Raw genomic sequence first — 41005 nt, 5'->3', positions numbered from 1 at the left:
CCCATCTTCTTGATGTTGCGCTCCAGCGCGTCCAGGTCCAGCACCAGGCAGGGCGTCTGGATGTCCGCCTCGTCCATCCCCGGAAGTGCGGGAACGTCGAAACCGACCTCAAGGTCGTCGAGATTGTCGAATGCAGGCATATCAAACTCCCCAATTCATGATTTGATCCAGGGCAGACGGTCGAGATCGACATTCCCCCCGGTGATGATGACGCCGACCCGCTTGCCGGCAAATCGGTCCTTGTTCTTCAGGATGGTGGCCAGCGGCACGGCGCAGCTCGGCTCCATCACGATCTTCATCCGCTGCCAGGTCAGCTTCATCGCGTCGATGATCTCTTCCTCGCTGGCGGTCAGGATGTCGGTGACGTGGTTGCGCACGAAGTGCCATGTCAGCTCCTTCAGGGGCACCTTCAGCCCATCGGCCACGGTGTCCGGCGCATCGTCCGCGATGATATGCCCGGCCTTGAAGCTGCGCGCGGCGTCGTCCGCCTGCTCCGGCTCGGAGGCGATGATCTGGACGTCCGGCGCGATGTTGGACAGCGTCAGGCAGGTGCCCGAGATCATGCCCCCGCCCCCGATGGGCGCGACCATCATGTCCACCGGTCCGCCGGTCATGTCCGTGACCTGTTCCATGAACTCGCGGCTGCAGGTGCCCTGCCCCGCGATCACCCGGGGGTCATTGTAGGGGTGCACGAACTCCGCGCCCGTGGCGGCCTGCACCTCGGCAAAGACCGCCTCGCGCGAAGAAGTAGAGGGTTCGCATTCGGTGATGATCCCGCCATACCCCTTCACCGCGTCCTTCTTGGCCTGCGGCGCGGTGCGCGGCATGACCACGTGGCAGGGAATACCCCGCCGCCCGGCCGCATAGCTGAGGCTGAGCGCGTGGTTGCCGCTGGAATGCGTCGCGACGCCCTTTTCGGCCATTTCGTCGGACAGGCCGAAGACCGCGTTCGAGGCGCCGCGCACCTTGAACGCGCCGGCCTTCTGGAAGTTCTCGCATTTGAAGAACAGCTCCGCGCCGGTCAGCCCGTTCAGGTAGCTCGATGTGAGCACGGGCGTGCGATGGATATGCGGCCTGATCCGCTCATGCGCGGCCAGGACATCGTCATAGGTCGGGATATACTCGGGTACGGCGTCCTTCATCATTCACTCCGCCGCCAGCGCGGCGACTTCTCCTTTCTCGCGGTAGTATTCCTGAGCGGCGGCAACGCCGGAGCCCAGCTTGATCGGATATCCAAGGTCCGCCATCGCCATTTCGGCGGTGGCAAGGCCCGACAGCGCCATGACTTCGGTCAGCGAGCCAAGGTGCCCGATGCGGAACACCTTGCCGGCAACCTCTCCGAGGCCGACGCCGAAAGCAACTTCATAAACCTTGGCCGCCTGTGTCACGACATCGGTGCCGTTGAACCCCTCGGGCACGACAACCGCCGTCACCGTTTCGGAATACAGCGCAGGGCGCGCGGCGCAGGGTTTCATACCCCAGGCCGCAACCGCCCGGCGCACGCCTTCCGCGATGCGGGCATGGCGCGCATAAACATTGTCGAGCCCCTCGCTCAGCAGCATGTCGACGGATACCGCCAAGCCGTTCAGCAGGCCCACCGCGGGCGTGAAGGGATAACCGCCGGTCTTGTAGCTGTTCAGCATGTCGCGGAAATCGAAGAAGCAGCGCGCCAGGCGGGCGTCTTCCATCTTCGCCAGCGCCTTGGGGCTGATCCCGACGATGGACAGGCCCGCGGGCAGCATGAACCCCTTTTGCGAGCCCGTGACCGCCAGGTCGATGCCCCAGGCGCTCATCTCGAACGGCATCGAGCCGATGGAGCTGACCCCGTCCACCATGAACAACGCCGGATGCCCCGCCGCGTCGATCGCACCGCGCACGCCCTTGATGTCCGAGCGCACGCCGGTCGCCGTCTCGTTATGGGTGGCCAGGACCGCCTTGATCTCATGCCCGGTGTCGGCCTTCAGTGCTTCCTCGAAGGCGGCGACGGGGGCGCCCTCGCCCCAGGGCGTCTCGATCACCCGGACGTTCAGACCGTGGCGCTGGCAGAGGTCGATCCAGCGATGCGAGAACATGCCGTGCCGCGCCGCCAGAACCGTATCCCCACGGCTGAGCGTGTTCGCGATGGAGGCTTCCCAACCGCCGGTCCCCGTGGCGGGAAAGATGACCACCTCGCCCTCCTCCATGCCCAGCACCTTGCGCACGCCCGCGACCGCCGGCTCGAAGATGGCGCGGAAGGCAGGGCTGCGGTGATCCAGCGTGGCCATGTCACAGGCCTTGCGCAACGCATCCGGGATATTCGTCGGGCCGGGAATGAAGACCGGGTTCTGACTTGTCATGGCGATTCCTCCTGGTTCCCGGGCAACATAGGCCGCACCTTGCCAACCGCCAATTTTTTTGTTTTAATTTTTCGTATCGCGAAATATTCCGATATACCTTTTACTTACAGCACCTTGGCTTTTTTCAATGCCCATCCGGCATCCTGGAAGCCAAAGGTTTCACCAAAAGGAGGGCCCCGTTCTGGCCGAGAGAGACACCAAGCGGCAACGCGGACGCCCCAAGGCTTTCGACGACCGCACAGAGCAGAATACCATCCGCGCGCTCGATCGGGCGATGACAGTGCTCGAACGCCTCGCGCAGGTCGAATCCTCCGGGCTGACCACCCTGGCCGAGGCGCTGGACCAGTCCCCGGCGACGGTCTACCGCGTGCTGGTGACGCTGCAACAACACGGCATCGCCGAGTTCGACGAGGCGACCCAAAGCTGGCACGTCGGGCCGGGCGCCTATCGCATCGGCGCGTCCTTTCTGCGGCGCACCAGCGTGGTCGAGCGCGCCCGCCCGGTGCTGCGCCGCCTGATGGAACAGACCGGAGAGACGGCAAACCTCGGGATTGAAACCGGCGACGCGGTCCTGTTCGTCAGCCAGGTCGAAACCCACGCCTCGATCCGCGCCTTCTTTCCGCCAGGCAAGCAAAGCCCGATGCACGCCTCCGGAATCGGCAAGGCGCTGCTCGCGCATTTTCCGGATGACCGGCTGGACCGCTGGATCGCCAGCCACCCGCTGACCGGCTTCACCGAGCATACGCTGAAGACCGAGGACGCGCTGCGCGCCGACCTCGCCCGGATCCGCGCCACGGGGGTCAGCCTCGACAACCAGGAACGCACGCTCGGGATGCGCTGCATCGCGGCCCCGGTCTTCAACGTCCACGGAGAGCCGGCGGCGGGCGTCTCGATCTCCGGCCCGGAAAGCCGCCTGCCGGACGCGCAGGTCGCCGAAAGCAGCGCCGCGGTCAAGGCCGCCGCGGCCGAGATCTCGGCCGCGATCGGGGGGCAGGCCCCAACCTGACGCGCCACATCATGGGGCAAAAGCACGAAGACCGCGCCCGGGTCAAGGATCGCCCGGCACGGGCGAGCGCGCCAGCGCCCCGTCCTTGAGGCGGGGGCGGTCTTCGTGCGACGCTCGACCAGGATCGCCTGCCGATCCTCTCGGCAAACCGCACCTGCCAACTCAAGCCGCCCCCATTCCCGGCCTTGGGGCGTCCCTTGGCCCCGGGCGGCGGAGGCCCCATCCGACAGGATGGGGGGAAAGGGAATGGCCCGCGCCAGCGGGCCTCCGCTGCCTTGGTTCAGAAAAACGCCTGCAATCCGGTCTGCGCGCGGCCCAGGATCAGCGCGTGCACGTCGTGCGTGCCCTCGTAGGTGTTCACCGTCTCCAGGTTCGCCGCGTGGCGCATCACCTGGTAATCCTCCTGGATACCGTTGCCCCCGTGCATGTCGCGGGCCATCCGCGCGATGTCCAGCGCCTTGCCGCAGTTGTTGCGCTTCACCAGGCTGATCATCTCGGGCGCGGCGCGGCCCTCGTCCATCAGACGCCCCACCCGCAGGGAAGCCTGTTGCGCCAGCACGATCTCGGTCTGCATGTCGGCCAGTTTCTTCTGGAACAGCTGCGTCTGCGCCAGCGGCTTGCCGAACTGCTTACGCTCCAGCCCGTACTGGCGCGCGGCGTGCCAGCAGAACTCCGCCGCGCCCGTCACCCCCCAGGATATGCCGTAGCGCGCGCGGTTCAGGCAGCCGAAGGGCCCCTTCAGGCCCTGCACGCCGGGCAGCAGCGCGGCCTCGCCCACCTCGACCCCGTCCATCACGATCTCGCCCGTGACGCTGGCGCGCAGGCTCAGCTTGCCGCCTATCTTGGGCGCGGACAGGCCCTTCATGCCCTTTTCCAGCACGAAGCCGCGGATCTTGCCGTCATGGGCGTCGGACTTCGCCCAGACCACGAAGACATCCGCGATCGGGCTGTTGGAGATCCACATCTTCGACCCTGACAGCCGGTAGCCGGTGGCGGTCTTTTCCGCCCGGGTCTTCATCCCCGACGGGTCCGAACCCGCGTCCGGCTCGGTCAGCCCGAAACAGCCGATCAGCGTGCCCGCGGCCAGGCCGGGCAGGTATTTCCGCCTCTGCTCCTCCGAGCCGTAGGCGTAAATGGGATAGATCACGAGGCTCGACTGCACGCTCATCATCGAGCGGTAGCCGCTGTCGATCCGCTCCACTTCCCGCGCGACCTGGCCGTAGGCGACGTAGGACGCGCCCGCGCCGCCGTATTCCTCGGGCAGGGTCACGCCCAGCAGGCCGAATTCGCCCATCAGCGGGAACAGGCCGGGGTCCACCACCTCGTCGCGGTAGGCGGCGATGACCCGGGGCGCGAGCACGTCATCGGCGAAGCTGCGCGCCGCGTCGCGCACCATCCGCTCCTCCTCGCTCAGTTGGTCGTCCAGAAGCAGCGGATCCGCCCAGGCGAAGGCGCTCATGTCCGGGGCATCCTTGGCCGGCACGTCCTTTGGCATCGAAATCTCCCTTTTCGGTTGGCCCCATTATGTCGTTCGACAGCGCGCCCTTGGCAAGGGCGGCCTGTTGCCGCGATTTTCGAATTGCGAACGTTATAGTATATCATTACAAACCCTCCCCACGGCACCACAACCACCGGAGCGCATCTTGAAACACCCCTTCCGCAGGCTTGCGATACTGATCGCCCTTGTCACGGCACCAGCGGCGCAGGCCGCCCCCAACGTTCTGGCCGATGTGCCCCCGATCCACGCCATCGCCGCGCGGGTCATGGCGGGCGTCGGCACGCCCGGGCTGATCCTGCCCCCCGGCAGCGACCCGCACAGCGCCGCCCTGCGCCCGTCCGAGGCCCGCGCCCTGGCGGATGCGGACCTGGTGATTTGGACAGGCCCGGCGCTGACCCCCTGGTTGGAGCGCGCGCTCGACGCGCTGGCCGGGGATGCCCGGCACCTTGCGCTGATGGAGACGCCTGGGCTGGTGCTGCTCGATCTGCGCCGGGATGCGGCCTTCGCCCCGCCGGGCGGCGCCCACGAGCACGACCATGATCATGACCATGATCACGCCCCGGGTGCAGATGCAGAGTCACATGCAGACACGGCGGCAATGGACCCGCATATCTGGCTCGACTCCGCGAACGCGGCGCGCATCGCCGAGGCGATTGCCGGGCAGCTTTCCACCCTCGACCCTGCCGGGGCAGAGACATACGCCGCCAATGCCCGGGCCTTCGCAGGGGACCTGGAAAGCCTCGAGGTGGCGGTCGCGGATGCCCTGCCCGATCCGGGCACGACGCTGGTCGTCACCCATGACGTCCTGCAGTATTTCGAGGCGCATTTCGGCCTGACCGTGCGCGGCGCGATCGCGCCGGGGGATGCCAGCGCGCCCGGCGCGGCGCGTTTGCGCCAGATCGGGGACTGGCTCTCGGGACCGTCCTGCATCCTGGCCGAGCCGCAGCTCGGCGACGGTTTCGCCAGAAGCCTCGCCGAGGATCACGGCGCGAAGGTCGTCATCATCGACCCGCTCGGTCTTCAGCTGCCCACGGGTGCGGAGCTTTACCCCGCGCTGATGAACGGCCTGGCGACGGCTATCGGGAGTTGTGAGGACTGACCCCCGCGCAGCGGTGTCAGTCGGATCCGCCGGCAGGCGCGTTGCCGGGCAGCACGTCAGGCTCGGGCGTGCGGGGCGGCGTGAATTTCCAGATGGTGAACGGTGCCGCCGCTTCCTGCACCTGGCGGTCCTGCAGGATCAGCGAGGGGACGGCGCTGTCAGACAGGTACAACGCGCCGTCCGGGCCGAAATCCAGCCCGTCCGCCCAGCGGATGCGGCTGTCCTTGATCAGCGTTTCCGAGACGCCGTCGATGTTGACCCTGTGCAGCGCGCCGTGCTCCACGTCGGTGACGTAGACGTTGCGCTGCCCGTCCACGGCGATGCCGTCGGACAGGGGCTTGCGCGACACCGTCTCGATGTCCACCGCGATGTTCAGATGGTCGATGTTGCGGTTGTGCAGAAGCCGCGCCGGCACCCGGTAAAGGTTGTCGTGGTTCATCGCCGCGTAATAGAGCCACTGATCGTCGGGCCCCAGCGCGATTCCGTCGACCCCAACCTTCAGCGACAGAAGGCCGCCGAAATAGCTCATGTCCCGCGTCCCCGTGCGGATCAGGTAGTTGCGCGGCAGCACGGTTTCATGGCGCTCCAGAAAGCGCCCCGCCAGGCCGACGCCGACTTCGTAGGAGATCAGCGCCGGGCGTTTCGCCCAGAAACCGGTATCCGCGATATAGACCCATGACCCGTCCGCGTTCACCGCCAAGTCCTGCAGGAACGAGCCCTTCGGCGCCACTTCCGGCGTGAAGGCGTGGCGATGCACCACCGCCCCGCTTTCCATGTCGAAGGCGAAAAGCTGCGGCGTGCCGAACCCGTGGTTCCCTGAATCCACCACCCAGAGCCGGTTTCGCTTGTCGAAGTCGAGGCCGAGCGGCGTTTGGAACAGCCGTGCCTGCTCCGCTTCGGACGGGAAGGCGACCGGCGCGCCGTCCACCCATTCATAGAGCTTCGGCCCGGTCCACGCGCTTTCCGGGTGCACCGTGAAGAACAGCCGCCCATCGGGCGAGACCGCCACGTTGCCCACCGGCAGGTCGGTTTCCACCACCGCCTGCAAGGTGCCATCGGGCAGGATCGGCGCGGTGGTCAGGTCGGGATAGGGATTGCCTTCGGCGAACAGGAACCAGACCACGCCGACCACCGCCGCCACCAGCAGGATCACAAGGGTCAAGAGGATCAGAAAGAACCTGCGTAAATGATAAAGCATGAATTATCCCGGTTGATGGCGTTTCAACCGGCATTTGACCCATTGACCCCTTGGGCGGCAAGCCCGCAACCGGGCTTGCCGTGAGGGAATTCCTCAGTGTGCCAGCAGAACCGCACAGGGCGGGTCGGCCAGGATCGCCTGTGTCGTGCCACCGAAGATCCGCTCACGCAGGCGGGAATGGCCGTAGCCCCCCATCACCAGCAGGTCCGCGCCCAGGGCGTTGACCTGGCGGGCGATCTCTTCCTCTTCCCGGCGGCCCTCGCCCGGGACCTTCAGCACATCCGCGTGCACGCCGTGGCGCGACAGGTATGCGGCGACGTCCGCCCCCGGCTCCACGCTGTGGCCGCGCGGGCTGGGCTGGGGATCAATCAGCAGCAGCGTCACCTGCTTGGCCACCTTCAGCACGGGAATCGCCGCACGCAGCGCGCGCCCGCCCTCGGGCGTGGCGTTCCAGGCGACGAGCACGTGGCCGGGCACCTGCTTTGGCGGCTTGGACGGATCGAAGGTCATCACCGGCGCGCCGCTGTCAAACAGCGCCCCCGTCACCAGCGCATGGTGCAGGCCCGGGTGATCCGCCAGGATCCGGGGCAGAAGCACAAGGTCCGTCGTCCGGCTTGCCGCGGCGACCAAGTCGGCCAGGTGCACGGGGCCCGCGACATGGCTGGTGACCGCGCCTTCCTGCCCCGCCTTGGCGAGCAGCGCTTCGACTTCGTCCGCGCGCTCCTTCGCGGCGTTGCGCGCCAGGTCCGATGCCTCAAGCCAAGCGGTGCCGTTCAGCATGTCATAGGAACTCGCCGGGGGGGGCGGTGCCTTGGCGACCACCATCACGTGCAGATACGCCCCTTCCGTCAGCGTCATGCACGCCTTCAGCATCGCGTCGTCCTGATCCGGGCGCAGAACGGTCAGGTAGGATGGATAAGTCATTTCGTTCCCCTTGAAGCATTGTGCCTGAACAGCAGCTTACGCGACCCGGGGGCCTCTTGCATTTGCGATGGATCAATACCCGAAGCGCGCGTTGCAAAATCCAGCGGGGCAGCTTAACTGTTACCTTGTAACAGGACAAGAACCGCCATGCCCAGCCCCGACCTCGCCTTTCGCGCCCATGACCACGCGCGCTGCGCCGCCAGCGCCCTGCACGCCGCGCAGACCCTGTGCGCGGCGCGCAACCTGCGGCTGACCCCGGCCCGCGCGCGGGTGCTCGAAATCCTGCTGGAGGCGCATCGCGCGCTCGGGGCCTATGAAATCCTCGAGCGGCTGCGCGAGGATGGCCAGCCCGCGCAACCCCCGGTGGCCTACCGCGCGCTGAACTTCCTGTGCGAGAACGGGCTGGCGCACCGGATCGAGCGGCTGAACGCCTTCGTCGCCTGCGTCGATCCGCAGGCGGAGCATGACGCCGCCTTCCTGATCTGCCGGCGCTGCGACCGGGTGGCCGAATCCCCGCGCGACCAGGATGCGGGGCACCTCGGGGCCGCCGCTGCGGACGCGGGCTTCGCGATCGAGCGCACCGTGGTCGAGGCTCTGGGCCTGTGCCCCGACTGCCAGGGGGGCCAGCCATGAGCCTTGTCGAGGCGCGGGACGTCGCCGTGCGCTACGGCGCCCGCGAGGTCCTGCACGGGATCTCGCTGAGCCTGGAACCGGGGGAGATCGTCACCGTGGTCGGGCCAAACGGCTCGGGCAAGTCCAGCCTGATGCGCCTGCTGATCGGCGCGCAGGCCCCGGCGGCGGGCCAGGTGATCCGCAAGCCGGGCCTGCGGGTCGGCTATGTGCCCCAGAAGCTCAGCGTCGACCGCTCGCTGCCGATCACCGTCTCGCGCTTCTTGTCGCTGGGCGACCGCCACCCGGCGCGGGCCCGCGACGAGATGCTGGCGCGGGTCGGCGTGGCGCATCTCGCCGCCGCGCAGATCGCCAACCTATCGGGCGGGGAGTTCCAGCGCGTGATGCTGGCCCAGGCGCTGTTGCAGCGCCCCGAACTGCTGGCGCTGGACGAGGCGACGCAGGGACTGGACCAGCCGGGCACCGCCGCCTTCTACCGCCTGATCGAGGAGGTCCGCCAGGAACTCGGCTGCGCGGTCCTGATGATCAGCCACGACCTGCACGTGGTGATGAGCGCGTCCGACCGGGTGATCTGCCTCAACGGGCACATCTGCTGCGAGGGCACGCCGACCGTGGTGTCCGAGGCGCCCGCCTATCGCGCGCTGTTCGGGCTTGGGACCGAGGGCACGTTGGCGCTGTACCGGCACGAACACGATCACGCGCATGGCCCCCACGATCACGATCACCACCACGCGGACGCGCCCTGATGCTGGACGATTTCCTGGTGCGCGCCACGCTGGCGGGGCTGGCAGTGGCGCTGGCAGCCGGGCCGCTCGGGGCCTTCGTCGTCTGGCGGCGGATGGCCTATTTCGGGGATGCGACAGCCCATGCCGCGATCCTTGGAGTCGCGCTGTCGCTGGCCTTTTCGGTATCGATCTTCATCGGGGTCGCGGCGGTCGCGGCGGCCACGGCGCTGATCATCACCGCGCTCAGCGGGCGCGGCACGGGCGTGGACACGGTGCTGGGCGTCGTGTCCCACGGCGCGCTGGCGGCGGGGCTGATCGCGGTGTCCTTCCTTCCCGGCGTGCGCGCGGACCTGATGGGCTACCTGTTCGGGGACATCCTCGCCGTCGGGCGCAGCGACCTGCTGGTGATCTGGGGCGGCGCGGCGCTGGTGCTCGGGGTGATGCTCTGGCGCTGGCAACCACTGTTGCTGGCGACCATGAACGCCGACCTGGCCGCGGCGCGGCACATCGACCCAAAGCGCGAGCAGCTGATCCTGACCCTGGCGCTGGCGGCGCTTGTCGCCGTGGCGCTGCAGGTGATCGGGGCGCTGCTGATCACCGCGATGCTCATCATCCCCGCCGCCGCCGCTCGCCCGCTGGCGCGCAGCCCCGAGGCGATGGCCGCGCTCGGCAGCGCGATCGCGGCGCTCGCCACCATCCTCGGGCTGCAACTGTCGGCGCAGATGGACACGCCCGCCGGGCCGTCGATCATCATCGTCGCGGTGGCGATCTTCCTCGTCACGACGCTTGTGTCGGGCCGGCGCTGAGCCGGCTCAGATCACGTTCACCTCGCCGAAGGCCCGCCCCTCAATCACCCGCTGCAGCCCGAGCGGGCCAAGGTCGAGCGTTCGGTAGCCGCCCGAGACGATCAGCTCGGATATCGCGCGCCCCATCGCGGGGGCCTGTTGCAGCCCGTGACCGGAAAAACCGTTCATCAGCAAGAAGTTCTCCAACCCCGGCACGGGGCCGACGATGGCGTTCTGGTCGAGCAGGTTCATCTCGTACCAGCCCACCCAGGAGGTACGCAGCCGCAAACGCTCGAACGCCGGGACACGAGCGGCCAGCAGCGGCCAGACCTTTTCCTCCCAGACGTCCGGTTCCTCGGCGAAATCAGTGTCGTCCCGGGGGATGTCGCTGCCCATCGGCGCGGCCCCGGCGAGGTAGCCGGTCCCGTCGCGCCGGACATGCACCCCGCTCGGATCGATCAGCAGAGGAAAGCCCGCCAGCTCCTCCGCCTCGAAGATGAAGCTGAGGCGCTTGCGCGGCGCGACCGGCAGTTCCACCCCCGCCATCGCCGCGACCCGGTCGGCGCGCGGCCCGGCGGCATTCACAACGTGCCCGGCCCCCAGCACGGTTCCGTCCGCCAGCATGACGCCCTGCACCCGGTTCCCGACATGGGCGATCTGCACGACCTCTGCCGCGAGGAACTCGACGCCGAGCTGCCGCGCCCGGCGGCCCCAGCCCTCGAACATCGCCGCGCCGTCGAAATACCCCTCGTCCGGCCCCCCGTGAGAGCCGAGCAGCAGGTCATCGACCACCATCCAGGGAAAGCGCTGCGCCAGCGCGGCCGGGTCGAGCAGGTCCACCGCGACCCCTTCGGCGCGCTGCACGGCGTGGTTCACCTCAAGCCGCGCGGCCCCCTCGGGCGTGTTGGCGAGGTAGAGGTAGCCGAAGCCGTCCAGCCTGATCGCGGGGGCGGCTTCGTCGCCGATCTCCTCAGCGAAATTCCGCAGGTATCCGGCGGCGAAGCGGCTTATCGCGATGTTCAGCGGGTTGGAAAACTGCTGCCGGATGCAGGAGTTGGTCTGCGAGGTTGTCGCGAATTCGTAAGTCGGGTCCCGCTCCACCACCAGGATGCGCCCCTGGAAACCGGGGTCGAGGGCGGTGAAACAGGCCGCCGCGCAGCCCATGATCCCGCCGCCGACAATCACGACGTCATAGCCCGCGTGGGTCGGCGCATCGCTGAACTTAGCCATGGTGTCGGGCCCCTGCGCGAACCGGCGGGCAGCCCCGGGCCGGGCCCGCCGTCATAACCGTGGTCCGATGTGCTGCTCTCATGATCCGTTCCCCCCTTGTCAGGTATTTTTTCTGGGCATTACGCGGCGCGCGACCTACAGTCCCCGCTGGTATACCAAGGGCGGAAGCGGTACGCGCCGACCGCATCCTTGAACATGGGCAGCGAAAAGGAAACCCCGATGCAGAAAGCGGACATTCTGACCATAGGCACCTATCCCGAGTGGGATATCAAGGGGATGGAGGCCGACTACACGCTGCACACCGGCGTCCCCGGGGAGCTGTCCCCGGCAGTTGCGGCAAAGCTGCGCGCCGTGGCCTTCAAGGGACACAGCCGCTTCGGCGCGGCCGAGATGGACGCGCTGCCGAACCTTGGCCTGATCGCGAATTTCGGCGTCGGTTATGACGCTATAGACGTGGCCGCCGCCAGCGCGCGCGGCATCAAGGTGACCAACACGCCGGATGTCCTGACGGACGATGTGGCCGACCTTGCCCTTGGCATGGCGCTGGGGCTGTTCCGCCAGATCCCCAGGGCCGACGCCTGGGTGCGTTCGGGCGACTGGGCCGCGAAGGGGGATTTTCCGTTGCAGCGCAAGTTCTCGGGCAAGCGCGTGGGCATCCTTGGGCTCGGGCGGATCGGGCGGGCCATCGCGGAGCGCATGACCGCCTTCGACATGCAGATCAGCTACTGGTCGCGCGCACCGAAGGACACGCCCGCGGGCTGGACCCATGTCGCCACGCCGGAGGCGTTGGCGGCAGAGGTGGACATCCTCGTCGTCGCGCTCTCCGGCGGCCCCGAGACGGCCGGACTCGCCTCGGCCGAGGTGATCGCAGCGCTCGGGCCGAAAGGCGTTCTGGTCAATATCTCGCGCGGATCGACGGTGGATGAGGCCGCCCTGCTGGACGCTCTGGAAAGCGGCGCGCTGGGGGGTGCGGCGCTGGATGTCTTTGCCTCCGAACCGGACGCCGACCCGCGTTTCGCCGCGCTCGACAACGTGCTGCTCCAGCCGCACCAGGCCTCCGCCACGGTGGAGACGCGCCAGGAAATGGGCAAGCTGCAACGCGCCAACCTCGCCGCGTTCTTCGCCGGAACCTCGCTGCTCACCCCCGTCAACTAAGAGGGGCGGTGACCCCGGGCGCCACGGGCCCCGCCCCCGCGCAAGCGGGGGTGGGGGCATGGGAATGGGCCGTCAGGCCCGCCGCTGGCTCACTCCGCCAAGCACCTTGGGCCAGGGGCTATCTCAGGCCCCGGACTCCTCAAGGATCGCCACGATCTTCCTGTTCGCGCTGCGCAAATGGCTGTCCAGCACAGCCGAGGTCCAGCGCGTGTCCCGCGCCTCCAGCCCGGCGACGATGTCGCCATGTTCGCGCAGGATACGCTCACGATCGGTCCGCACCCGCGAGGTCAGGAAGCGCGCCCGCCACAGGCGCGCATTGTATTCCTTGTGGGTCTTCAGCAGCGGCTCGTTGCCGCTGGCCACCGCGATCGCCTTGTGGAACGCCATGTCCGCGTTGAAGAAGTCGATCGGACTTTCCGCCGGGTCAATCTCGGACAGGGCCTCGTGCAACGCGCCGATTCCCGCGATCTGCGCGTCGCTGCCCGAGATGCAGGTCAGCTCGCCCGCCAGCGCCTCGAGCACCCGCATGACCGAGAACAGCTGGCTGAGCTCGGCCGCCGTCGGGTTCGCCACGCTCGGGCTGCGCGCCGGGCGGATATCCACCAGCCCCTCGTTCGCAAGGATGCGCAGCGCCTCGCGCAGTGGGGTGCGGCTGACGCCAAGCGCGGTTGCGGTTTCCCGTTCGGGCAGGGTCTCGCCCGGGGCGAATTCGCCCAGCAGGATCCGGCGGCGCAGATCCTCCGCAGCTTTTTCCGGCAAGGTGCGGAAATCGGTCTCGACCCGCGCGGCCACCCCGCCGGACAGATCGGTGTCAGGTAAGGACACGATTCTTCTTCTCCCATTCGCGGCGACCGCCCGGTTCCCCCGGATCACGCATTTTCGGCCCCTTGGTATACCAAACAACTTGCCAGAGTTGGGCGAGTCAGTCTAGCGTTCCTCAAGGACCCCCGGAAGAGGGGCCCGGAAACATACATATATCGTCGCCCGAACCAGGCGATAAAGGGAGGAACGGAAGTGAAACTCACCCATCTCGTCGCGGGCACCGCGGCAGCATCCATCATGGCGCTCGGCGCCATGGCGCAAACCACGACCTTGCGCATCCAGACCCATTACGGGCCGGAGCAGACATCCGGCAAGCTTGCCTCCGAGTTCGTGGACAACGTCCAGACCATGTCGAACGGCGAAATCCAGATCGAGATGTTCTACTCGTCCTCCGTCGTCGGCTCGGTCGAGACCTTCGACGCGGCAGCAACCGGGATACTGGACTGCGACATGACCGGCGGCGCCTACCAGACCGGCAAGAACCCCGCGTTCCAGTTCGTGGGCGACATCATGGGCGGCTATGACGATCCCTACCAGCAGCTGTCCTGGCTCTACTACGGCGGCGGCCTCGAGGCGGCGCAGGAGCTCTACAACAAGTATGACATGGAGCTGATCGGGTGGTGGGTCTACGGCCAGGAATCCCTGTCCTCCAACACGCCGATCGCCGGGGTCGAGGACCTTCAGGGCTGGAAGTTCCGCTCCCCCCCGGGGATGGAAACCAAGATCTTCGAGAAGCTTGGCGCCGTCCCGGTGGTGATGGACTTCACCGAGGTCTTCACCGCGATCGAGACCGGCATCATCGACGCCGCCGACTACTCGGGCCTGGCCAACAACGAGTCCATCGGCCTGTACGACCTGGTCAAGCACGCCAACTATCCCGGCTTTCATTCCATGCCGTCGGATCACCTGGCCTGCAACAAGTCCGTCTTTGACGCGATGCCCGAGCATCACCAGCGCATCATGAAGGTGGCGATGGAGTCCCTCGCGCTGCGCACGGCGCTGCAGTTCCAGGTGCTGAACACCCAGGCCGCCGCGCGTCTGCGCGAAGCGGGCGTCACCCTGCATGAATGGTCCACCGAGGACCGCCAGCAGTTCCGCAACGCCGCCCAGGCCACCTGGCCCGAGTTCGCGACCAGCCCGGAAGCCGAAGCCCTGGTGCAAAGCCACCTCGACTACCTCGGCCAGCTGGGCTTGGTGGGCAACTGAGGCGCCCCCGCCGGCAATGAGTGATCCACGGGCCCCGTCTTGCCGGCGGGGCCCGTTTTTGCAGAAGGGGGTGGGCAGATGACCGAGGAAGACTCCGCGCGCAGCCACGGCGCCGCAATCGAGTGGCTCATACCGCTGGCGTTCCTGATACCGGCGGCTTGGGTGACCTGGCGGGTGCCGGGGTTCATCATGGCGCTGGGTGGCGGGACGGATTCGATGCAGCGCCGCTTCGCCGAGGCGGGGGTGGTCGACTGGGTGGCTCTTGCCCTGCTGCCGGTCATCTTCATCCTGGGCGTGCGTGGCGTACGCCGCGCCGGAATGGAATACGACGATGTCGGCGCCTTAGACAAAGTATCGGTCTTCATCGGCCGCGCCACGATGCTGCTGGTGGTCGTCCTCGTCGCGGTGATGTCCTACGAGGTCTTCATGCGCTACGTGGCTGTCGCGCCGACGGTCTGGGCGACGGAGCTGAGCCTCTGGATCGCGGGCTTCATCTTCCTGTTCAGCGGGCTTTACGCCATGCAGCAGCGCAGCCATATCCGCATCTTCCTGCTCTACGACCTCATGCCGCGCTGGTTGCAGAAATCCTGCGATACCCTGTCCGCGGCCCTGATCGTCCTTTTCGCCGTTGCGCTGATATACGGCGGCTACGGCGAGGCGCATGACAAGTTCCTGCGCTGGGAGACCTTCGGAACCGCCTTCGATCCGCCGATCCCGGCCACCCTGAAACCCATGGTGCTGGTGATCGTCTCACTGGTGGCGGTGCAGGCCGTCTGGAACCTGATCCGGGATTGGCACCGCGCGCCCGAGCATCACACCGCCGCGGATGAAATCGATCAGGACGAGATCGAGAAACTCAAGAAGATACTGGGGCCCACAGACGATGTTTGATATTGGCACAATCTCGCTTCTGCTGCTCCTGGGCCTTCTGTTCCTGCTGGCCATCGGCATGCCGCTGGGCTTCGCCTCGGCGATCCTCGCCGTCGCCGTCATGGTGATGCGCTTCCCGCCCGAAATCCTGTTCCGCGAATTCGGCACCGGGCCAATGAACATTCTCGCCCAGCGTATCTACGGGTTGCTGACAGGCTACGTGCTGATATCGATACCACTATTCATATTCATGGCGGCGCTGCTCGAACGCTCGGGGATCGCCAAGGACATGTACTCCTCGCTCAACTTCTGGCTCTCGCGCACGCGCGGGGGGATCGCCATCGTCACCTCGCTGATGGCGGTGGTCATGGCGGCGATGTCGGGCATCATCGGCGGAGAGGTCGTGCTTCTGGGCCTGATCGCCCTGCCCCAGATGCTGCGCCTCGGCTACAACCAGAACCTCGCCATCGGCACGATCTGCTGCTCGGGCAGCCTTGGCACGATGATCCCGCCGTCGATCGTGCTGATCATCTACGGGCTGGTCACCGAAACCTCGATCAAGGCGCTGTTCACCGCGTCCTTCCTGCCGGGCTTCATGCTGGCCAGCTTCATCATCGCCTATATCGTGATCCGCACCCAGCTGGACCCGGACCAGGCCCCCCTGCCCGAACCGGTGGAGGGCGAGCCAGAGGGGCGGGAGAAACTCGGCTACTTCATCGCCTTCCTGTCGATCCTCGTCGCGGGGTTCTCCACCGCGCTGTTCCTGCGCGCGCTCTTCTTCACCGTGACGGGGCAGAACGCCGTGATCGAAGGCGTGGATCCGATCACCTACGGCACCCCGGAATACCTGCCGTGGTTCGGGGGCTACGTGCTGGGCGCGCTGGCGCTGATCTTCCTCGTCTTCGGGCGCGAGATGACGGCCCGCGCCTGGGACATGGGCAAGGGGCTGGTCGCGCCCATCGTGGTCATCGGCGTCGTGCTCGGCTCCATCTACGGCGGCATCACCGGCATCACCGAAGCGGCGGGCATGGGCGTCGTCGCGGTCTTCCTGATCTCGGTCTTCCGGGGCGAGGCCAACCTGGAACTGGTCTGGGACAGCCTGATGCGCACGCTGAAATCCACCGGCACGATCATCTGGGTCACCATCGGCGCCACCGCGCTGGCGGGGGCCTACACGATCGCGGGCGGGCCGACCTACGTGGCCAACATGATCATCGGATCCGAGCTGCCTACCATGGGCGTGATCCTGATCATGATGCTGATCTTCCTCTTCATGGGCGCCTTCATGGACTGGGTCGGCATCGTGCTGCTGATCATCCCGGTGTTCCTGCCCATCGTGCTGCGCCTCCCGGCGGAGGAGATCGGCTTCCTCGGACAGATCGACGCGCGCTACGTGGCGGTCTGGTTCGGGGTGGTGTTCTGTATGAACATGCAGGTCAGCTTCCTGTCGCCCCCCTTCGGGCCCGCGGCCTTCTACCTGAAATCCGTGGCGCCGGCCCATATCTCGCTGACCGACATCTTCCGCGGCTTCCTGCCCTTCATCGTGATCCAGTTGCTCGCCCTCTCGGTACTGCTGATCTGGCCGGGCATCGTCACGGTGCTGTTGTGAGGGCGCGCGCCGGAACAGCCATGGTCCGCCATCTTGCCCCCCGCCCCGCGCGGGGCAAGCGGGGCGCCTGACTCGGCGGCGCGCGGCCCACTTTACTCTTAAAATACTCCCGCCGGAGGCTCCGGCGGCTGAATTGTGAAAAGGACAGACCCCGTGAGCGATACCATCCGCCTCGACACCGCAGACAACGTCGCCACCGCGCGCCAGGCGCTGGCCCCAGGACAGGACGGCGCGATCGAGCGCATCCCCCGCGGGCACAAGATCGCGCTGACGCGGATTCCGAAGGGCGCGCCGGTGCTCAAATACGCGCAGATCATCGGCTTCGCGGGCGAGGATATCGCCGCCGGTGCGCATGTGCATACCCACAACCTCGACTTCAGAAGCGTCGAGCACGACTACAGCTTCGCGACCAACCTGCGCCCCGTGGAACCGGCGACGGGCGACAGCTTCCTGGGCTACCGGCGCGACAGCGGCCGCGTCGGCACACGGAACTACATCGCAGTGCTCACCTCGGTGAACTGCTCGGCCACGGCGGCGCACAGGATCGCCGCGCATTTCACGGACGAGGTGCTGGCCCCCTACCCCAACATCGACGGCGTCGCCGCCTTCGTGCACGGCACCGGCTGTGGCATGGCTGGCGATGGCGACGGTTTCGAGGCGCTCCAGCGCGTCACCTGGGGCTACGCGCGCCATCCGAACGTGGGCGGCGCGCTGCTGGTGGGCCTGGGGTGCGAGATGAACCAGATCGACTGGCTGATGGAAGCCTACGGGCTGACGCCGGGGCCGCGGTTCCAGGCGATGAACATCCAGGATGTCGCCGGCTTGCGCCGCACGGTCGAGGCGGGGATCGAAAAGGTCGCCGCGATGCTGCCACTCGTCAACGACGCGCGCCGCGAGCCCTGTCCCGCGTCCGAGCTGATGCTCGCGCTGCAATGCGGCGGCTCGGACGCCTGGTCCGGCATCACCGCGAACCCCGCCCTCGGCTACGCCTGCGACCTGCTGGTCGCCCAGGGCGGCACCGGAGTTCTGGCGGAAACCCCCGAGATCTACGGCGCGGAGCATCTGCTGACCGCCCGCGCTGTCGATCGCGCCGTGGGCGAGCGGCTGCTCGAGCGGATCAAATGGTGGGAGGATTACACCGCGCGCAACCTCGGCAGCATGGACAACAACCCGAGCCCCGGGAACAAGAAGGGCGGGCTGACGACGATCCTGGAAAAGTCGCTGGGCGCGGCGGCCAAGGGGGGCACCACGGCGCTGACCGGGGTCTACAAATATGCCGAGCCGGTGCGTGCGCGCGGCTTCACCTTCATGGACAGCCCCGGCTACGATCCGGCCAGCGTCACGGGGCAGATCGCCTCGGGGTGCAACCTGGTCGCCTTCACCACCGGGCGCGGCTCGGCCTTCGGGGCGAAACCTGTGCCAAGCCTGAAGATCGCGACCAACTCGGAAATGTTCGCGCGGATGACCGAAGACATGGACATCGACGCGGGCGAGATCCTGTCGGGAACTTCGGTGGAGCAAAAAGGGCGTGAGATCTATGAAACGCTGCTGCGCGTCGCCAGCGGCGAGCAGACGAAGTCCGAAGCCCAGGGGCTGGGCGATTACGAGTTCGTTCCATGGCAGATCGGCGCCGTGATGTGAACGGGGCCGCGGGCCCCGTGCGCGCCGCGCGGGGGATATTTGAAGACTTTGGAAAGGGGACGGCGCCGTGATCCGGGTTCTGGTGGTGGGCATGGGGTCGATCGGGGCGCGACATGCGGCGGCGGCCGCGGCGCATGACCGGGTACGGCTCGTCGCGACGGTGGATCTCGTCAGCGAGGGGCTGGCGGGCGTGCCGCATTTCGCGCGGATCGAGGATGTGGACGTGACCGTGGATGCCGCCGTGATCGCGACACCCACGGACAGCCACGCCGCCCTGGGCGCGGCGGCGGCGGCCCGTGGCTGGGCCGTCCTGGTGGAGAAGCCCATCGCTCATACCCCCGATGCCGGGGCCGCGCTGATCGACGCGTGCCGCGCCGCAGGCGTGCCGCTGATCGTCGGCCACCACCGGCGCACGCACCGGGTGGTTGCGCGGGCGCGAGATCTGCTGGCGGGCGGCGCAATCGGCGACGTGCTGGGCGTCAGCGGCATCTGGGCGGTGCGCAAGCATGAGGGGTATTTCGATGCGCCCTGGCGCGCCGGTGCGGGGGGATCGCCGGTGCTGATCAACCTGGTCCATGACATCGATCTGTTGCGGCACCTGCTCGGCGAGATCACCGAGCTTTGCCCCTTGCTGGCGGACACATGCGGCGGCGGGGCGGAGGACAGCGGAGCACTCGCGTTGCGCTTCGCCAGTGGCGCGCTCGGCACGTTCCTGTTCAGCGACCGCGCCCCGAGCCCCTGGAGCTTCGAGGCCGCCACGGGCGAGAATGCCGAGATCGCCGGCGGCGGCGCGGATTGCTACCGTTTCATCGGCACGGCGGGCGCGCTCGGCTTTCCGTCGCTGAGCCTGTGGCAGGGCGCGCGGGACTGGCGCGAACCGCTGACACGCCATGCCGAGAGCGTCGCCATCGATCCGCCGCTGGTTGCGCAACTGGCGCATCTGGCGGATGTTGTGGAACATGGCGCGCCGCCGCTGTGTTCCGGCGCGGACGGGCTGGCGGCATTGACGCTGGCGCTGAAAACAAGGGAGGGGCGGCCATGGAAGTCCTGAGCGAAACCCAGGTCCGGGACTATCGCGAAACCGGCTACCTGGTGCTGGAGGGCCGCGTCCCCGAGGCCACAATCCAGGCCCTGCGCGACGAGATCGCCCGCTTCGAGGAGGAGGCGCGCGGCATGACCGCCTCCAACGCGCGGCTGGATCTTGAGGACAGCCACAGGCCCGACGCGCCCCGGGTGCGGCGGATCAAGCGCCCGGACCTGATCTCGCCCGTGGTGCGCGAGCTGCTGCGCTCGGACGTGATCCTGGCCCCGGCACGGGATCTGCTCGGGGCGGATATCCGGTTGCACACGACCAAGCTGAACATGAAGAAGGCGGGCTACGGCGCGGCGATCGCATGGCACCAGGACTTTGCCTTTTATCCCCATACCAATGACGATGTGCTCGCCATCGGGGTGATCATCGACGATATCGGCCCGGACAATGGCCCGCTGATGGTGTTTCCCGGCTCGCATCGCGGGCCTGTTCACGATCACCACGTGGACGGGGTATTCGCGGGCGCGATGGACCTTGGTGCCGCCGGGCTTGATCCAAAGGACGCCGCGATGCTGACAGGGCCCGCCGGGTCGCTGACCATTCACCATGCCCGCATCGTGCACGGCTCGGCGCTGAACCGCTCTGACCGGGACCGCAGGCTGCTGTTCCTGGAAATGATGGCGGCGGACGCCTTCCCGATCATGGGCTCCATGACGCCTTTCGACGGGATCGAGTCCTACAACGAACGGATGCTCTGCGGGCGGCCCACCCTGACCCCGCGCCTGGCGGAGGTGCCGGTGCGCATCCCCCAGCCCCAGCCCGCACAGGCCGGCTCGATCTACGAGATCCAGTCGCACGCGGCGGGGCGCGGTTCCGAGACGCCGTCATGAAGATAGCGGTCATCGGCGCGGGCCTGATCGGTGCAGGTGCCGCGCGCCACCTGACAGGCATGGGGCACGAGGTGGCGCTGATCGGGCCCGACGAACCGGCCAAGAAGCGCACACATGCCGGGGTTTTCGCCAGTCATTACGACGAGGGGCGTATCACCCGGATCCTTGCGACCGATGCATTCTGGAGCGATGTGAGCCGCGCCTCGATCGCCCGCTACGGGGCAATCGCGTCCGCCGGGGGCATCGGGTTTTACACCAATTGCGGGGCAATGATGGCGGGGCCCGCCGGGCACCCCTTCACCGAGGGCGCGGCGCGGGTGCGCCAGCAGCGCGCCGTGCCGAGCGAGGAACTGGAAGGCGCGTTGCTGGCAGCGCGCTTTCCCTGTTTCGCCTTCCCCGGCGGGACACGGGCCTTTCACGAAACGACGGGCGGGCACATCAGCCCCCGCCGCCTTGTGGCCGCGCAGATCGCCGCCGCCACGCGGGCCGGGGCGGTGCGGATCCGCGAGGTGGTGAGCAGCGTGACCCCCGCTGCGGCGCAGGTGACGATTACGACGCCCAGCGCCAGCCACACCGCCGACCGTGTCCTGATCGCAACGGGCGCCATGACAGACCATATCGCCCCGCGCCCGCCGGGGCAGCGGGTCTATGCGCGCACCGTCGCCCTGTTCGAGGTCGATGAACCCGAAGCGGCGCGGCTGGCGGGGATGCCCTCGCTCGTGTTTCGCGGCGAGGGCGCGGCGGAGCCCTATCTTCTGCCGCCCATCCGCTATCCCGACGGCAAGCTCTATCTCAAGCTGGGGGGCGACCCGGTGGACGTGCAACTCCACACCCCTGAGGAGATCGGCGACTGGTTCCGCTCAAGCGGAAACGGCGATGTGCGCGACCACCTGGAGGCGCAGATCCGCACGCTGATGCCGGATCTTGCGATCCGCGCCACGAAGATGGACGCCTGCGTGACGACATTCACCGCCACGGGTCGCCCGGTGATCGACTGGGCCGACGAACGCATCGCGCTGGCCACGGGGGGCAACGGCGCGGGGGCTAAATGCTCGGACGAGCTTGGGCGGCTGGCGGCCACACTGATCAGCGGCGGGGCGGACCCGCTGCTTCACCAGACGACTTGGACATGAAGGGAGTGTAAAGGATGAGCGACAAACCGACGATCGGATTTATCGGCCTCGGCCTGATGGGCGGGGCCATGGTGGGGCGGTTGCAGGACCTCGGCTACCCGATGGTGGTGCTGGCCAACCGCAGCCGGGCCAACGTCGACGCCGCCGTTGCGCGCGGCGCGACCGAGGCGACGAGCGCAAGAAAACTGGCCGAACGCAGCCGGATCGTCATGCTGTGCATGGACACCTCAGCCTCGGTCGAGAGCCGGATGCTGGGCGAGGATGGCGTCATCGTCGGCCTGTCGGAGGGCAAGACCGTGATCGACTTCGGCACCTCGCTGCCCGGCTCCACCCGGATGCTGGCGGAAAAGGTGGCCGAGGCGGGCGGCGCGCTGCTCGACGCCCCCTTGGGGCGCACCCCGGCGCAGGCGAAGGACGGGCTGCTGAACATCATGGGCGCGGGCGACGCGGCGGCCTTTGTGGCCGTGAAGCCGGTGCTCGACGACCTGGGAGAGAACGTCTTTCACGTCGGCCCCTCGGGCGCGGGGCACACGCTGAAGCTGATCAACAACTTCTTTGCCATGACCACAGCCTGTTCGATGGCCGAGGCCTTCGCCATGGCCGACCTCGCCGGGATCGAGCGTCAGACGCTGTTCGACGTGATGGGCGCGGGGCCGCTGCGCTCGGGCATGATGGAGTTCATCAAGGGCTACGCGGTGGACGGGGATATCCAGCTTGCCTTTTCCGTCGCGAACGCGCGCAAGGACGTGGGCTACTACGTGCAGATGGCCGACGACCTGGATGTGCCGAGCCAGATGTCGGGGGCGGCCAAGAATGCCCTTGCCCTTGCGAAAGCAAACGGTTGGGGGGACAAGATGGTGCCCGAGATGACGGACTGGTTTGCGGAATTGTTCGGCAAGCGATCCTGAACAAGACATTTGAAACAAAGGGAACAAGATCATGAGACTGAAAGGCAAGAAGGCCGTCATTACCGCGGCGGGCCAGGGCATAGGACGGGCCAGCGCGGAGGCGTTCATCGCCGAAGGCGCGACGGTGCTGGCCACGGACCTGAACGCCGATCTTCTGATCGGCCTCGACTGCGAGACGCACGCCCTGGACGTCACCGACAAGGCCGCGGCGCAGGCCATGATCGCCGAGGCCGCGCCGGACATCCTGTTCAACTGCGCGGGCTTCGTGCACAGCGGCACCATCCTCGAGGCGAGCGACGAGGAGTGGGACTTCGCCTTCGCGCTGAACTGCCGGTCGATGTTCCACACGATGCAGGCCGCCCTGCCCGGCATGCTGGAGCGCGGCAAGGGCTCGATCATCAACATGTCCAGTGCCTGTTCCTCGATCATCGGCGCGCCGAACCGCTTCATCTACGGCACCAGCAAGGCGGCCGTGATCGGGATGACCAAATCGGTCGCGCGCGAGTACATCGACAAGGGCATCCGCGTGAACGCGATCTGCCCGGGGACCGTCGACAGCCCCTCGCTGCACGAACGCCTGCGCGCCACCGGCGACTACGAGGCGGCGATGAAAGCCTTCGTGGCGCGCCAGCCCATGGGCCGGATCGCGGCGCCCGAGGAAATCGCGGCGCTGGCCGTCTACCTCGGCTCGGATGAAAGCGGCTTCACGACGGGGCAGGCCTGCGTGATCGACGGAGGCTGGTCCGGATGACCGGCGTCCCCGCGATGCGCGCCGCGCTGGCGATCACCGGCGTGATCGCGGGGGCCGCCTATTACCTGCTGATCGAAGAGGAAGTCCTGCGCAGCGCCCCCGTAGAGGTGCAACGCGCGGTGGTCTATTTCGCCATCGCGCTGTTCCCGGCCTTCGGGCTGATGGCCGGGCCCCTGCCCCCGCGCCGGGCGGGCGCAGCCGCGCTGGCCCTTGCCACCCTTTGCGTGGGGCTGGTGACATGGACAGGCCTGCGCTTTCCCGCCGCGGCGGGGGCCGCTGACGGCCTGCTGGACCCCACCGGCGAGGGCCTGATCATCGCCCCGTTCATCGGCTTCGTCGCGGTCCTCATTCCTGTCGTGACCGCCGCGTTGCAGGCGCGGGGGGGCTGGCGCGACTATGGCAGGCTGATCCCGCTGATCTGGATTGCCGCGACCAAATCCCTGATCTCCCTTCTTTTTCTGATCCTGTTCTGGAGCATCTACTTCCTTTCGGACGCCCTTCTGCAGCTTGCCGGGGTTGAGGTTCTGGACGATCTCTTTGATGTCGATCCCAGCGTGTTCGTGATCAGTGGCGGTGTGATCGGCCTTTCGCTGGCCGTCACCTGCGAGCTGGAAGAGGTCATCACCACCCTTCTCAAGCTGGTGCTGCGCCTGTTGCGCCTGCTGCTTGTGCCGGTGGCGGTTGTGCTGAGCGTTTTTGTCGGTGCGGTCATCCTGCAAGGTCTGGACGAGGTATTTTCCAGCCGGTCCGCCGCGGCAACCATGATGTCGATGGCGGCAGGCACCCTGGTGCTGATCGCCGCCGCGCTGAACTTCCACGACCGGGAAGCAGCCACCCATCCCGCAATTCGCTGGACGATCCGCATCCTTGGCCTTGTCCTGCCCGTGGTGGCGGGTATCGCGCTTTACGCGCTTTGGATTCGTGTCGCGCAATACGGCTGGACGCCGCAGCGGCTGCTTGGGGTGCTGTGCGGGCTTGTCATCCTCGGCTTCGTGCTGCCGGTGACGCTGTTCGCCCTGCGCGCCGCGCCGGGCTGGCAGGCGCGCACGCTCTCCGGCTTCGTGGCGGCGCTGATCGGCACGCTGGCGCTGACAGGGCTGTGGTTCACGCCATTGCTGAATGCCCAGGCCATTGCCGCCGCATCGCAACTGGCGCGGTTCCAGGACAAGTTGCCCGACGCGGACTACGACCTCTGGCCCCTTGCCCGCCAATGGGGCGCACCGGGCCGGGCGGCCTTGGAAGAATTGAAGGCGATGGACCTGTCCCCCGCGCTCAGAACACGGATCGCCACGATCGAGGGGGCGGAGACCCGCTACAGCGCCTCGCGGGAAATCGGTGACACCCGGCGCGAAGACGCCTGGGCGACATTGCAGGAAAGCCTGCCGGTCCGGCCTGCCGGCGCCCGCCTGCCGGATTTCGCCGCGATCGAAGCAATCCAAACCTACCGCTTCAACCTGGAGCACTATGTTCGATCCTGCGATGAGGCGCCAAGGCCGCCGGCCTGCGCGGCGGTCCAGGGGGATTTCCTGCCAGCGACACCCGGGCTGGAATGGATGCTGATCAGCCAGTCCGCAGGCAGAAGCTGGATGTCAGCCACGCTTCTCTACCGTGACCAGGACGGGGCGTGGCAGGCAAGCGGGATCGCCACGGACCACGTCGAAGCCCAAAGCCAGTCGCTGATCCCGCAGATCCTGTCCGGGGCGTACGAGATTGCGCCGCCCCGAATGCAGTCCCTGCAAATCGGCCCGGTCCGCCTGTCCCCGAAATCCGAGCGGGGGGAGTAGAATGGCCCGGCCCCAATCCTCAGTACCGGCAAGCGCCCTTGCCGATCACCCTGGAAACCACCCATGAGCATCGCCCTGCCCCGCGAAGACCGGCTGACATTCGCCGTCATCATCCTTGCCGGGGCGTTCTTCAGCTTCACGATGATCGACACCATGGCGAAATGGCTGGCGGCGGCCGGGGTGCCGGTGCTGCAGGTCGCCTTCATCCGCTACGCGGGGCATTTCGTCACCTCGCTGGCGCTGTTCCTGCCCGCCGAGGGGCCGGGGGTCTTCCGCTCGAACGTGCCAAGGTTGCAAATCGGGCGCGCGGTCTTCCTGCTCGGCAGCACGGTGCTGAACTTCTTCGCGCTCAGCTACCTGCCGCTGACGGTCACGACGGCGATCTTCTTCGCCAGCCCGATGGTGGTCTGCCTGCTGTCGATCCCGGTGCTGGGCGAAACCGTGGGCCTGCGCCGCTTCATCGCGGTCGCGGTCGGCTTTTGCGGCGTCCTCGTAATCACCCAGCCCTGGTCGGCCAGCTTTCACCCGGCGATGTTCTTCTCGCTCGGGGCGCTGTGCTGCGCGTCCATGTACTTCGTGCTGACCCGCGCGGTCGCGGGACGCGACAACAACCCTACCAGCCAGGTCATCGCCAGCGGGTTGCCGACGCTGCTGCTGTCGCCCTTCGTCGTCTTCACCTGGGTCTGGCCTGACGGCGCGCTGGAATGGGGCCTGACCCTGGCGATCGGCTGTTTCGCCACGCTCGGCCATTCGCTGGCGGTGGTGGCGCATCGCTACGCGCCCGCCTCGACCCTGGCGCCGATGGTCTACGTGCAGATCCTCTATGTCACGATCATCAGCTGGGCGGTCTTCCGCCAGCCCCCCGATGCGCCGACGATCGTTGGGACGGCCATCATCGTGGGCGCGGGTTTCTACATCTGGCAGCGCGAACGCGCGCTGCGCAAGACCGCCGAGCTTCCGCGGGCGGGGGCCTGAGGCCCCTACCAGCTGCCGCTGGCCCCGCCGCCCGACGAACTGCCCCCGCCGAAGGACGAGCGCCCCGAGCCCGAGGAGGAGGATTTCGATACCTTCGGAATGGTGCGCACCTCGCTGTCAGTGAACTTGCAGTTGTGGCACTGGTAGTCGATCCGCTTGCGCCCGGTGGAGGTGGTGGTCGCTGCCTCCAGGATCTCGGTGTCCGAACTCATCGTGCGATAGTCGCACTGCGGGCAGGTGCCGTAGGAGGAGAACCAGGCAGGGTAGCGGCTGATCTCCATCCGGTTGCAGCTGGGGCATTCGTAGACATCGTAATCGACCGAGCGCACGAACTCCTCAAGGCGCTGGCCGCCGCTCAGATGCGCGTCGTCCACGTCCTCGTTCTGAAGCACCATCCGCGTGCCGCAGGTGCCGCAATCGCGCGGGCGATAGCGCAGCCAGCGCCGGAAGGTCCAGGCCGCTCCGCCGAGCGGGACCAGCAACAGCCCCCACAGCCATCCGCCCAGGGACTCGAGGCCGCGCCCGATGGTCGAAAACCCGCGCCACAGGGTGCTGCTTTCGTACTGCCCTGGGGATACGCCGGCGATTTCGCGGATCGTGCCCTCCACCCCCTGTTCGATGCCGATCTGGTAGCGATCGGCGCGGAAGTTCGGCAGGAAGTACTCGTCGATCACCCATTGCATGTCATCGTCGCGCGCGCTGCCATAGCCCGCGCCAAGCTCGATCCGCATTTCCCGGTCGAAACGCGACACGAGGATCAGCACCCCGTCGTTCGCCTCTGCGTTGCCGATGCCCCAGGTGTTGAACAGCCGGGTGGCGAAGGCCTCGTTCGTGCCCTCGAACCCGTAGTCGCTGCGCCGGGCAATGGTCAGCACCGTCATCTCTACGCCGGTGTATTCGTAAAGCTCCTCCAGTTGCGCGCGAATCCTGGTTTCGGCGTCGTCATCCAGAAGGTCGGCGTAGTCGTTCACGTAAAGGTCGCGCCAGCCGGGGATGCCTGGCGCGGCGCTGTTGCCTTGCCCGTCCGCCTGCATGGCGTCGGTGGCGTAAGCGACGGGCGGGCGTTCCACGCCCAGCTCCACCCCTTGCGGGCGGGTCATCATCCCCACCGCGTAGCCAAGGCCGAGCCCCAGGAGCCCGAGCACGACGATGCCGAAAACGATCCGGCCCCGGGTTCGTGGCGTCACCCCGAGCATGGCGCTCAGCCGCGTCCGACCAGCGGCATGGCCGTCGCCATGACCGTCATGTACTGCACGTTCGCATCCAGCGGCAACTCGGCCATATGCAGCACCGAGGTTGCCACATGCACCGGGTCCATCACCGGCTCTGCCTTGATGGAGCCATCGGCCTGCGGCACGCCGTCCAGCATGGGCCGCGCCATGTCGGTCAGCGCGTTGCCAATGTCGATCTGCCCGCAGGCGATGTTGAAAGGCCGCCCGTCCAGGCTGAGCGTCCGGGTCAGCCCGGTGATCGCATGTTTCGTCGTGCTGTAGGGCGACGAGCCGGGACGCGGGGCCTGCGCGCTGATTGAGCCGTTGTTGATGATCCGCCCGCCCTGGGGGTCCTGCGCGCGCATCCGCCCGAAGGCGGCGCGCGCACACAGGTAGGCCCCGTGCAGGTTGACGTTCAGCACCTTCAGCCAATCGTCTACCGGGATCTCGTCGATGGGTGCGCCCTTCACGTTGGTGCCGGCGTTGTTGAACAGCATGTCGATCCGCCCGAAACGCTCCACCGCGGCGTCGAAGGCGCTGTCCACGGCGGCGGGATCGGTCACATCGGTCGAGATGCACAGCGCGCCGGGATTGCCGCCCGCCACCGACTCGAGCGCGTCCAGGCGGCGGCCCAGAAGGGCGACGTTCCAGCCCTTCTCCAGCAGCAGCTTCGTCACTTCCATGCCAAGTCCGGAACCCGCGCCCGTCACAACGGCTGTATTCGTCATCCTGTTCATCCCCCTGATCGCGCAGGCGAAGACCCGCGCCATTTGGCCTTTTGCCCGCACTATAGGCAGAGCCTTCCGTCGGGGAAAGCGCGGCCGATGCAAACCGGGCCTGTTCGCCGGTCGATCGCCTTGATACCGTCCCCCCGTTACACCGAACCGGAGAACGCAATGCTGCGCCACACTTTTCTTGCCCTCGCCCTGACACTTGCCCCCCTTGGCCACGCGGTCGCGCAGGACGCGCCGCGTGCCCTGACCGTGACCGGCATCGGCATCGCGCAGGCGGTGCCCGACATCGCCCGGATCGAGGTGTCGGGCGTGGCCACCGGGGACTCCGCCGGTGAAGCGATGGGCGCCGCCTCCGAGGCGGCGGCGAACGCCCTTGCCCTGCTGAAGCAGCGCGGCGTGGCCGAGCGCGACCTGCGCACAACGTCGCTGTCGGTCTACCCGGTCTACAGCCGTCCGGGTGAGCCGGGGCGCCAACAGTCCGGCGACAACGACCGCCCCGTCATCGCCGGTTTCGAAGCACGCGCCGGCCTGTCCGTCGTTCTGCGCGATATCGCCGAGGTGGGACCGACGCTCGACGCGCTGCTCGACGCGGGGATCAACCAGATCGGCGGTATCAGCTTCGATCTGTCCGACCCGGCCAAGGTGCGGGACGCGGCGCGCCGGGATGCGGTGGCCGACGCGATGGCGCGGGCCGCGCTTTACGCGAAAGCGGCGGGGGTCACGCTTGGCCCGCTCCTCCACCTTCAGGAGGGCGGCAGCCCATCGTCGGTGCCGATGGCGCGCATGGAGGCCATGGGCGTGGCCGCAAGCGCGATCGCCCCGGGCGAACAGGACGTCAGCGCCAGCGTGACCCTGCGCTACGCCATCGAGTAGCCCCACGACGTGCTTCACAATCCGATTTGGAAATCGCCGCTGGCGCACTACGTAATTCCACAACCCACAAGGAGGAATGCAAGGTCATGAAAACTGCAAAGGACTACCTCGACGAAGCACACGCGGTCGTGCCGAAAATCTCCCCAGAGGAGGGGATCACCCGGCACGGCGGCAGCGCCGTTTTCGTGGATGTGCGCGACAGCGGTGAGATCGCCGCCAGCGGCACCATCGCCGGGGCAGTGCGCGTTTCCCGCGGCTTCATCGAATTCGCCGCTGACTCCAGTACGCCCCACCACCACCCCGCCTTCCAGAAGGATGCCGAGCTGATCCTGATCTGCGGCGCGGGCGGTCAGGCCGCGCTGGCGGGCAAGACTTTGAAGGACATGGGGTTCACCAACGTCTTCAACGTCGGCGGCTTTTCCGCATGGAAAGAAGCAGGCGGCCCGACCGAGGAGTGATCCTTGTCCCGCCGTTGAGAAATGATCCAAAGGGGCCCCTGCGTGGGCCCCTTTGTTTTTCTACTGCCGGTCTCAGTGGTTGTCCCGCGGCAGGTTTCGGGCGACCCGCTGGTAGCTTGTCGCCAGTTCCAGGCAGCCGCCGTCGCCAAGCTGGCCGACGTGGGTGCGATAGATTTCCTGCCAGGGGGTGTGGCTGACGATCTCCGGCGGGGTCCAGTTCGCGCGCCGCTCGGCCCACTCGGCCTCGTCCACCAGCGCGTTCAGCGTGCCGGCATTCAGGTCCAGGCGCACCCGGTCGCCGGTTTGCAGCAGCGCAAGGCCGCCGCCCACCACCGATTCCGGGCTGGCGTTCAGGATCGACGGGCTTTCCGAGGTGCCAGACTGCCGCCCATCGCCCACCGTGGGCAGGTGGTTGATGCCCTGCTTGATCAGCGCATCGGGCGGCTGCATGTTTACCACCTCGGCCGAGCCGGGATAGCCGACGCAACCGACATTGCGAATGAAAAGAATGGTTTCCGCGTCGACCTTCAGATCCGGATCGTTCAGCCGCTCATGGTAATCCTCGGGGCCTTCGAAGACAACGGCCTTTGCCTCGAAGATGCCCTCCGCGCCCGGGCTCGACAGGAAGCGTTTGCGGAAATCATCCGAGATGACGGAGGTTTTCATCAGTGCGCTGTCGAACAGGTTGCCCCCCAGAACGATGAAACCGGCGTTTTCCCGCAGCGGCTTGGCCACCGTGCGGATGACGTCGTGGTCCAGCGAGCGCGTGTCCGCCAGGTTGTCCGCCATGGTCTTGCCCGTGGCGGTCATCACGCCGCCATGCAGCATCCCGACTTCCAGCAACTCGCCCATCACAGCGGGCACGCCGCCCGCGCGGTGGAAGCTTTCGCCGAGGTATTCGCCCGCGGGCTGCATGTTGACCAGCAGCGGCTTTTCGAACCCGTGGCTCTGCCAGTCGCGCACGTCCAGTTCCACCCCTGCATGACGCGCCACGGCCTGCAGATGCGGCGGGGCGTTGGTGGAGCCGCCGATGGCGGTGTTGACGGCGATGGCGTTCAGGAACGCCTCACGCGTCAGGATGTCGGAGGGCTTCAGATCCTCGTAGACCATTTCCACCGCCCGCCGGCCGGTGTGGTATGCCATTTCCATCCGCTCCCGGAAGGGGGCGGGGATCGCGGCGTTGCCGGTCAAGCTCATGCCCAGCGCCTCGGCCATGGCGTTCATGGTGGAGGCGGTGCCCATCGTGTTGCAATGCCCGAGCGAGGGGGCAGAGGCGCAGACGCGGCTCATGAATTCTTCGTAGTCGATCTTGCCCTCCGCCAGCAGGCGGCGGCTTTCCCAGACGATGGTGCCCGAGCCTGCACGCTCTCCCTTCCACCAGCCGTCCAGCATCGGGCCGCCGTTCAGCGCGATGGCAGGCAGGTCCACGGTGGCCGCGCCCATCAGCATCGCGGGCGTGGTCTTGTCACAGCCCGTGGTCAGCACGACGCCGTCGATGGGGTAGCCGTAAAGCACCTCGACCAGGCTGAGATAGGCGAGGTTGCGGTCCAGCGCCGCCGTCGGGCGCTTGCCGGTTTCCTGGATCGGATGGACGGGGAATTCCATCGGAATGCCCCCCGCGTCGCGGATGCCCGCCTTGATCCGGTCCATCAGGAAGACGTGGATCTTGTTGCAGGGCGCAAGATCGCTGCCGGTCTGAGCGATGCCGATCACCGGACGCTCGGATTGCAATTCCCCGCGGGTGAACTCCTGGTTCTGGTACCGCTCGAGGTAGAGCGCCGTCATGCCGGGGTTGTTGGGATTGTCGAACCATTCCTGTGAACGGAATTTTCTGTTGGCGCGCGTATCGCTCATCCGGATATTTCCTCTTGTTTTGTAATTGGCTGCCCCCGGGCCGCGGCCCCGATCCAGTGAACGCGCGTTCAGCGACGGCGTTTCAACAAGTCTTTGTTCAGGCGCATGAATGTGTCAATGAGTGCCGTTATACCCCCCAGCGCGCGGCCGACAAGGTAAAGGTAGCCCATCAGCGCCCCGAGAAACGCCCCGATGCAGTCCACGATCAGATCCCACATCGTGTCGATCAGCCCGGATTTTTGCATGTTCAGCCCGAAGATCTGGTCCATCGCGAACTCGTAGATTTCCCAGCACGCGCCGATGGTCACGGCGATGCAGAAGGCGATGAAGGCCACCGCCCAGGGCGGGGCGGCATAGCGGTCCCCCTCGAACAGCATGAAGGCGAACAGGAAACCGATCAGCCCGAATCCGGCCGCCGAGCCGCCGTGCAGAACCACGTCCCACCACCAGTATCTTTCATAGAAGTCAAAGGCTTCCCCAAGGAAGATCGTGCCAAACACGAACATCGTGATGACCGTCAGGAAGGTCAGCGGCAAGCGGATGTTGAACCGCTCGACGAATAGGCGGGGCAGCACGGACAGCACCATCGTCGCCAGCGACACGAAAGCCAGCGACCAGCGCGCCGTCCACAGCGCATAGAGCATGGACAGCGCCAAGATCGCCCAGATGACGTTGATGATCAACCGGCGCGGATCGGTAATTCGGGCTCTCATGCCGCCGATCCTGTTGCAACTGCGCGGACAAGACAAGCCCGGCTGGCAGAGCGCGTGTCGCGTTCCTATCTTATGGACATGACACATTCCCAGGTCCGCGTGGCGACCTATAACATCCGCAAGTGTATCGGCACGGACTGGCGGCGGAAGCCGGACCGGGTGCTGAGTGTTATCGCGCGCCTCGGCGCGGATGTCGTCGCCCTGCAAGAGGCCGACAAACGCCTCGGCAGCCGCCCCGCCGCCCTGCCGATGGCCCAGGCTCAAGCCGAGGGGTGGCAGGCAGTGCCGGTGCGCCAGGGGGCGCGCAGCCTCGGTTGGCACGGCAACGCCCTGCTGCTGGCGCCGCACCTGCGGGTGACGGATCACATGCCGCTGAACCTGCCGGGGCTTGAGCCTCGCGGCGCGATCCTGGCCGAAATCTCGGGGCCGGGAATGACCCTGCGCGTCGTCGCGGTGCACCTTGGATTGCGCCGCGCGGACCGGCGGCGCCAGCTTGAGACGATCGCCGCGGCGCTGGCTGGGCGGCAGGACATGGCGACCGTAATCCTGGGGGATTTCAACGAGTGGCGCTTTAACGGGGGCCGCAGCAGCGCGCTGCCGGGTTTTGCCGAACACAGCCCCGGCCACAGTTTCCACGCGACCCGCCCCGTTGCGCGGCTAGACCGCATCCTGACGAACGAGGGGCTGCAGGTGACGCATGCCGGCGTGCACCGCTGTGACCTGGCGATGCGCGCCTCGGACCACCTGCCGGTCTGGGCCGATCTTTCCCTGACCTGACGGCCCGTCCTTAACGCCCCTGCCCCTGCCGCCCCCGCCCTTGCGCTTGCGTCACCGCCTTCGGGCGGGCAATGCTGGGGTATGCAACGCCCGGGGGACCCATGCTCGCATTCGCCGCAGCCGTCTTTTTCCTGATCGTCACCCCCGGTCCGGGCGTGCTGTCCACCGCCGGTGTCGGGGCCAGCTACGGCGCGCGGCCCGGCCTAAGTTACGTCGGCGGGCTGTTCATCGGCACGAACATGGTGGCGCTTGCCGTAGTATCAGGGCTGGCCGCACTTTTGCTGGGCGATCCTGTTTTGCGGGTGGCGCTTGGGGCGGCCTCCACACTGTACCTGCTTTACCTTGCCGCGAAGATCGCCTTTGCGGGGGCGCGGATCGCCTTCATCCACCCCGAGCAGCCGCCGGGCCTGCGCGATGGCGTCCTGTTGCAACTCATCAACCCGAAGGCGTATGCGGTGAACACCGTCATGTTCTCCAACTTCCCGCTGGGCCTGGCCTTCGGGACGGAAATGGCGGCGAAGTTCCTGATCATGAATGCCGTGTGGATTCCGCTGCACCTGCTCTGGCTTGGCGCCGGGGTCGCCTTGCGCCGGATGTCGCTGAGCGCGCGCGCGCAGCGGCGGATCAACTACGCCATGGCCATGTCGATGCTGCTGGTGGTCGGGCTGACGATATGGAAAGCCGATTTCGCGCAACTCGCGCTTTGACTTGCGGCGACGGACCGGAATGGTAGGCTCTGCCCCGACGGCCCGGGCGTGTCCCCGGCCGAATACCCATGCAAAGAAGCGAAAAACAGGGAACCGATTCATGAACAAGCTGCTCACGACTTCCATCCTGGCCCTCAGCCTCGGGGCCGGAAGCATGGCGCAGGCCGATTGCGAAACGATCACCTTCTCGGATGTCGGCTGGACCGACATCACCGCGACGACCGCGCTGACGACGACCGTGCTTCAGGGCCTCGGCTATGAGACCGACGTCAAGGTGCTGTCGGTGCCGGTCACCTACACCTCGCTCGCGGCGGGGGATATCGACGTCTTCCTCGGCAACTGGATGCCGACGATGGAGGCCGACATCGCCCCCTATCGCGAGGCGGGCACCGTGGACACCGTGCGCGAGAACCTGGTCGGCGCGAAATACACGCTGGCCGTGAACAAGTCGCTCGCCGATGCGGGCCTGACCAGTTTCGACAAGATCGCCGAGTTCCGCGACCAGCTGGACGGCAAGATCTACGGGATCGAGCCGGGCAACGACGGCAACCGCCTGATCCTCGACATGATCGAGGCGAACGCCTTCGGGCTTGACGGGTTCGAGGTCGTCGAAAGCTCAGAACAGGGAATGCTTGCCCAGGCCGAGCGTGCCGCGCGCCGCGACGAAGGCATCGTCTTCCTCGGCTGGGAGCCGCACCCGATGAACGCGAACCTCGACATGGTCTACCTTGAAGGGGGGGACGACTGGTTCGGGCCCAACCTCGGCGGGGCGACCGTTCTGACCAACACCTCCGCCGGTTACGTCGATGCCTGCCCCAACGTCGGCCAGCTTCTGAAGAACCTGGAATTCACCCTGGCGATGGAGAACGAGGTCATGGGCGCGATCCTCAACGATGGAGAGGACCCCGAGGACGCCGCCGAAGCCTGGCTGAAAGCCAATCCCGATGTGCTGTCGAGCTGGCTCGACGGGGTCACGGCCAAGGATGGCGGCGACGGCATGGCGGCCGTGAAGGCGGCGCTGGACCTTTGAGCGGTAGGGTGGGCAGTTTCTGCCCACCGTCCCACGCTTCCCCGGGGTGACCCGCCGGGCTCCCCTGTAAAATGGTGGGCAAAGAATTGCCCACCCTACGAGGCGGATCGCGCATGATCGAATGGCTCGAAGACAACCAGATCCCGCTCGGGAACTGGGCCAAGGCCGCGGTCGACTGGCTGACGGACAATGCCGCCTGGGTCTTCGATGGCCTCTCGGCGGGGTTGGAGGCCGTGATCATGGCCGTGCTATGGGTGTTGCAGGCGCCGCACCCTTTCGTCGTGATCGCGGCGGTCACCGCCCTTGCCTGGTGGAGCCGCCGCTCGGCCTGGTTCTGCGCTTTCACAGCGCTCGGCCTGCTGCTGATCATCAACCAGGGTTATTGGGAAGAAACGACCGAAACGCTTGCCCTCGTCCTGTCGGCCACCGCGCTGTGCATGGGGCTTGGCGTGCCGATCGGCATCGCCGCGGCGCGGCGGCCCTGGCTGTTCACCGTGCTGCGCCCGATCCTGGACCTGATGCAGACCATCCCGACCTTCGTCTACCTGATCCCGGCGCTGATCCTGTTCGGCCTTGGCATGGTGCCCGGCCTGATCGCCACGGTGATCTTCGCGATCCCTGCGCCGATCCGCCTGACGCACCTTGGCGTCACCTCCACCCCCAAGCCGCTGATCGAGGCGGGGCTGGCCTTCGGCGCCACGCGCCGGCAGCTGCTCTACAAGGTGGAACTGCCCTGGGCGATGCCCCAGATCATGGCCGGGCTGACGCAGACGATCATGCTGTCGTTGTCCATGGTGGTGATCGCGGCCCTTGTCGGCGCCGACGGGCTTGGCGTGCCCACGCTGCGCGCGCTGAACCAGGTGAACATCGCCAAGGGGTTCGAGGTGGGGCTGGCCATCGTGCTGATCGCGATCATCCTCGATCGCCTGTTCCGCAGACCGGGGGGCCAGAAATGACCCGCCCGATGGTAGAACTGGACAATGTCTCCATCGTCTTCGGCAGCGCGCCGGAGGCCGCGCTGCCCCTGATGGACCAGGGCCAGAGCCGCGAGGAGATTCAGGAAAGCACCGAGCAGATCCTCGGCGTGCACGACTGCTCGCTGTCCGTGGCCGAGGGCGAGATCCTGGTGCTGATGGGCCTGTCGGGCTCGGGCAAATCCACGCTGATCCGCGCGGTCAATGGGCTGAACCCGGTGGTGCGCGGCCACGTGCGCGTCTGGGACGGGTCGCGCGCGGTCGACGTGGGCACGGCGGACAAGGCCACGCTGCGCCGCCTGCGCGCCACCCGCGTCTCCATGGTGTTTCAGCAGTTCGGCCTGCTACCCTGGCGCAGCGTGCGCGACAACGTCAGCTTCGGTCTGGAACTGTCGGGCCAGGGTGTAGCCGAGCGGGCGAAGGCGGCGGATGCGCAGCTTGAGCTGGTCGGCCTGACCGGCTGGGCTGACCGGCGCGTGGACGAGCTGTCGGGCGGCATGCAACAGCGCGTCGGCCTGGCCCGCGCTTTCGCCACCGATGCGCCGATCCTGCTGATGGATGAGCCGTTCTCCGCGCTCGACCCGCTGATCCGCACGAAGCTGCAGGACGAGTTGCTGGCGTTCCAGCAGCAGATGAACCGCACCATCCTGTTCGTCAGCCACGACCTGGACGAGGCGATGAAGCTCGGCAACCGCATCGCGATCATGGAGGGCGGGCGCATCGCGCAGCTGGGCACGCCGCAGGACATCGTGTTGAAACCCGCGACGCCCTACGTGGCCGAGTTCGTGGCCCATATGAACCCCCTCAACGTGCTTCGCGCGCGTGAGATCATGACCAGCGATCCCCCGCCCCCCGGCGCGCGGCAGATCGCCCCTCTGACCCCGATCCGCACGATCCTTGAGATGCAGGAACATGACCGCAGCCCACTTGCGGTGGTGGAAGACGGGCTAACCCGTGGCACAGTGCGGGCCGAGGCGGCGATGCACGCCATCCTCAGCCTTGGTTCGGGCGGGCCCTGAACGATGAGCGAGATCGCGGACTACATCATCGTGGGCGCAGGCTCCGCCGGATGCGCGATGGCCTACCGCCTGTCGGAGGACGGCAAGCACCGCGTGCTGGTGATCGAGCATGGCGGCTCGGACGCGGGGCCGTTCATCCAGATGCCGGGCGCGCTCAGCTACCCGATGAACATGCGCGCCTATGACTGGGGGCTGACCTCGGAACCCGAGCCGGAACTGGGCGGGCGGCGGCTGGCGGTGCCCCGCGGCAAGGTGATCGGCGGCTCCTCCTCGATCAACGGCATGGTCTACGTGCGCGGCCACGCCCATGATTACGACCATTGGGACGCCGAGGGAGCGACCGGCTGGTCCTATCCCGATGTCCTGCCCTACTTCCAGCGGCTCGAGAACTGGCACGGCAACGAGGTCGACAGCGAGGCGGATCCCGGCTGGCGCGGCACCTCGGGCCCCTTGCACATCACGCGCGGGCGGCGCGACAACCCGCTTTACAACGCCTTCATCGAAGCCGGGCAACAGGCGGGGTTCGAGGCGACCCACGACTACAACGGCGAAAAGCAGGAAGGCTTCGGCGCCTTCGAGCAGACCGTCTGGCGCGGGCGGCGCTGGTCTGCCGCCAATGCCTACCTGCGGCCCGCACTGCGCCGCGCGAACTGCCGGCTGACCCGCGCGCTGGTGCGCCGGGTGATCTTTGCCGAGGGGCGCGCCGTCGGGGTGGAGGTACGCCGCGGCGGGCGGATCGAGGTGATCCGCGCGCGCCGCGAGGTGATCCTCGCCGCGTCCTCGATCAACTCGCCCAAGATCCTGATGCACTCGGGCATCGGCCCGGCGGCGCATCTGGCCGATCACGGGATCGGCGTGGTCGCCGACCGCCCCGGCGTGGGCGGCAACCTGCAGGACCACCTGGAGGTCTATATCCAGTACGCCTGCCTGCGCCCGATCACGCTGTACCGCTACTGGAACCTGCCGGGCAAAGCCTATGTCGGGGCGCGCTGGCTGTTCACCCGCACCGGGCCGGGGGCGTCGAACAACTTCCACGCCACCGCCTTCATCCGCTCGCGCGCGGGGATCGACTATCCCGACATCCAGTTCCACTTCCTGCCAATCGCGGTGCGCTACGACGGCAAGGTCGCCGCCAAGGCGCACGGCTTCCAGGTCCATGTCGGCCCGATGCGCGCCGCCTCGCGCGGGCGGGTGTCGCTGAAGAACGCCGACCCCGAGGCCGCGCCCGAGATCCGCTTCAACGCCTTCAGCGCCCCCGGCGACATCGAGGAATTTCGCCACTGCGTGCGGATCACGCGCGAGGTCCTTGCCCAGCCGGCGATGGACCCGCTGCGGGGCGAGGAGTTGCAACCGGGTCCCGCGGTGCAAAGCGACGCCGAGATCGACGCCTTCCTGCGTGAGCACGCCGAAAGCGCCTATCATCCCTGCGGCACCTGCCGTATGGGCGCGGCCAGCGACCCGGACGCAGTGGTCGATCCCGAATGCCGCGTGATCGGCGTCGAGGGGCTGCGCGTGGCCGACAGCGCGATCTTTCCGCGCATCACCAACGGCAACCTGAACGGCCCCTCGATCATGGTCGGGGAAAAGGCCGCCGATCACATCCTGGGCCGCGATCCCCTGCCCCGCAGCAACCGCCAGCCCTGGGTCAACCCGCGCTGGCGTGACTCGGACCGCTAGGGCGCATCTCCGCCCCCTGTCCGGGGCGCTCACCCGTGCCGCAAATCGCGAGGCGCGGCGCGCGGCTCATGCCTTCTCCTTTTGCCGGAAAATCCCGTCATCGCAGGCCCGGACGCCGGGCGCCGACTTCGTCATCAAATGTGATGCGGCAGGCCGCCCCGCCGACTTGACTCGGATCGTAACGGGATATGTAATGAGAACATAACATGAACATATGCGACTCAGCCGGGCCCGTCCCGGCCCCTTGAAGGAGGACCGCGACATGCATCCCCGGGCCATGGACGTGCTTGACCGCCTTGCCCTGAACCCGCGCCCCGGACATGGGGCGGCGCGGATCGATACCGGCGTGGCGGCGCTGGACGCGCGCCTTGGCGGGGGCCTCGAACAGGGGGCACTGCATGAAGTCCGGGCCCCGCTGGCGCGGGATCTCGGCGCGGCAAGCGGGGTGCTGCTGGGGCTTCTGAGCCGCCTGTGCAAGGGCAGCGGCCGGTCCCGCGTGCTCTGGGTCATGGATCCGGGCGTGACGCCGGACGCGGGCCTGCCCTGCCCCGACGGGATCGCCCAGTACGGGCTGGACCCGGGGGGCATCACCCTGGTCCATGCCGTCGACCTGCGCGCCGCGCTCTGGGCGGCGGACGAGGGCGCGCGCTGCACCGACCTGGCGGCGGTGGTGCTGCAGGTGAAGGGCAATCCCGCCCGGCTCGACCGGCTGGCGACGCGCCGCCTGATGCTGAGGGCGCGGAACAGCAGCGTCTGCGTGCTGATCCTGCGCCAGAGCGGGGCGGCCGAGGCCAGTGCCGCGCAGACCCGCTGGTGCGTCACCCCGCGCCCCTCGGCCGGGGATCCGGCCCTGCCCCGGGGCATCGGCCCGCCCGCCTTCCAGCTGACCCTTGAGCGCAGCCGCAGCGGCCAGACCGGGCACTGGCCCGTGCACTGGACCCCAGCAACCCGAGGCTTTGCCCATGACCCAAGCCCAGACATCCCCGCCCCGCAGGACGCCGCGCCGCTACGCGGCGCTGGCCTTTCCGCACCTGCCGACCGACCGGATCGCACGCGCGCGATGGGGCGTGTCGTGGATTTCGGACGGACGCCCTGAGGATGCGGCCCCGCTGGCGATCACCGACATGGTGCGGAACGCCCAGCGCCTTGTCGCGCTCGAACCCGGCGCCGAGGCCCTGGGCCTGCACCCCGGCCAGACCCTGACCGACGCCCGCGCGCTGGTACCGGGGCTGGAAACCCTGGCCCGCGAACCGGGGGCGGACGCGGCTCTTCTGGGCGCGGTGGCGGATTGGTGCGACCGCTACACGCCGCTCGTCGCGATGCAGGGCGGCGATGGGCTGGTGCTGGACATCACCGGCTGTGCGCATCTGTTCAGGGGCGAGGCGGCGCTGGCGGCGGACATCCGCGCGCGGCTGACCGGACAGGGGCTGCACCTGCGCCTGGGGCTGGCGGACACGCCCGGCGGGGCCTCGGCGCTGGCGCGCTTCGCCGCAGCCCCCATCGCCCGCGCCGAACCGGGGCCGGACGCGCTGAAGGCGGCGCTGTCGCCGCTGCCGCTCAGCGCCCTGCGCATCGACGAGGGCACCGCGACGGGGCTGCGCCGGGTGGGGCTGAAGACCGTCGGCTGCATCGCCGACCTGCCCCGCGCCCCGCTGGCGCGGCGCTACGGGGCGGAGTTGCTGCGCCAGCTCGACCGGGCGCTGGGGCGCGAGGAGGAAGCGATCTCCCCCCGCCGCCCGGTGATCGATCTGACCGCCGAGAAGCGCTTCTTCGACCCGATCACCCATGAAAGCGACATCGCCCGCGTGATCGCGCTGCTGGCCGAGGCGCTGGTGCCGATGCTGGAGGCGCGGGGCCTCGGCGCGCGGGCGCTGGAACTCTGCCTGTTCCGCGTCGACGGCGTGGTCGAGCGCCTCGACGTGGCGGCGGCCAGCCCCCTGCGCAGCGCCCCGCGCATCGCCGCGCTTTTCAAGGAGCGCATCGCCGGCCTGCGGCACGAGATCGACGCGGGCTTCGGTTTCGACCTGGTCAGGCTGGGCGTGCGCGCGGCGGACCCCTTCGGCGGCGCGCAGGGCGACATGATCACCGCGCGCGCCCCCGAAGACAGCTACCAGGCGCTGGTCGACAGGCTGGGCGCGCGGCTGGGGCCGGACCGGGTGCGGGTCTTCGCCGGGGCGGACACGCATATCCCCGAGCGGGCATTCGCAACGCTGCCGGTCACGCGCGCGCGCAAGGACGCCCCCCCGAACAGCCCGGCGGGCGCCACCCCCGCGCCGCCGCTGACCCGGCCGCTGTGGCTGCTGACCCGCCCCGAGCCGGTCGAAGCGGTGGCCGAGGTGCCCGACGGCCCGCCCCTGCGCTTCCGCTGGCGCAAAGCGGCTTACGAGATCACCCGCGCCGAGGGCCCCGAGCGCATCGCCTGCGAATGGTGGCGCGACGGGCGCGGCAGCCAGACCCGCGACTACTACCGGATCGAGGCGCGCGAGGGGCACCGCTTCTGGATGTTCCGCCAGGGCCTCTACGGGCGCGAGACGACACGCCCGCGCTGGTACCTGCACGGGGTCTTCCCATGAGCGGCGCACGCAAGGGGCGCGGCCCGCAGCGGGCATCGAGCCCGCCCCGGCCCGGGTCGCGCGCAGCGCTCCCGGCGCGCAAGGGCACCTGCAGTCCCCCGCACCGCACGCCTGCACTCTACAGGGCTCAGCGGCGGACCGGCGCGGGCGTGGGCACCACGCCCCGGCGGGCGGGGGGCTCGATGCCCCGCGCCCGC

Annotated in this window: 38 protein-coding genes and 1 pseudogene; 27 read left to right on the top strand and 12 right to left on the bottom strand. The window is 67.9% G+C overall.

Annotated features, from left to right (window positions below; all coding sequences use genetic code 11):
• From DJ029_RS19220 to bhcA, 3 genes and pseudogenes are all read right to left on the bottom strand, one after another.
• A pseudogene (locus DJ029_RS19220) lies at positions 1 to 140 on the bottom strand (DSD1 family PLP-dependent enzyme); the annotation flags it as partial.
• 15 nt (positions 141 to 155) lie between these two features.
• On the bottom strand, positions 156 to 1142 hold the full coding sequence (bhcB, locus tag DJ029_RS19215; RefSeq protein WP_112324118.1) for a beta-hydroxyaspartate dehydratase BhcB: 987 nt from the start codon (positions 1140 to 1142) through the stop codon (positions 156 to 158).
• A gap of 3 nt (positions 1143 to 1145) precedes the next feature.
• A complete protein-coding gene (gene bhcA / locus DJ029_RS19210) occupies positions 1146 to 2336 on the bottom strand; it encodes an L-aspartate--glyoxylate aminotransferase BhcA (protein WP_112324111.1) in 1191 nt (396 codons plus the stop codon).
• Between the two features lie 127 nt (positions 2337 to 2463).
• Between bhcA and bhcR the strand changes: the two genes are divergently transcribed.
• Positions 2464 to 3342, top strand: a complete 879-nt coding sequence (bhcR, locus tag DJ029_RS19205) for an HTH-type transcriptional regulator BhcR (RefSeq protein WP_112324110.1) — start codon at positions 2464 to 2466, stop codon at positions 3340 to 3342.
• A 280-nt stretch (positions 3343 to 3622) separates the two neighbouring features.
• On the opposite strand, the gene DJ029_RS19200 is transcribed toward bhcR, so the two are convergent.
• A complete protein-coding gene (locus DJ029_RS19200; protein WP_112324109.1) occupies positions 3623 to 4837 on the bottom strand; it encodes an acyl-CoA dehydrogenase in 1215 nt (404 codons plus the stop codon).
• A gap of 148 nt (positions 4838 to 4985) precedes the next feature.
• Here DJ029_RS19200 and DJ029_RS19195 point away from each other — a divergent pair, with 148 nt between their 5' ends.
• Complete coding sequence (locus tag DJ029_RS19195) at positions 4986 to 5939, top strand: zinc ABC transporter substrate-binding protein (RefSeq protein WP_157966452.1); 954 nt, start codon at positions 4986 to 4988, stop codon at positions 5937 to 5939.
• A gap of 16 nt (positions 5940 to 5955) precedes the next feature.
• Here DJ029_RS19195 and DJ029_RS19190 read toward each other — a convergent pair whose 3' ends face one another.
• Complete coding sequence (locus DJ029_RS19190) at positions 5956 to 7137, bottom strand: L-dopachrome tautomerase-related protein (RefSeq protein WP_112324108.1); 1182 nt, start codon at positions 7135 to 7137, stop codon at positions 5956 to 5958.
• A gap of 93 nt (positions 7138 to 7230) precedes the next feature.
• Positions 7231 to 8061: a universal stress protein gene (locus DJ029_RS19185; protein WP_112324107.1), complete on the bottom strand. Its 831-nt coding sequence runs from the start codon at positions 8059 to 8061 to the stop codon at positions 7231 to 7233.
• A gap of 147 nt (positions 8062 to 8208) precedes the next feature.
• Here DJ029_RS19185 and DJ029_RS19180 point away from each other — a divergent pair, with 147 nt between their 5' ends.
• Genes DJ029_RS19180 through DJ029_RS19170 form a run of 3 tightly spaced genes read left to right on the top strand, consistent with a single transcriptional unit; the run spans position 8209 to position 10222 of the window.
• Entirely contained in the window at positions 8209 to 8694 is a 486-nt protein-coding gene (locus DJ029_RS19180) for a Fur family transcriptional regulator (protein WP_112324106.1), read from the top strand.
• Complete coding sequence (locus DJ029_RS19175) at positions 8691 to 9437, top strand: ATP-binding cassette domain-containing protein (protein ID WP_112324105.1); 747 nt, start codon at positions 8691 to 8693, stop codon at positions 9435 to 9437. Before DJ029_RS19180 ends, DJ029_RS19175 begins: the two co-directional genes overlap by 4 nt.
• A complete protein-coding gene (locus tag DJ029_RS19170) occupies positions 9437 to 10222 on the top strand; it encodes a metal ABC transporter permease (protein WP_112324104.1) in 786 nt (261 codons plus the stop codon). The genes DJ029_RS19175 and DJ029_RS19170 overlap by 1 nt, the downstream gene beginning before the upstream one ends.
• Before the next feature lie 6 nt (positions 10223 to 10228).
• Here DJ029_RS19170 and DJ029_RS19165 read toward each other — a convergent pair whose 3' ends face one another.
• Positions 10229 to 11431, bottom strand: coding sequence for an NAD(P)/FAD-dependent oxidoreductase (locus DJ029_RS19165; RefSeq protein ID WP_112324103.1), 1203 nt, complete (start codon positions 11429 to 11431; stop codon positions 10229 to 10231).
• A gap of 219 nt (positions 11432 to 11650) precedes the next feature.
• Between DJ029_RS19165 and DJ029_RS19160 the strand changes: the two genes are divergently transcribed.
• Complete coding sequence (locus tag DJ029_RS19160) at positions 11651 to 12586, top strand: 2-hydroxyacid dehydrogenase (protein ID WP_112324116.1); 936 nt, start codon at positions 11651 to 11653, stop codon at positions 12584 to 12586.
• Positions 12587 to 12709: 123 nt separating this feature from the next.
• Here the strand turns inward: DJ029_RS19160 and DJ029_RS19155 are convergent, their stop codons facing one another.
• Positions 12710 to 13411 (bottom strand): GntR family transcriptional regulator, encoded by a 702-nt coding sequence (locus DJ029_RS19155; protein WP_198671200.1) that lies wholly within the window; start codon positions 13409 to 13411, stop codon positions 12710 to 12712.
• Between the two features lie 234 nt (positions 13412 to 13645).
• On the opposite strand from DJ029_RS19155, the gene DJ029_RS19150 reads away from it, so the two are divergent.
• The 11 genes from DJ029_RS19150 (at position 13646) to DJ029_RS19100 (ending at position 26208) form a co-directional block, all read left to right on the top strand.
• Positions 13646 to 14614 carry a TRAP transporter substrate-binding protein gene (locus DJ029_RS19150; protein WP_112324115.1) on the top strand — a complete coding sequence of 323 codons (969 nt, stop codon included), beginning with the start codon at positions 13646 to 13648 and terminating at the stop codon, positions 14612 to 14614.
• Between the two features lie 78 nt (positions 14615 to 14692).
• Positions 14693 to 15505 (top strand): TRAP transporter small permease subunit, encoded by an 813-nt coding sequence (locus DJ029_RS19145; RefSeq protein ID WP_112324101.1) that lies wholly within the window; start codon positions 14693 to 14695, stop codon positions 15503 to 15505.
• Complete coding sequence (locus DJ029_RS19140; RefSeq protein ID WP_112324100.1) at positions 15498 to 17093, top strand: TRAP transporter large permease; 1596 nt, start codon at positions 15498 to 15500, stop codon at positions 17091 to 17093. The genes DJ029_RS19145 and DJ029_RS19140 overlap by 8 nt, the downstream gene beginning before the upstream one ends.
• A gap of 153 nt (positions 17094 to 17246) precedes the next feature.
• On the top strand, positions 17247 to 18734 hold the full coding sequence (locus DJ029_RS19135; protein WP_112324099.1) for a UxaA family hydrolase: 1488 nt from the start codon (positions 17247 to 17249) through the stop codon (positions 18732 to 18734).
• Positions 18735 to 18801: 67 nt separating this feature from the next.
• Complete coding sequence (locus tag DJ029_RS19130) at positions 18802 to 19785, top strand: Gfo/Idh/MocA family protein (RefSeq protein WP_112324098.1); 984 nt, start codon at positions 18802 to 18804, stop codon at positions 19783 to 19785.
• Entirely contained in the window at positions 19773 to 20657 is an 885-nt protein-coding gene (locus DJ029_RS19125; RefSeq protein ID WP_112324097.1) for a phytanoyl-CoA dioxygenase family protein, read from the top strand. Before DJ029_RS19130 ends, DJ029_RS19125 begins: the two co-directional genes overlap by 13 nt.
• Positions 20654 to 21790: an NAD(P)/FAD-dependent oxidoreductase gene (locus DJ029_RS19120; protein ID WP_112324096.1), complete on the top strand. Its 1137-nt coding sequence runs from the start codon at positions 20654 to 20656 to the stop codon at positions 21788 to 21790. The genes DJ029_RS19125 and DJ029_RS19120 overlap by 4 nt, the downstream gene beginning before the upstream one ends.
• A 14-nt stretch (positions 21791 to 21804) precedes the next feature.
• Positions 21805 to 22698 carry an NAD(P)-dependent oxidoreductase gene (locus tag DJ029_RS19115; RefSeq protein WP_112324095.1) on the top strand — a complete coding sequence of 298 codons (894 nt, stop codon included), beginning with the start codon at positions 21805 to 21807 and terminating at the stop codon, positions 22696 to 22698.
• 31 nt (positions 22699 to 22729) lie between these two features.
• A complete protein-coding gene (locus DJ029_RS19110) occupies positions 22730 to 23449 on the top strand; it encodes an SDR family oxidoreductase (RefSeq protein ID WP_112324094.1) in 720 nt (239 codons plus the stop codon).
• Complete coding sequence (locus tag DJ029_RS19105; protein WP_112324093.1) at positions 23446 to 25233, top strand: DUF4153 domain-containing protein; 1788 nt, start codon at positions 23446 to 23448, stop codon at positions 25231 to 25233. Before DJ029_RS19110 ends, DJ029_RS19105 begins: the two co-directional genes overlap by 4 nt.
• Positions 25234 to 25296: 63 nt before the next feature.
• A complete protein-coding gene (locus tag DJ029_RS19100) occupies positions 25297 to 26208 on the top strand; it encodes a DMT family transporter (RefSeq protein WP_112324092.1) in 912 nt (303 codons plus the stop codon).
• Positions 26209 to 26213: 5 nt separating this feature from the next.
• Here the strand turns inward: DJ029_RS19100 and DJ029_RS19095 are convergent, their stop codons facing one another.
• On the bottom strand, positions 26214 to 27404 hold the full coding sequence (locus DJ029_RS19095) for a TPM domain-containing protein (protein WP_112324091.1): 1191 nt from the start codon (positions 27402 to 27404) through the stop codon (positions 26214 to 26216).
• A 5-nt stretch (positions 27405 to 27409) separates the two neighbouring features.
• Positions 27410 to 28147 carry an SDR family oxidoreductase gene (locus tag DJ029_RS19090; RefSeq protein WP_112324114.1) on the bottom strand — a complete coding sequence of 246 codons (738 nt, stop codon included), beginning with the start codon at positions 28145 to 28147 and terminating at the stop codon, positions 27410 to 27412.
• A gap of 168 nt (positions 28148 to 28315) precedes the next feature.
• Between DJ029_RS19090 and DJ029_RS19085 the strand changes: the two genes are divergently transcribed.
• Together DJ029_RS19085 and DJ029_RS19080 are read left to right on the top strand one after the other, a co-directional pair.
• Positions 28316 to 29026 carry an SIMPL domain-containing protein gene (locus tag DJ029_RS19085; RefSeq protein ID WP_157966451.1) on the top strand — a complete coding sequence of 237 codons (711 nt, stop codon included), beginning with the start codon at positions 28316 to 28318 and terminating at the stop codon, positions 29024 to 29026.
• Positions 29027 to 29112: 86 nt separating this feature from the next.
• Positions 29113 to 29484, top strand: a complete 372-nt coding sequence (locus tag DJ029_RS19080; protein WP_112324089.1) for a rhodanese-like domain-containing protein — start codon at positions 29113 to 29115, stop codon at positions 29482 to 29484.
• A 72-nt stretch (positions 29485 to 29556) separates the two neighbouring features.
• Here DJ029_RS19080 and DJ029_RS19075 read toward each other — a convergent pair whose 3' ends face one another.
• Both DJ029_RS19075 and DJ029_RS19070 read right to left on the bottom strand, forming a co-directional pair.
• Positions 29557 to 31338 (bottom strand): IlvD/Edd family dehydratase, encoded by a 1782-nt coding sequence (locus tag DJ029_RS19075; protein ID WP_112324088.1) that lies wholly within the window; start codon positions 31336 to 31338, stop codon positions 29557 to 29559.
• A 68-nt stretch (positions 31339 to 31406) separates the two neighbouring features.
• On the bottom strand, positions 31407 to 32051 hold the full coding sequence (locus DJ029_RS19070; RefSeq protein ID WP_112324087.1) for a DUF2238 domain-containing protein: 645 nt from the start codon (positions 32049 to 32051) through the stop codon (positions 31407 to 31409).
• Positions 32052 to 32129: 78 nt separating this feature from the next.
• On the opposite strand from DJ029_RS19070, the gene DJ029_RS19065 reads away from it, so the two are divergent.
• The 8 genes from DJ029_RS19065 (at position 32130) to DJ029_RS19035 (ending at position 40808) form a co-directional block, all read left to right on the top strand.
• Entirely contained in the window at positions 32130 to 32828 is a 699-nt protein-coding gene (locus DJ029_RS19065; RefSeq protein ID WP_112324113.1) for an endonuclease/exonuclease/phosphatase family protein, read from the top strand.
• Between the two features lie 101 nt (positions 32829 to 32929).
• Positions 32930 to 33535 carry a LysE family translocator gene (locus DJ029_RS19060; protein ID WP_112324086.1) on the top strand — a complete coding sequence of 202 codons (606 nt, stop codon included), beginning with the start codon at positions 32930 to 32932 and terminating at the stop codon, positions 33533 to 33535.
• Between the two features lie 100 nt (positions 33536 to 33635).
• Positions 33636 to 34565, top strand: a complete 930-nt coding sequence (locus tag DJ029_RS19055) for a choline ABC transporter substrate-binding protein (RefSeq protein ID WP_112324085.1) — start codon at positions 33636 to 33638, stop codon at positions 34563 to 34565.
• A 116-nt stretch (positions 34566 to 34681) separates the two neighbouring features.
• Positions 34682 to 35521: a choline ABC transporter permease subunit gene (gene choW, locus DJ029_RS19050; protein WP_112324112.1), complete on the top strand. Its 840-nt coding sequence runs from the start codon at positions 34682 to 34684 to the stop codon at positions 35519 to 35521.
• Positions 35518 to 36558 carry a choline ABC transporter ATP-binding protein gene (choV, locus tag DJ029_RS19045; protein ID WP_112324084.1) on the top strand — a complete coding sequence of 347 codons (1041 nt, stop codon included), beginning with the start codon at positions 35518 to 35520 and terminating at the stop codon, positions 36556 to 36558. Before choW ends, choV begins: the two co-directional genes overlap by 4 nt.
• A 3-nt stretch (positions 36559 to 36561) precedes the next feature.
• Positions 36562 to 38235 (top strand): choline dehydrogenase, encoded by a 1674-nt coding sequence (gene betA, locus DJ029_RS19040; protein ID WP_112324083.1) that lies wholly within the window; start codon positions 36562 to 36564, stop codon positions 38233 to 38235.
• A gap of 262 nt (positions 38236 to 38497) precedes the next feature.
• On the top strand, positions 38498 to 39331 hold the full coding sequence (locus DJ029_RS22205; RefSeq protein WP_232823140.1) for an ImuA family protein: 834 nt from the start codon (positions 38498 to 38500) through the stop codon (positions 39329 to 39331).
• Complete coding sequence (locus DJ029_RS19035; protein ID WP_258165102.1) at positions 39303 to 40808, top strand: Y-family DNA polymerase; 1506 nt, start codon at positions 39303 to 39305, stop codon at positions 40806 to 40808. Before DJ029_RS22205 ends, DJ029_RS19035 begins: the two co-directional genes overlap by 29 nt.
• Positions 40809 to 41005: the final 197 nt, after the last annotated feature.

Origin of the sequence: Oceanibium sediminis, from assembly GCF_003265325.1 — a bacterium.
Taxonomy (GTDB): Bacteria; Pseudomonadota; Alphaproteobacteria; order Rhodobacterales; family Rhodobacteraceae; genus Halovulum; species Halovulum sediminis.
Note: the sequence above shows the minus strand (reverse complement) of the source record. Positions and strands in the feature narration are given on the sequence as shown.

Bases quoted from the DNA above. Each gene is read 5' to 3' on its own strand.
- bhcB (WP_112324118.1), bottom strand. From the start codon at position 1,142: ATGAAGGACGCCGTACCCGAGTATATCCCGACCTATGACGATGTCCTG.
- bhcA (WP_112324111.1), bottom strand. From the start codon at position 2,336: ATGACAAGTCAGAACCCGGTCTTCATTCCCGGCCCGACGAATATCCCG.
- bhcR (WP_112324110.1), top strand. From the start codon at position 2,464: ATGCCCATCCGGCATCCTGGAAGCCAAAGGTTTCACCAAAAGGAGGGC.
- DJ029_RS19200 (WP_112324109.1), bottom strand. From the start codon at position 4,837: ATGCCAAAGGACGTGCCGGCCAAGGATGCCCCGGACATGAGCGCCTTC.
- DJ029_RS19190 (WP_112324108.1), bottom strand. From the start codon at position 7,137: ATGCTTTATCATTTACGCAGGTTCTTTCTGATCCTCTTGACCCTTGTG.
- DJ029_RS19185 (WP_112324107.1), bottom strand. From the start codon at position 8,061: ATGACTTATCCATCCTACCTGACCGTTCTGCGCCCGGATCAGGACGAC.
- DJ029_RS19180 (WP_112324106.1), top strand. From the start codon at position 8,209: ATGCCCAGCCCCGACCTCGCCTTTCGCGCCCATGACCACGCGCGCTGC.
- DJ029_RS19175 (WP_112324105.1), top strand. From the start codon at position 8,691: ATGAGCCTTGTCGAGGCGCGGGACGTCGCCGTGCGCTACGGCGCCCGC.
- DJ029_RS19170 (WP_112324104.1), top strand. From the start codon at position 9,437: ATGCTGGACGATTTCCTGGTGCGCGCCACGCTGGCGGGGCTGGCAGTG.
- DJ029_RS19165 (WP_112324103.1), bottom strand. From the start codon at position 11,431: ATGGCTAAGTTCAGCGATGCGCCGACCCACGCGGGCTATGACGTCGTG.
- DJ029_RS19160 (WP_112324116.1), top strand. From the start codon at position 11,651: ATGCAGAAAGCGGACATTCTGACCATAGGCACCTATCCCGAGTGGGAT.
- DJ029_RS19150 (WP_112324115.1), top strand. From the start codon at position 13,646: ATGGCGCTCGGCGCCATGGCGCAAACCACGACCTTGCGCATCCAGACC.
- DJ029_RS19145 (WP_112324101.1), top strand. From the start codon at position 14,693: ATGACCGAGGAAGACTCCGCGCGCAGCCACGGCGCCGCAATCGAGTGG.
- DJ029_RS19140 (WP_112324100.1), top strand. From the start codon at position 15,498: ATGTTTGATATTGGCACAATCTCGCTTCTGCTGCTCCTGGGCCTTCTG.
- DJ029_RS19125 (WP_112324097.1), top strand. From the start codon at position 19,773: ATGGAAGTCCTGAGCGAAACCCAGGTCCGGGACTATCGCGAAACCGGC.
- DJ029_RS19120 (WP_112324096.1), top strand. From the start codon at position 20,654: ATGAAGATAGCGGTCATCGGCGCGGGCCTGATCGGTGCAGGTGCCGCG.
- DJ029_RS19115 (WP_112324095.1), top strand. From the start codon at position 21,805: ATGAGCGACAAACCGACGATCGGATTTATCGGCCTCGGCCTGATGGGC.
- DJ029_RS19110 (WP_112324094.1), top strand. From the start codon at position 22,730: ATGAGACTGAAAGGCAAGAAGGCCGTCATTACCGCGGCGGGCCAGGGC.
- DJ029_RS19105 (WP_112324093.1), top strand. From the start codon at position 23,446: ATGACCGGCGTCCCCGCGATGCGCGCCGCGCTGGCGATCACCGGCGTG.
- DJ029_RS19100 (WP_112324092.1), top strand. From the start codon at position 25,297: ATGAGCATCGCCCTGCCCCGCGAAGACCGGCTGACATTCGCCGTCATC.
- DJ029_RS19095 (WP_112324091.1), bottom strand. From the start codon at position 27,404: ATGCTCGGGGTGACGCCACGAACCCGGGGCCGGATCGTTTTCGGCATC.
- DJ029_RS19090 (WP_112324114.1), bottom strand. From the start codon at position 28,147: ATGACGAATACAGCCGTTGTGACGGGCGCGGGTTCCGGACTTGGCATG.
- DJ029_RS19085 (WP_157966451.1), top strand. From the start codon at position 28,316: ATGCTGCGCCACACTTTTCTTGCCCTCGCCCTGACACTTGCCCCCCTT.
- DJ029_RS19080 (WP_112324089.1), top strand. From the start codon at position 29,113: ATGAAAACTGCAAAGGACTACCTCGACGAAGCACACGCGGTCGTGCCG.
- DJ029_RS19075 (WP_112324088.1), bottom strand. From the start codon at position 31,338: ATGAGCGATACGCGCGCCAACAGAAAATTCCGTTCACAGGAATGGTTC.
- DJ029_RS19070 (WP_112324087.1), bottom strand. From the start codon at position 32,051: ATGAGAGCCCGAATTACCGATCCGCGCCGGTTGATCATCAACGTCATC.
- DJ029_RS19065 (WP_112324113.1), top strand. From the start codon at position 32,130: ATGACACATTCCCAGGTCCGCGTGGCGACCTATAACATCCGCAAGTGT.
- DJ029_RS19060 (WP_112324086.1), top strand. From the start codon at position 32,930: ATGCTCGCATTCGCCGCAGCCGTCTTTTTCCTGATCGTCACCCCCGGT.
- DJ029_RS19055 (WP_112324085.1), top strand. From the start codon at position 33,636: ATGAACAAGCTGCTCACGACTTCCATCCTGGCCCTCAGCCTCGGGGCC.
- choV (WP_112324084.1), top strand. From the start codon at position 35,518: ATGACCCGCCCGATGGTAGAACTGGACAATGTCTCCATCGTCTTCGGC.
- betA (WP_112324083.1), top strand. From the start codon at position 36,562: ATGAGCGAGATCGCGGACTACATCATCGTGGGCGCAGGCTCCGCCGGA.
- DJ029_RS22205 (WP_232823140.1), top strand. From the start codon at position 38,498: ATGCATCCCCGGGCCATGGACGTGCTTGACCGCCTTGCCCTGAACCCG.